This is a genomic window from Agrobacterium sp. MA01 (assembly GCF_009650195.1).
In the GTDB taxonomy this organism is placed as follows: domain Bacteria; phylum Pseudomonadota; class Alphaproteobacteria; order Rhizobiales; family Rhizobiaceae; genus Allorhizobium.
This window is the reverse complement of the sequence record NZ_CP045854.1, coordinates 3,108,180-3,162,988: the sequence shown is the minus strand read 5'-3', so window position 1 is coordinate 3,162,988 and position 54,809 is coordinate 3,108,180. Positions and strand designations below refer to the sequence as shown.

59 protein-coding genes (2 of these 59 cut by a window edge) are annotated in these 54,809 nt (G+C 61.8%); 28 read left to right on the top strand and 31 right to left on the bottom strand.

Annotation, left to right across the window (positions count from 1 at the left end; genetic code table 11):
- The 3 genes in view from GH983_RS15305 to GH983_RS15295 are tightly spaced (at most 19 nt apart) and all read right to left on the bottom strand, a layout consistent with a single transcriptional unit that may run on beyond the window.
- Positions 1-1,001, bottom strand: the 5' portion of a protein-coding gene (locus GH983_RS15305; RefSeq protein WP_069043307.1) for a TIGR03862 family flavoprotein. Its footprint begins 214 nt before the window's first position; only the first 1,001 of its 1,215 coding nucleotides appear in the window; its start codon is at positions 999-1,001; its stop codon lies beyond the left edge, outside the window.
- Between the two features lie 6 nt (positions 1,002-1,007).
- Positions 1,008-2,183 carry an aminotransferase gene (locus GH983_RS15300; RefSeq protein WP_069043308.1) on the bottom strand — a complete coding sequence of 392 codons (1,176 nt, stop codon included), beginning with the start codon at positions 2,181-2,183 and terminating at the stop codon, positions 1,008-1,010.
- 19 nt (positions 2,184-2,202) lie between these two features.
- Positions 2,203-3,189, bottom strand: coding sequence for a LysR substrate-binding domain-containing protein (locus GH983_RS15295; RefSeq protein ID WP_069043309.1), 987 nt, complete (start codon positions 3,187-3,189; stop codon positions 2,203-2,205).
- Between the two features lie 163 nt (positions 3,190-3,352).
- On the opposite strand from GH983_RS15295, the gene speB reads away from it, so the two are divergent.
- The 7 genes from speB to GH983_RS15260 all read left to right on the top strand — a co-directional run bounded on the left by speB (position 3,353) and on the right by GH983_RS15260 (position 9,186).
- The gene (gene speB / locus GH983_RS15290; protein WP_153762843.1) at positions 3,353-4,408 is read left to right on the top strand and encodes an agmatinase; all 1,056 of its coding nucleotides are present in this window, start codon (positions 3,353-3,355) and stop codon (positions 4,406-4,408) included.
- A gap of 167 nt (positions 4,409-4,575) precedes the next feature.
- Positions 4,576-5,586: a PotD/PotF family extracellular solute-binding protein gene (locus GH983_RS15285; RefSeq protein WP_246727570.1), complete on the top strand. Its 1,011-nt coding sequence runs from the start codon at positions 4,576-4,578 to the stop codon at positions 5,584-5,586.
- Between the two features lie 221 nt (positions 5,587-5,807).
- Positions 5,808-6,047 carry a type II toxin-antitoxin system Phd/YefM family antitoxin gene (locus tag GH983_RS15280; RefSeq protein ID WP_054147918.1) on the top strand — a complete coding sequence of 80 codons (240 nt, stop codon included), beginning with the start codon at positions 5,808-5,810 and terminating at the stop codon, positions 6,045-6,047.
- Between the two features lie 26 nt (positions 6,048-6,073).
- On the top strand, positions 6,074-6,478 hold the full coding sequence (locus GH983_RS15275; protein ID WP_194842728.1) for a type II toxin-antitoxin system VapC family toxin: 405 nt from the start codon (positions 6,074-6,076) through the stop codon (positions 6,476-6,478).
- Between the two features lie 25 nt (positions 6,479-6,503).
- On the top strand, positions 6,504-7,538 hold the full coding sequence (locus GH983_RS15270; protein WP_153762841.1) for an ABC transporter ATP-binding protein: 1,035 nt from the start codon (positions 6,504-6,506) through the stop codon (positions 7,536-7,538).
- A complete protein-coding gene (locus GH983_RS15265) occupies positions 7,535-8,389 on the top strand; it encodes an ABC transporter permease (protein ID WP_054147921.1) in 855 nt (284 codons plus the stop codon). Before GH983_RS15270 ends, GH983_RS15265 begins: the two co-directional genes overlap by 4 nt.
- Entirely contained in the window at positions 8,386-9,186 is an 801-nt protein-coding gene (locus tag GH983_RS15260) for an ABC transporter permease (RefSeq protein ID WP_153762840.1), read from the top strand. The genes GH983_RS15265 and GH983_RS15260 overlap by 4 nt, the downstream gene beginning before the upstream one ends.
- Before the next feature lie 10 nt (positions 9,187-9,196).
- Here GH983_RS15260 and GH983_RS15255 read toward each other — a convergent pair whose 3' ends face one another.
- The 7 genes from GH983_RS15255 to GH983_RS15225 form a co-directional block, all read right to left on the bottom strand.
- Positions 9,197-10,792, bottom strand: coding sequence for a GMC family oxidoreductase (locus GH983_RS15255; protein WP_153762839.1), 1,596 nt, complete (start codon positions 10,790-10,792; stop codon positions 9,197-9,199).
- A 26-nt stretch (positions 10,793-10,818) separates the two neighbouring features.
- Entirely contained in the window at positions 10,819-12,954 is a 2,136-nt protein-coding gene (gene scpA / locus GH983_RS15250; protein WP_153762838.1) for a methylmalonyl-CoA mutase, read from the bottom strand.
- A gap of 187 nt (positions 12,955-13,141) precedes the next feature.
- Positions 13,142-15,151 (bottom strand): acetyl/propionyl/methylcrotonyl-CoA carboxylase subunit alpha, encoded by a 2,010-nt coding sequence (locus GH983_RS15245; RefSeq protein WP_153762837.1) that lies wholly within the window; start codon positions 15,149-15,151, stop codon positions 13,142-13,144.
- Between the two features lie 68 nt (positions 15,152-15,219).
- The gene (locus GH983_RS15240; protein WP_054147926.1) at positions 15,220-15,633 is read right to left on the bottom strand and encodes a hypothetical protein; all 414 of its coding nucleotides are present in this window, start codon (positions 15,631-15,633) and stop codon (positions 15,220-15,222) included.
- Between the two features lie 4 nt (positions 15,634-15,637).
- The gene (locus tag GH983_RS15235) at positions 15,638-16,015 is read right to left on the bottom strand and encodes a hypothetical protein (RefSeq protein ID WP_069043317.1); all 378 of its coding nucleotides are present in this window, start codon (positions 16,013-16,015) and stop codon (positions 15,638-15,640) included.
- Positions 16,016-16,025: 10 nt separating this feature from the next.
- A complete protein-coding gene (yghU, locus tag GH983_RS15230) occupies positions 16,026-16,940 on the bottom strand; it encodes a glutathione-dependent disulfide-bond oxidoreductase (RefSeq protein ID WP_069043318.1) in 915 nt (304 codons plus the stop codon).
- Between the two features lie 90 nt (positions 16,941-17,030).
- Entirely contained in the window at positions 17,031-18,563 is a 1,533-nt protein-coding gene (locus GH983_RS15225) for an acyl-CoA carboxylase subunit beta (protein WP_069043319.1), read from the bottom strand.
- Between the two features lie 134 nt (positions 18,564-18,697).
- Between GH983_RS15225 and GH983_RS15220 the strand changes: the two genes are divergently transcribed.
- From GH983_RS15220 to GH983_RS15210, 3 genes are all read left to right on the top strand, one after another.
- Complete coding sequence (locus tag GH983_RS15220) at positions 18,698-20,107, top strand: short-chain fatty acyl-CoA regulator family protein (protein ID WP_069043320.1); 1,410 nt, start codon at positions 18,698-18,700, stop codon at positions 20,105-20,107.
- A gap of 236 nt (positions 20,108-20,343) precedes the next feature.
- Complete coding sequence (locus GH983_RS15215) at positions 20,344-21,492, top strand: twin-arginine translocation pathway signal protein (protein WP_246727408.1); 1,149 nt, start codon at positions 20,344-20,346, stop codon at positions 21,490-21,492.
- A complete protein-coding gene (locus GH983_RS15210; RefSeq protein ID WP_069043321.1) occupies positions 21,485-21,940 on the top strand; it encodes a MarR family winged helix-turn-helix transcriptional regulator in 456 nt (151 codons plus the stop codon). Before GH983_RS15215 ends, GH983_RS15210 begins: the two co-directional genes overlap by 8 nt.
- A 234-nt stretch (positions 21,941-22,174) precedes the next feature.
- Here GH983_RS15210 and GH983_RS15205 read toward each other — a convergent pair whose 3' ends face one another.
- From GH983_RS15205 to GH983_RS15185, 5 genes are all read right to left on the bottom strand, one after another.
- On the bottom strand, positions 22,175-23,248 hold the full coding sequence (locus tag GH983_RS15205) for an enoyl-CoA hydratase/isomerase family protein (protein WP_153762836.1): 1,074 nt from the start codon (positions 23,246-23,248) through the stop codon (positions 22,175-22,177).
- Between the two features lie 72 nt (positions 23,249-23,320).
- Positions 23,321-24,277 (bottom strand): D-2-hydroxyacid dehydrogenase, encoded by a 957-nt coding sequence (locus GH983_RS15200; protein ID WP_069043323.1) that lies wholly within the window; start codon positions 24,275-24,277, stop codon positions 23,321-23,323.
- Between the two features lie 59 nt (positions 24,278-24,336).
- The gene (locus GH983_RS15195; RefSeq protein ID WP_153762835.1) at positions 24,337-24,963 is read right to left on the bottom strand and encodes a glutathione S-transferase family protein; all 627 of its coding nucleotides are present in this window, start codon (positions 24,961-24,963) and stop codon (positions 24,337-24,339) included.
- Positions 24,963-25,634: a Rieske (2Fe-2S) protein gene (locus GH983_RS15190; RefSeq protein WP_153762834.1), complete on the bottom strand. Its 672-nt coding sequence runs from the start codon at positions 25,632-25,634 to the stop codon at positions 24,963-24,965. Before GH983_RS15190 ends, GH983_RS15195 begins: the two co-directional genes overlap by 1 nt.
- The gene (locus GH983_RS15185) at positions 25,631-25,939 is read right to left on the bottom strand and encodes a hypothetical protein (RefSeq protein ID WP_246727407.1); all 309 of its coding nucleotides are present in this window, start codon (positions 25,937-25,939) and stop codon (positions 25,631-25,633) included. The genes GH983_RS15190 and GH983_RS15185 overlap by 4 nt, the downstream gene beginning before the upstream one ends.
- An 89-nt stretch (positions 25,940-26,028) precedes the next feature.
- On the opposite strand from GH983_RS15185, the gene GH983_RS15180 reads away from it, so the two are divergent.
- Positions 26,029-26,886: an aromatic ring-hydroxylating dioxygenase subunit alpha gene (locus tag GH983_RS15180; protein ID WP_054147936.1), complete on the top strand. Its 858-nt coding sequence runs from the start codon at positions 26,029-26,031 to the stop codon at positions 26,884-26,886.
- A gap of 63 nt (positions 26,887-26,949) precedes the next feature.
- On the opposite strand, the gene GH983_RS15175 is transcribed toward GH983_RS15180, so the two are convergent.
- Positions 26,950-27,147, bottom strand: a complete 198-nt coding sequence (locus tag GH983_RS15175; protein ID WP_054147937.1) for a CsbD family protein — start codon at positions 27,145-27,147, stop codon at positions 26,950-26,952.
- A 218-nt stretch (positions 27,148-27,365) separates the two neighbouring features.
- Here GH983_RS15175 and GH983_RS15170 point away from each other — a divergent pair, with 218 nt between their 5' ends.
- Both GH983_RS15170 and GH983_RS15165 read left to right on the top strand, forming a co-directional pair.
- Complete coding sequence (locus GH983_RS15170; protein WP_054147938.1) at positions 27,366-27,719, top strand: YqjD family protein; 354 nt, start codon at positions 27,366-27,368, stop codon at positions 27,717-27,719.
- Positions 27,720-27,721: 2 nt separating this feature from the next.
- Positions 27,722-28,165 carry a hypothetical protein gene (locus GH983_RS15165; RefSeq protein ID WP_054147939.1) on the top strand — a complete coding sequence of 148 codons (444 nt, stop codon included), beginning with the start codon at positions 27,722-27,724 and terminating at the stop codon, positions 28,163-28,165.
- Positions 28,166-28,216: 51 nt separating this feature from the next.
- On the opposite strand, the gene GH983_RS24125 is transcribed toward GH983_RS15165, so the two are convergent.
- Positions 28,217-28,414: a NepR family anti-sigma factor gene (locus tag GH983_RS24125; RefSeq protein ID WP_069043327.1), complete on the bottom strand. Its 198-nt coding sequence runs from the start codon at positions 28,412-28,414 to the stop codon at positions 28,217-28,219.
- 152 nt (positions 28,415-28,566) lie between these two features.
- Here GH983_RS24125 and GH983_RS15160 point away from each other — a divergent pair, with 152 nt between their 5' ends.
- From GH983_RS15160 to GH983_RS15140, 5 genes are all read left to right on the top strand, one after another.
- Positions 28,567-29,322 (top strand): response regulator, encoded by a 756-nt coding sequence (locus GH983_RS15160; protein WP_153762833.1) that lies wholly within the window; start codon positions 28,567-28,569, stop codon positions 29,320-29,322.
- Between the two features lie 99 nt (positions 29,323-29,421).
- Positions 29,422-30,399 carry a sensor histidine kinase gene (locus tag GH983_RS15155; protein ID WP_082347547.1) on the top strand — a complete coding sequence of 326 codons (978 nt, stop codon included), beginning with the start codon at positions 29,422-29,424 and terminating at the stop codon, positions 30,397-30,399.
- A gap of 45 nt (positions 30,400-30,444) precedes the next feature.
- Positions 30,445-31,506, top strand: a complete 1,062-nt coding sequence (locus GH983_RS15150; protein WP_153762832.1) for a putative zinc-binding metallopeptidase — start codon at positions 30,445-30,447, stop codon at positions 31,504-31,506.
- An 88-nt stretch (positions 31,507-31,594) separates the two neighbouring features.
- A complete protein-coding gene (locus tag GH983_RS15145; protein WP_236759282.1) occupies positions 31,595-31,924 on the top strand; it encodes a hypothetical protein in 330 nt (109 codons plus the stop codon).
- A gap of 2 nt (positions 31,925-31,926) precedes the next feature.
- Entirely contained in the window at positions 31,927-32,118 is a 192-nt protein-coding gene (locus tag GH983_RS15140) for a hypothetical protein (protein ID WP_153762831.1), read from the top strand.
- A gap of 76 nt (positions 32,119-32,194) precedes the next feature.
- On the opposite strand, the gene GH983_RS15135 is transcribed toward GH983_RS15140, so the two are convergent.
- Positions 32,195-32,359: a DUF1328 domain-containing protein gene (locus GH983_RS15135; protein ID WP_069043330.1), complete on the bottom strand. Its 165-nt coding sequence runs from the start codon at positions 32,357-32,359 to the stop codon at positions 32,195-32,197.
- 170 nt (positions 32,360-32,529) lie between these two features.
- On the opposite strand from GH983_RS15135, the gene GH983_RS15130 reads away from it, so the two are divergent.
- Both GH983_RS15130 and GH983_RS15125 read left to right on the top strand, forming a co-directional pair.
- The gene (locus tag GH983_RS15130; RefSeq protein WP_040299467.1) at positions 32,530-32,739 is read left to right on the top strand and encodes a NepR family anti-sigma factor; all 210 of its coding nucleotides are present in this window, start codon (positions 32,530-32,532) and stop codon (positions 32,737-32,739) included.
- The gene (locus GH983_RS15125) at positions 32,736-33,302 is read left to right on the top strand and encodes an RNA polymerase sigma factor (protein ID WP_153762830.1); all 567 of its coding nucleotides are present in this window, start codon (positions 32,736-32,738) and stop codon (positions 33,300-33,302) included. Before GH983_RS15130 ends, GH983_RS15125 begins: the two co-directional genes overlap by 4 nt.
- Here the strand turns inward: GH983_RS15125 and GH983_RS15120 are convergent.
- Positions 33,270-33,668 (bottom strand): hypothetical protein, encoded by a 399-nt coding sequence (locus GH983_RS15120; protein WP_153762829.1) that lies wholly within the window; start codon positions 33,666-33,668, stop codon positions 33,270-33,272. The two genes, GH983_RS15125 and GH983_RS15120, sit on opposite strands and share 33 nt — an antisense overlap.
- A 122-nt stretch (positions 33,669-33,790) precedes the next feature.
- Here GH983_RS15120 and GH983_RS15115 point away from each other — a divergent pair, with 122 nt between their 5' ends.
- A complete protein-coding gene (locus tag GH983_RS15115; RefSeq protein WP_082347554.1) occupies positions 33,791-34,546 on the top strand; it encodes a Crp/Fnr family transcriptional regulator in 756 nt (251 codons plus the stop codon).
- 70 nt (positions 34,547-34,616) lie between these two features.
- Here GH983_RS15115 and GH983_RS15110 read toward each other — a convergent pair whose 3' ends face one another.
- Positions 34,617-34,781 carry a DUF1328 domain-containing protein gene (locus GH983_RS15110; protein ID WP_069043333.1) on the bottom strand — a complete coding sequence of 55 codons (165 nt, stop codon included), beginning with the start codon at positions 34,779-34,781 and terminating at the stop codon, positions 34,617-34,619.
- Between the two features lie 262 nt (positions 34,782-35,043).
- On the opposite strand from GH983_RS15110, the gene GH983_RS15105 reads away from it, so the two are divergent.
- From GH983_RS15105 to GH983_RS15095, 3 genes are all read left to right on the top strand, one after another.
- Positions 35,044-36,615, top strand: coding sequence for a Re/Si-specific NAD(P)(+) transhydrogenase subunit alpha (locus tag GH983_RS15105; protein WP_153762828.1), 1,572 nt, complete (start codon positions 35,044-35,046; stop codon positions 36,613-36,615).
- Positions 36,616-36,636: 21 nt separating this feature from the next.
- Complete coding sequence (locus GH983_RS15100; RefSeq protein WP_153762827.1) at positions 36,637-38,136, top strand: NAD(P)(+) transhydrogenase (Re/Si-specific) subunit beta; 1,500 nt, start codon at positions 36,637-36,639, stop codon at positions 38,134-38,136.
- 130 nt (positions 38,137-38,266) lie between these two features.
- Entirely contained in the window at positions 38,267-38,977 is a 711-nt protein-coding gene (locus GH983_RS15095) for an outer membrane protein (protein ID WP_194842727.1), read from the top strand.
- 66 nt (positions 38,978-39,043) lie between these two features.
- Here GH983_RS15095 and GH983_RS15090 read toward each other — a convergent pair whose 3' ends face one another.
- Together GH983_RS15090 and GH983_RS15085 are read right to left on the bottom strand one after the other, a co-directional pair.
- Positions 39,044-39,886, bottom strand: coding sequence for a fumarylacetoacetate hydrolase family protein (locus GH983_RS15090; RefSeq protein ID WP_069043335.1), 843 nt, complete (start codon positions 39,884-39,886; stop codon positions 39,044-39,046).
- Between the two features lie 74 nt (positions 39,887-39,960).
- Complete coding sequence (locus GH983_RS15085) at positions 39,961-40,695, bottom strand: SDR family oxidoreductase (protein ID WP_153762825.1); 735 nt, start codon at positions 40,693-40,695, stop codon at positions 39,961-39,963.
- A gap of 134 nt (positions 40,696-40,829) precedes the next feature.
- On the opposite strand from GH983_RS15085, the gene GH983_RS15080 reads away from it, so the two are divergent.
- A complete protein-coding gene (locus tag GH983_RS15080; RefSeq protein WP_069043337.1) occupies positions 40,830-41,630 on the top strand; it encodes an IclR family transcriptional regulator in 801 nt (266 codons plus the stop codon).
- Positions 41,631-41,659: 29 nt separating this feature from the next.
- Positions 41,660-42,499: an amidohydrolase gene (locus GH983_RS15075; protein ID WP_069043338.1), complete on the top strand. Its 840-nt coding sequence runs from the start codon at positions 41,660-41,662 to the stop codon at positions 42,497-42,499.
- On the opposite strand, the gene GH983_RS15070 is transcribed toward GH983_RS15075, so the two are convergent.
- The 8 genes from GH983_RS15070 to GH983_RS15035 all read right to left on the bottom strand — a co-directional run bounded on the left by GH983_RS15070 (position 42,496) and on the right by GH983_RS15035 (position 51,699).
- Positions 42,496-43,176, bottom strand: coding sequence for a TetR/AcrR family transcriptional regulator (locus GH983_RS15070; RefSeq protein WP_153762824.1), 681 nt, complete (start codon positions 43,174-43,176; stop codon positions 42,496-42,498). The two genes, GH983_RS15075 and GH983_RS15070, sit on opposite strands and share 4 nt — an antisense overlap.
- Complete coding sequence (locus GH983_RS15065; RefSeq protein ID WP_153762823.1) at positions 43,173-44,849, bottom strand: amidohydrolase; 1,677 nt, start codon at positions 44,847-44,849, stop codon at positions 43,173-43,175. The genes GH983_RS15070 and GH983_RS15065 overlap by 4 nt, the downstream gene beginning before the upstream one ends.
- A 14-nt stretch (positions 44,850-44,863) precedes the next feature.
- Positions 44,864-46,534, bottom strand: coding sequence for an amidohydrolase (locus GH983_RS15060; protein ID WP_153762822.1), 1,671 nt, complete (start codon positions 46,532-46,534; stop codon positions 44,864-44,866).
- 17 nt (positions 46,535-46,551) lie between these two features.
- Positions 46,552-47,733, bottom strand: coding sequence for a serine hydrolase (locus GH983_RS15055; RefSeq protein WP_054148015.1), 1,182 nt, complete (start codon positions 47,731-47,733; stop codon positions 46,552-46,554).
- A 70-nt stretch (positions 47,734-47,803) separates the two neighbouring features.
- Entirely contained in the window at positions 47,804-48,838 is a 1,035-nt protein-coding gene (locus GH983_RS15050) for an extracellular solute-binding protein (RefSeq protein WP_069044054.1), read from the bottom strand.
- A gap of 32 nt (positions 48,839-48,870) precedes the next feature.
- Positions 48,871-49,680, bottom strand: coding sequence for an ABC transporter permease (locus GH983_RS15045; RefSeq protein ID WP_153762821.1), 810 nt, complete (start codon positions 49,678-49,680; stop codon positions 48,871-48,873).
- On the bottom strand, positions 49,673-50,596 hold the full coding sequence (locus GH983_RS15040) for an ABC transporter permease (protein WP_054147960.1): 924 nt from the start codon (positions 50,594-50,596) through the stop codon (positions 49,673-49,675). Before GH983_RS15040 ends, GH983_RS15045 begins: the two co-directional genes overlap by 8 nt.
- A 2-nt stretch (positions 50,597-50,598) precedes the next feature.
- Positions 50,599-51,699, bottom strand: a complete 1,101-nt coding sequence (locus GH983_RS15035) for an ABC transporter ATP-binding protein (RefSeq protein WP_153762820.1) — start codon at positions 51,697-51,699, stop codon at positions 50,599-50,601.
- A gap of 431 nt (positions 51,700-52,130) precedes the next feature.
- Here GH983_RS15035 and GH983_RS15030 point away from each other — a divergent pair, with 431 nt between their 5' ends.
- Both GH983_RS15030 and GH983_RS15025 read left to right on the top strand, forming a co-directional pair.
- On the top strand, positions 52,131-53,570 hold the full coding sequence (locus GH983_RS15030; protein WP_153762819.1) for an amidase: 1,440 nt from the start codon (positions 52,131-52,133) through the stop codon (positions 53,568-53,570).
- A 119-nt stretch (positions 53,571-53,689) separates the two neighbouring features.
- A complete protein-coding gene (locus tag GH983_RS15025) occupies positions 53,690-54,742 on the top strand; it encodes a dipeptidase (protein ID WP_069043345.1) in 1,053 nt (350 codons plus the stop codon).
- 18 nt (positions 54,743-54,760) lie between these two features.
- On the opposite strand, the gene GH983_RS15020 is transcribed toward GH983_RS15025, so the two are convergent.
- Positions 54,761-54,809: the final stretch of an alpha-D-ribose 1-methylphosphonate 5-triphosphate diphosphatase gene (locus GH983_RS15020; protein ID WP_069044055.1), read on the bottom strand. It continues 1,145 nt past the right edge of the window; 49 of the gene's 1,194 nt are visible here — the last part of the coding sequence; its start codon lies off the right edge, out of view — the gene reads right to left on this strand; it ends in the stop codon at positions 54,761-54,763.

Here is a 54,809-nt window from a genome sequence, read left to right as displayed (position 1 = left end):
CGCGGGCGCTTGACGGCGAGCGGCAGGGCCTTGATGCATTTTGCCAGCTCGGTGAGGTCGAGCCGGTTGGCCTCAGGGGTGACCTCTCTGATCAGCGCGATCTTCACGCCGTCGAGATTGGCGGCCTTCTTCAGGCGGGTCGAGAAACTTGCCTTGCGGTCCTGAAGCGCGAAGTCCGTCGCTAGCTTCTCGGTCGTGCGCCCCGGCGTGAGATCGAGGATAAGCTCGCCATGGCCATCCCGGTCGAGCGCGTCCCTCAGCGCTGCCGCATGGGCATAGATCAGGCTGCCTTCGATGCCGCCCTTGCTGATGACGAATTCACCCTGTGTGGTACCGGCTGCCGAGGTGGCCTTCACCGATTTCACCGGTTGGCCAGAGAAGCGCGTGTTGAAGCTTTCCGAGAAATCGCAATCAAAACCGCAATTGGCCGGGCGGAGCTGTGTGATATCGACACCTTCTGCTTCCAGCAGTGGTACCCAGGCCGCATCTGAACCGAGCTTCGGCCAGCTCGCGCCACCAAGGGCGAGGAGTGTGGCGTCGGCGATCACGTGCTTCTGACCCTCTGGTCTCTCGAAAAGCAGGGCATCTCCGTCGAAACCCGTCCAGCGGTGACGGGTGAGGATGGTCACGCCCGTCGCTTCCAGTCGCTTCACCCAGGCGCGCAACAGGGGCGAGGCCTTCATCACTTTCGGGAAGACGCGGCCGGAAGAGCCGACGAAGGTTTCCGTGCCGAGATCGTCTGCCCAGACCCGGATGGCTTCCGGCGTCATCAGGTCGAGCACGGAGCGTAGCCGGTCATTCGCCGCACCATAGCGGGTGACGAAGCGCGCATAGTCTTCGGCATGGGTGATGTTCAGTCCTGATTTTCCGGCAAGCAGGAACTTGCGGCCGACCGTCGGCATGGCGTCGTAGACGGTGACGACATGGCCGTTGCCGGCGAGATGTTCCGCTGCCATCAGGCCCGCCGGGCCACCGCCGATGATCGCCACACTCTTCTTCATCCGTGATCAGTCCAGCTTGAAGGTCGAAAGGCGGGAGACCAGACCTTCGATCGTTGCGCTGTCGGCATTTGCGAAGGCGAAGCGCAGGTAGTCCTGGCAATCGTCGCCGAAATAGGCTCCGGGAATGCAGAGCACGCCGGCCTTCTTCGCCAGCCTTTCCGCCACATAAGCAGAGTCCTGGCCCGCAAAGGGATGGCGGATGAAGGCGAAATAGGCGCCGAGCGAGTCCATCTTCCAGACGGGAAGTTTGGCCATCACGCCCTTCAGCGTTTCGGCGCGCTTGAGGATTTCGAGGCGGTTGTCGTCGCGCCAGGCCTTGAGCGCCGGGATCGCCTTTGCGACGGCCGCCTGCGGTGCGCGCGGCGCGCAGATCTGCAGGTTGTCCATGACCTTGGCGATTTCCGAGACGGCACGCGCGCCGGCGGTGATCGCGCCAAGCCGATGGCCGGGAATGCAGAAGGATTTGGAGAAGGAGTAAAGGAGAATGAGGTTTTCTTCCCAGCCTTTGATCGAAAGCAGATCATGCGGGCGGCCTTCGCCGGGGAGGAAGTCGCGATAGGTCTCGTCGAGAATGAGGAAAGCACCGGCCTTGCGGCAGGCGTCGAAGGCCTGGCGCAGCAGGTCCGCCGGATAGATGGCGCCCGTCGGGTTGTTGGGCGACACCAGTGCCACGGCTTTGACGCCCTTCGCCAGGGCTGCCTCGATGCCTTCGATGGTGGGCACGAAGCCGGTGGCCGGATCGAGCGGAATGAGCTCGCGGCGAATGCCCATCATCGCCAGCGTGGTTTCCTGGTTGAAATAGAAGGGATCCGTCAGCGCCACCGCATCGCCGCTTCCCGCAATCGCTGAGACTGTTGCCATGAAGGCCTGGTTGCAGCCTGCCGTGATGTGGATGTTCTCGGCCGTAACCGGCGCGCCATAAACGGCCGAAACCTCTGCCGCATAGGCCTCGCGCAGCGGCGCTTCGCCTTCGATCGGGCCGTAGCCGGCATTCGCCCGGGCGGAAGCAGCTTCCGCAAGCCAGGCGAAAAGATCGGGATGCGGCGGATAGCCGGGCACGGCCTGGCTCAAGTCGATCATCGGGCCGCTAGCGCCATCATAGGCGCGTGCCCAGGCGAACACCGAGGGGACCGGCGGAGCCGAGAGATCTGCAACGAGCGGATTGAAGGGGGCGGCGGGCATGTCTCTGTCCTCGGTGATATCAGCTCTCTTCCGAAAGCACGGTAGTGGTGTTGGGGTTGCGTTTGCGGGTCGAGGGCAGGCCTCGTCCCGAAGGGCGGCTTGCGGGGCGCGGCTGGGCGGCGCGCTCGGTCTCGATCATGTCGAAGATCCAGTCGATGAAAACCTTGGCGATGGGGGCCGCGCGAACATCATTGCGAGCGGCGACATAGAAGGCGTCAGGTGCGGGCACTGCGAGATCGAAGGGGATGACGAGTTCGCCGGCGGCAATCAGGCTGGACGCCGTGATGCTGTCTCCCAGCGCCACGCCTTGGCCGAAACGGGCAGCCTCGGTCGATAGCCTCGCATCGCCCATGAAGTGTTCCCGCGCTTTTGGCATATCGAGTTGGTCGGCGGCGGCAAGCCAGCTTCGCCATTCGCGGCCGTCGTCACCATGCAGCAGCACATGGTCGCGCAGATCGCGGGTCGAGCGCAGCGGCCTTGTGTTGAGCAGCGTCGGGCTGACGACGGGGAAGAGCTCGAAGGTGCTCCAGAGCCTTGTCCAGCAATCCTTCCAGCCGCCCGCACCATAAAGGATCGCGATGTCGATGTCGGGGGAATAGATCAGGCTGGAATCATTGCTGGAGGTCAACGTAAGGCTGATCTCGGGATAGCGATCGACGAAGGAGCCGAGGCGGGGCACCAGCCAGAGCGAGAGTAGCGCTGGCACGCAGGAGATGCGCAGACTGCCGCTGGTCGAGGGGCGGTTCATCAGGGCGGTCGCTGCTGCGATGCCGTCGAAGGCCTGGGTGACGGCCGGTAGCAGCAGAGCGCCTTGCGGCGTCAGTTTCAGCCGCTTGCCGCCGCGCTCGAAAAGCGCCGTCTTGAGCGTTTCTTCCAGGCTGCGGATCTGATGCGATATCGCGCCATGCGTCACGCTCAATTCCCGCGCGGCAGCCGAGATCGAGCCGCGGCGAGCGGCGGCCTCGAAGGCGCGAAGGGGGTTGAGCGGGGGCAGGCGGCTTGCCATGACGGGTTCAGCATCCGTGAATTTTTCTCACATCGATTGCTATAACATCGTGAATTGATTTTCCAAGTCTGTTGCGGGCTAATGCTCACAATAAAGGCATGCCAAGATCGTGCCGCAAAAATGGACGATGAACTGCTCATCGTTCACTAACAGGGAACGCCAGATGACTTTCGATGAAAAGCGCCTTGCGGCGCTGCGCGAGAAATACGGAAACGACAAAGCCGGCGAGATCTTCGATCCGAAGTTTGCCAAGGTAGGCGAGAAGATCTTCTCGAACGGTACGCGTGCTGCCCCTTATGCCGGCGTGCCGACTTTCGTGTCCGCACCCTATCGCCAGGTTGACCAGCGCAATCCGGATGTCAGCGATCTCGATGTCGCGATCGTCGGCGTGCCCATGGATCTTGGCGTCACCAACCGTCCGGGATCGCGCTTCGGGCCCCGGGCTCTGCGGGCGATCGACCGTATAGGCCCCTACAACCATGTTCTCGAATGCGCCCCGGTCTTCGATCTCAAGGTCGCCGATATCGGTGACGTGCCGTTTTCCAGCCGCTATCGCCTGGAGATGAGCCATGACGATATCGAGGCCTATCATACCAAGCTGGTCAGCCAAGGCGTGCTGCCGCTTTCCGTCGGCGGTGACCATTCGATTACCCATCCAATCATGAAGGCGATTGCCAAGAAGCACGGTCCCGTCGGCATGATCCATATCGACGCCCATTGCGATACCGGCGGTGCGTTCGACCAGACGAAGTTCCACCATGGTGGCCCGTTCCGCAACGCGGTGCTTGATGGTGTGCTCGATCCTGTCCGGACGATCCAGATCGGTATCCGCGGACCTGCCGAATATCTCTGGGAGTTCTCCTACGAATCCGGCATGACCGTCATTCACGCCGAGGAAATCAACGGTCTCGGCATCGCGGCGATCATCGAAAAAGCCAAGGCCGTGATCGGTGATGGGCCGACCTACCTCTCTTTCGATATCGACAGTCTCGATCCGAGCGTGGCACCCGGCACCGGTACGCCGGAAGTGGGCGGCCTGACATCGCGCGAAGCGCTGGAGCTGATCCGCGGCTTCAAGGGTGTGAACCTTGTTGGCGGCGATGTGGTGGAAGTCGCGCCGCAATATGACGCAAACCACAATACCGCGCATGTCGGCGCACAAATCCTCTTCGAAATCCTCAGCCTGATGGTCTACAGTCCGGCCATCAAGGGGCACTGAGGGTCGATATCCCGGACGGCTCCTGCCGTCCGGCAACGGATGCAGACGAACGGGCGAACACGCCTCAACCACAACAAGGGAACAGGACCATGAAAGACATTCTCTCCACTTCCGTCAGCCGCCGCGGCGTGCTCGCCGGCTCGGCCGCCGTTGCCGGCGCTCTCGCCATGCCGTCGATCCTGCGCGCCCAGGACAAGTCGATCAAGATCGGCGTCTATGGCGGCTACTTCAAGGATTCGTTCGACAAGAACATCTTCCCTGAATTCACCAAGGCGACCGGCATTGCCGTCGAATCCATCGCCGAGCCGACGGGTGAAGCCTGGCTCGTGCAGCTGGAACAGGCCGCCAAGGCCGGCCAGGCACCGGCTGACCTTTCGATGATGTCGCAGGTTGCCATGCTTAAGGGCCAGGCGACCGAGCTCTGGGCGCCGATCGACATGGCGAAGATCAGCAATGCCTCGGGCCTGATCGACCGCTTCGTCAACAAGTATCCGGATGGACGCGTCGCCGGCGTCGGTGCTGTTGCCTGGTACATCACGCTCGTCACCAACACCGATGTCTACAAGGACGCTCCGACCTCCTGGGAAGCGCTGTGGGATCCGGCAAATGCCGACAAGCTCGGTCTGCTCGCGCTCGTCTCCAACTCCTTCCTGCTGGAAGTGACTGCCAAGACATATATGGGGGGCACCAATGCGCTCGATACCGAAGAGGGTATCCTGAAGGCGCTGGAGAAGCTTGCAGAAGTGAAGCCGAATGTGCGCCTCTGGTATCGTGACGAGGCCCAGTTCGAGCAGTCGCTGAAGTCGGGCGAAATCCCGATGGGCCAGTACTACCATGACGTCACGGGCCTTGCCGCTGCCGATGGCCAGCCGGTCCGCTCGACCTTCCCGAAGGAAGGCGGCATTCAGGACTCAGGCTGCTGGGCTCTGTCACGCGCTTCTGCCAAGACCGAGGAAGCACATGTCTTCATCGATTACATGTGCCAGCCGTCCATCCAGGCGACCCTGTCGCGCAAGGTCGGCACGGCCCCGACGGTCAAGCGCGAACTGCTCGACCTGACCGATGCCGAATTCGCCTCGGTCTCCTCGGATATCGAGCCGATCACGCCGCGCTACGACCTCTACCAGACCAAGTCGGACTGGCTGAACCAGAAGTGGACAGAACTGATCGTCGGTTGATCAGAGGGCTGCGTAGCCTCTCATTCGCCCTGAGCTTGTCGAAGGGCTGGGCTCCTTCTCCCCACCTTCGGGGAGAAGGAGACGGCGGCTCGCTCAGCGCCAACATTTCCTCTCCCCCGCTTGCGGGGAGAGGGTAAGGTGAGGTGCGTTTGCGTTAGGATTTTGATGCATCTCCACGCCCGTGATAGGAATACGGTATGCATCTTAGCGGAGACAACCTCATGGCAACGGTCAGCGTGCGCGATGTGAATACCGATCTTTCCGAACTGGTGGATGAGGTGATCAAGGGCGGCAGCGTGACGATCACGCGCGACGGCAAGCCGGTGGCGACGCTGGTGGCGGTGGAGAGTGCTGCTGAACAGGAACCAAAGCACAACTTCCTGGAGCACCTGATGGCCTTTCCAGAGCCGGGTATGGTTTTTGAACGCAATCCCTCCCGTGGACGAGACGTCGATCTTTGACCGGGTATCTCATCGACACCAACGCGTTGTCGCTGCTTTCCAACAGCAAGGCATCGCCGCAATTCATTGACTGGCTTCAGGCGCAACAGCGAAAGAACGCTTTGTATGCCTCGACGATCACGCTTCAGGAGATCGAAAAGGGTATCGTGAAGCTTGAGCGTGTGAAGGGTGGCAGCCTTGATAAAGCACGGCGTCTCCGCGATTGGATCGACATCGTGATGGCAGATTTCCAGGATCGGTTTCTGCCTGTTGATGTTGAGGTCGCGCTCGTGGCTGGAAAGCTTGAAGGCGCAATGCTAGCGCGAGGGCTGAATATCGAACTCGCCGACATTCTCATCGCCGCAACGGCGCAAACCCACGGCCTCACAGTCGTAACCGCCAATATCCGAGACTTCGAGCCCCTGGGCGTCGACTGTCTCGCACCGTTTTGAACAACATTCGTCTGATTGGAAGTCCATGTCCGGCCTCGCTCTCAATTCCATCACCAAGCAGTTCGGTCCCTTCACGGCGGTCGATCAGGTCCAGCTCTCGGTCCCGCACGGCACCTTCGTTTGCCTGCTCGGTCCCTCCGGCTGCGGCAAGACCACGCTGCTCCGGATGATCGCCGGTCTCGACAGCCCGACCGATGGTGCGATTGTTCTCGATGGCCAGGACATTACCCAGGTGCCGACGCATAAGCGGGATCTCGGCATGGTCTTTCAGTCGCTGGCGCTTTTCCCGCATCTGACTGTCGGCGAGAACATCGCCTATCCCTTGCGCATCCGTGGCATCGGTCGTGAGGAGCAGGTGAAGCGCGTCGACGAGTTGCTCGCGATGATCCACCTCACCGGTTATGCCGACCGCCCGGTGCACAAACTCTCCGGCGGCCAGCGGCAGCGCGTGGCGATTGCCCGGGCGCTCGCCATTTCCCCGAAGCTGTTCCTGCTCGACGAGCCGCTGTCGGCGCTCGATGCCAAGCTGCGCGAGGCGATGCAGGTGGAGCTGCGCAAGCTGCAGCAGCAGCTCGGCATCACGACCATCGTCGTCACCCATGACCAGCGCGAGGCGATGACCATGGCCGATACGGTCGTCGTGATGAGCGGCGGCAAGATCCGCCAGGCGGCGAGCCCGATCGAGATCTATCGCAAGCCGGCCGACCGTTTTGTTGCCGATTTCATCGGTTCGACCAACCTCCTGCCGCTGACAGCGCAGGGTGGCTCGGCGCTTGTGCTCGGCCATAGCGTCGCCGGCATTTCGGCACCAGCAGGTTCAGCGCAGGCGAGTCTTTCGGTTCGCCCTGAGGACGTGAAGCTCTCGGCGCCCGGCGAAGGCCGCATTACCGGCAAGGTCACCTTCATCCGCGATCTCGGCGGCACGATCGAGACCTTCCTCGATGTCGCAGGGACCGAAGTCGTCGCCGTCTCGACCCCGCGCGAACGGCCGGTCGTGACCGTCGGTCAGGATGTCGGCATCGTCATCGATCCCGAAACCGCCGTGGTGCTGTCGGCATGAGACGCGAGCCCCCGAAAACCGCGCTCGATTATGCGCCGCTGGCATTTCCGGCTGGTATGCTGATCCTGTTCTTCGTCGTGCCCTTCGCGACGATGATCGCCGTATCCTTCTTCAAGCGGGATCCGACCGGCTTCTATTCGCCCGATTTTGTCTTCGACAACTACGCCCGCTTTCTGTCGTTCTTCTTCGGGGGCGTGCTGAGCTTCTCGCTGATGCTGGCGATTGCCGTTGCCGTCGTCTGCGTGACGCTGGCGCTACCCTTCACCTATCTGCTCGCCCGCATGTCGCGCAAAGCACAGGTGCTGTGGCTCGTGGCGCTCCTCTCCATCCTGTCGCTTTCGGAGGTGATCATCGGTTTTGCCTGGTCAACACTGCTTTCGCGCACGGCCGGCATCACCAATCTGCTTGTGATGATCGGCTTGATGGAAAGCCCCGTGGCATTGATGCCGAATTTCGGCGCGGTGCTGACGGGCATGACCTATCAGGCGCTGCCCTATACGGTCCTCGTGCTCTATCCCGCTCTCGTCAGGCTGGACCCCACACTGACGGAAGCGGCGCGCACGCTTGGTGCCTCGCCGCTCCGCGCCTTTTTCACGGTGGTCGTGCCGGCATTGCGCAACACGCTGATTGCAACGCTGATCATGGTCTTCATCTTCGCGCTCGGCTCCTATCTCCTGCCGCAGATCCTCGGCCGTCCTTCGCATTGGACGCTGTCGGTGCTGATTACCGATCAGGCGATCTACCAGTCCAACATGCCGTTTGCGGCGGCGATGGCGGTGTTCCTCGTGCTGGTCACGCTTGGGATGGTCGCGCTGACGCTGCTCATCGGTCGAAAGGGAGAGGCGGCATGAACAAGGCACTGACCCGTCTCTACTTCACGCTCATCGGCATCTTCCTTGCTGCGCCCATCGTCGTGGTTGCTGGCGTTTCGGTGAATGCCAAGCAGAGCCTCAACTTCCCGCCGCAGGGATTTTCGCTCTCGTGGTATGGCGCGATCTTTACCGATCCCGGCTGGCGTGCGGCCCTCTTCGCCTCGGTCATCCTGGCGCTTTGCGCGGCTGCTCTCGCCGTCGCCATCGCGCTGCCGCTCGCCTGGTTCCTATGGCGGCGCCTCTCCCTTTGGGCGCAGGTGTTCCAGTTGCTCGGCATTGCCCCCTTCACGCTGCCGCCCGTCATCACGGCGCTGGGGCTTCTCACCTTCTGGGCCGCGACCGGCTTCTACGGCCAGCCTTGGACGGCCGTCATCAGCCACGCGATCTTCTTCGTGACGCTGCCCCTGGTGACGCTGTCGCTCGGGTTCTCGGCTATCGATCGCTCACTGGTCGAGGCTGCCGCCACCATGGGCGCCGACGACCGGACCATCTTCCGCACCGTCGTGCTGCCGCTGATCGCGCCCTATCTCGTCTCCGGCTATGCCTTCGCTTTCGTCCTCTCGCTCAACGAATACATCGTCGCCTATATGACGGTCGGTTTCGTGATGGAGACGCTGCCGATCAAGATCTTCAACGCGCTGCGCTACGGCTACACGCCGGTCATGGCTTCGGTAACGATCCTGTTCGTGGCGGTCGCGGCCATCATCTTCGGCCTCGTCGCCCGCTTCGGCGACCTGCCGAAACTGCTCGGGGCGAATGCGGACGATCGCAGCTGATGGACTGGTGTCAGCGGTGATCCTCCAGGATCATCGCAGCCGCCTTCTCGGCAATCATCAGGGTCGGAGAACTGGTATTGCCCGAGGTGATCGTCGGCATGACCGAGGCATCGGCAATGCGCAGGCCCTTCAGTGCGCGTAGCCTCAGGCGCGGGTCCACCACGCTGTCAGGGTCCGCACCCATGCGGCAGGTGCCTACAGGGTGGAAGATCGTCGTGCCGATATCGCCCGCAGCCTTTTCCAGATCTGCATCACTTTCGAGCGCCGGTCCTGGGCGGTACTCCTCGGGACGATAGCGGGCGAAGGCTGGTTGAGCGGCGATCTGGCGGGTAAGCCGGATCGAGCGGACTGCGACATCCCGGTCACCTGCCGTGGACAGATAGTTCGGCGCGATCTTCGGTTGGGCGGCGAAGTCGGGACCAGCAATATGAACCGAGCCGCGGCTTTCGGGTCTGAGATTGCAGACACTCGCCGTCATCGCCGGGAAGGGGTGGACGGGATCGCCGAACTTGTCGAGTGACACCGGCTGGACATGGTATTCTAGGTCGGCGGTCTCCTTGTCCGGGCCCGAACGGGTGAAGATGCCGAGCTGGCTCGGGGCCATGGACATCGGCCCTGAACGGCGCAGCGCATATTCCAGGCCGATCATCGCCTTGCCGTAGAGGCTGGAGGCGCGTTCGTTGAGGGTCGGCACGCCGGTTACCTTGAAGACGAGGCGGAGCTGCAGATGGTCTTGCAAATTTTCGCCGACAGCCGGGACCTCGCGAACAGTCTCGATGCCGGCATTCTGCAAGACCTCACCGCGGCCGATGCCGGAGAGTTCCAAGATCTGCGGAGAGCCGATGGCGCCGGCGGACAGTACCACCTCGCGGCGGGCCGCAAAGCGCTTCAACTCGCCGTCGTGATGCACCTCGGCGCCGGTCACGCGTTCGCCCTCGATCGTCAGCCGCTTCACATGAGCGCGGGTGAGGATCGTCAGGTTCTTGCGGTGCCGGATCGGTTTCAGAAAAGCCTTTGCCGAGTTCCAGCGAATGCCGGAGCGCTGGTTCACCTCGAAGAAGCCGGAGCCTTCGTTGTCGCCACGGTTGAAATCGTCGGTTTCTGGAATGCCCGCCTGCTTGGCTGCCTCGCGAAACGCTTCCAGTACGTCCCAGCGGAGACGGGCCTTCTCCACGCGCCATTCGCCGCCGGCGCCATGTTTGTCGTCGGCACCCTTGTGAAAGTCCTCGGTCTTTTTAAACAGGGGCAGGACGTCATCCCAGCCCCAGCCTTCACAGCCCATCTGGCGCCACTGGTCGTAGTCGCGGGCCTGGCCGCGCATATAGATCATACCGTTGATCGAGGAGCAGCCGCCCAGCACCTTACCACGAGGATAGCCGATCGCGCGACCGTTCAGCCCTGGCTCGGCTTGCGTCTTGAAACACCAATCAGTGCGCGGATTGTTGATGCAGTAGAGATAACCGACCGGGATGTGGATCCAGTGATAGTTGTCGCTGCCGCCGGCTTCGAGCAACAATACGCGCCTGGACGGATCGGCGGAGAGCCGGTTGGCCAGCAGGCAGCCGGCAGTACCGGCCCCGATGATGATGTAATCGTAGCTTTCCATGCTCCTCCCCGAGCGCTGCCTGCGTGTCAACTGTTTCGCAGGCGACCCTCCAGCAGGTCAAGCACGGAGCGGGCGGCATCCATGACATTCGTGCCCGGACCGAAGACGGCGGAGACACCATGCTCCAGCAGGAAGTCGTAGTCCTGGCGCGGAATGACTCCGCCGACGACCACGATCACGTCGTTCGCCCCCTTGGCCTTCAGCGCTTCGACCAGCTGCGGCGCGAGCGTCTTGTGGCCGGCGGCTAGCGAGGACAGTCCAACCACGTGCACCCTGTTGGCGACGGCCAAGTCTGCTGCCTCGTCCGGCGTCTGGAAGAGTGGTCCTGCCACGACATCGAAGCCGATATCGCCAAAGGCGGATGCAATCACCTTGGCTCCTCGGTCATGGCCATCCTGGCCGAGCTTGGCGATCAGGATACGCGGCTTGGACGCGGCCTTGCCGTAATCCTTGAGGCGGGTCGACAGCGTCTCCATTTCCGGATCGCCTTCATAGGCCTTGCCGTAGATGTCATGCACGACTTCGGGCACGGCAACGTGATCGCCGAAGACGGCGCGCATGGCATCCGAGATCTCGCCGACGGTGGCGCGGGCGCGGGCGGCGTCGACGGCGGCTTCGAGGATGTTGCCCTGGCCCGAGCGTGCCACGTCCGTCAGGCGTGCCAGCGTTTCGCTGACCCGCTTCGGATCGCGCTGCCGGCGTGTCTGCTCGATACGCTTGATCTGCGACAGGCGGACAGCCGAGTTGTCGATCTGCAGAATGTCGATCGGTTCCTCATTTTCGAGGCGGTATTTGTTGACGCCGACGATGACCTCCTCGGCACGGTCCACGGCGGCCTGGCGACGGGTCGCGGCTTCCTCGATCAGGCGCTTCGGCAAGCCGTCATCCACGGCCTTGGTCATGCCGCCCAGCCGCTCGATCTCCTCAATCAGCGCCCAGGCCTTTTCCGCCATCTCGTTGGTCAGGCTCTCGACATAATAGGAGCCGGCGAGGGGATCGACGACCTTGGTCACGCCCGTCTCGTGCTGCAGGATCAGCTGGGTATTGCGGGCGATGCGGGCGGAGAATTCCGTCGGCAGCGCAATCGCCTCGTCAAAGGAGTTTGTGTGCAGCGACTGGGTGCCGCCAAGCACGGCGGACATCGCTTCAAACGCGGTGCGGACGATGTTGTTATAGGGATCCTGCTCGGCCAGCGACACGCCCGACGTCTGGCAATGGGTGCGCAGCATCAGGCTCGACGCCTTCTTCGGCTCGAATTCCTGCATGATGCGGGTCCAGAGCAGGCGGGCGGCGCGGAGTTTCGCGGCCTCCATGAAGAAGTTCATGCCGATGGCAAAGAAGAAAGAGAGGCGGCCGGCGAATTCATCGACATTCAGGCCCTTGGCGATGGCGGCGCGGACATATTCGCGACCATCGGCCAGCGTGAAGGCGAGCTCCTGCACCAGCGTCGCGCCCGCCTCCTGCATGTGGTAGCCGGAAATCGAGATCGAGTTGAACTTCGGCATCTCCTTCGCCGTGTATTCGATGATGTCGGCGATGATCCGCATCGAGGGTTCGGGCGGATAGATATAGGTGTTGCGGACCATGAACTCCTTGAGGATGTCGTTCTGGATGGTCCCGGACAGCTTGTCGCGCGTAACACCCTGTTCTTCGCCGGTGACGATGAAATTGGCGAGGATCGGGATGACGGCGCCATTCATGGTCATCGAGACGGAGATGGCTTCGAGTGGAATGCCGTCGAACAGGATCTTCATGTCCTCGACACTGTCGATCGCCACACCCGCCTTGCCGACATCGCCTTCGACACGGGGATGATCCGAGTCATAGCCGCGATGGGTGGCAAGATCGAAGGCGACGGAGACGCCCTGCTGACCGGCGAGAAGCGCCTTGCGGTAGAAGGCATTGCTCTCCTCCGCTGTCGAAAAACCGGCATATTGCCGGATCGTCCATGGACGGCCGGCATACATGGTCGCGCGCGGACCACGAGTGAAGGGGGCAAAGCCCGGCAGGCTGTCGAGATGGTCGATGCCGGCGATATCGTCTGCCGTGTAGAGCGGCTTGACATCGATACCCTCGGGCGTGTGCCAGGTGAGCGCGTCCGCCGGACGCTTCAATTCCTTCTCGGCAAGCGTCTGCCAGTCGGCGATGGTTTTCTTGGTCATCCGGTCTTCTCCCTGCTCCGCTTGGACTGCGGGCCGACGACTAGTATTCCTGTTTGCCCCTCACCCTGCCCTCTCCCCGCAAGCGGGGAGAGGGAGGTGCCAAGGGGTGCCATCTCGGCCTTCTCCCCGTTCACGGGGAGAAGGTGCCGGCAGGCGGATGAGGGGGCTTTCCCTTCGAAGGAAAACGTTACCCCTCGAACTCCATGATCAGCTCATCGACCGCCAGACTTTGGCCCGGCTTGACGACGATCTTTTTGACCGTACCCCGGCGTTCGGCCTTGAGGATGTTCTCCATCTTCATCGCCTCGACGGTGGCGAGCGCCTGACCGGCCTCGACGGTCTCGCCTTCCTTGACAGCGACACCGGTGATGACACCCGGCATGGGGCAGAGCAGCATCTTGGACGTATCCGGCGGCAGCTTTTCCGGCATCAGCTTGGCGAGGGCTGCCACACGTGGCGAGCGGACGCGGGCGGTGACATCCATGCCGCGCCAGCGCAGCCGAATGGCGGGGCCTTTGAGGTCGACCTTCACCGCGAGCGTTTCGCCGCCGATGTCGACATGGGCGAGTGTCTTACCTGGCTGCCAGTCGGTGGCTAGAACAAGCTCGTTGCCGGCTTCGAATGCGACGCGCGTGTTGCCGGTGCCTTCGGTGACGGCAAGGGCATGGTCGCCACCCGCCAGATTGACGACCCAGTCCTTGCCGAGCTTGCGGGTATGGTTGCCGATGGTGCCGGAGATCTGGATCGCACGCGCCTGGAGGCGATGATTGATGACGGCGGCGATGGCGGCGAGCTTTTCCGCCGAGGCCGCATCTGGCGTTACGCCGGTGAAGCCGTCCTTGAACTCCTCGGCGATATAGGCCGTGGTGATCTTGCCGGAGCGGAAACGGTCCTGGTTCATCACGGCCGAGAGGAAGGGCAGGTTGTGGCCGATGCCTTCGACTTCGAAACTGTCGAGCGCCTCCGACATCGCGTCAATTGCAGTGAGACGATCCGGAGCCCAGGTGCAGAGCTTGGCAATCATCGGGTCGTAATACATCGAGATCTCGCCGCCCTCGAAGACGCCGGTGTCGTTGCGAACAACCGTGCCTTCAGCGCTCGTGCCCTCTGCCGGCGGGCGGTAGCGGGAGAGGCGACCGATCGAGGGCAGGAAGTTGCGATAGGGGTCTTCGGCGTAAAGGCGGCTTTCGATCGCCCAGCCGTTCAGCTTTACATCGTCCTGGCCGAAGCTGAGTTTCTCGCCGGCTGCGACACGGATCATCTGCTCGACGAGATCAAGGCCGGTTACCAGTTCAGTGACGGGATGCTCGACCTGCAGGCGGGTGTTCATCTCGAGGAAGTAGAACTTGTTCTGCTTGCCATCGACGATGAACTCGACGGTGCCGGCTGAGTGATAGCCGACGGCTTTTGCCAGTGCCACGGCCTGTTCGCCCATGGCCTTGCGGGTGGCGGCATCGAGGAACGGCGAGGGGGCCTCTTCGATAACCTTCTGGTTTCGCCGCTGGATCGAGCATTCGCGCTCGCCAAGATAAAGCGTGTTGCCATGCTTGTCGCCGAGCACCTGGATCTCGATATGGCGCGGTTCGGTGACGAATTTCTCGATGAAGATGCGGTCGTCGCCGAAGGAGTTCTTTGCCTCGTTCTTCGATGACTGGAAACCTTCGCGGGCCTCTTCGGCATTCCAGGCGATGCGCATACCCTTGCCGCCGCCGCCGGCCGAGGCCTTGATCATCACGGGATAGCCGATCTGATCGGAGATTTTTACCGCCTCGTCGGCATCCGCAATCAGGCCCATATGGCCGGGCACCGTCGATACGCCGGCTTCTGCTGCCAGCTTCTTCGAGGTGATCTTGTCGCCCATGGCCTGGATCGCGCCAACCGGCGGGCCGATGAAGGTGACACCGGCCTTTTCCAGCGCCTCGGCGAAGGCGGCGTTTTCCGAGAGGAAGCCGTAGCCGGGATGCACCGCATCGGCGCCGGTCTGCCTGATGGCATCGAGGATCTTGTCGATGACGATATAGGACTGGTTGGATGGTGCCGGGCCGATATGCACCGCCTCATCGGCCATCTCGACATGCAGCGCATTGCGGTCGGCATCGGAATAGACGGCGACCGTCTTGATGCCGAGCTTCTTCGCGGTCTTGATGACCCGGCAGGCAATTTCGCCACGGTTGGCGATGAGGATTTTCTGGATCATTTATGTTCTCTCCCTGCCGTTTATCATCCGGACACAGCCGCCAGACGCTCAAGCGCTATATCTGCCGACTATTCCTGCACCTTCTTCTTCAAGCCCTTGGCCACGCTCTGCTCGTTCTTCACCTCGCCGAAGGCTTCCGGAAAATTCTTTCGGGCTAGCGCTTCGTTGATCTTCAGCTTGGCGAAATAGGATTGTGGATCAAAGCCGCGTTCGGCGGCGATGACTTCGCGGCCGAAGAGGCGGCAGAGGCGTTCGCCGTCGAGATTACCGCGCTCGAAGGGTTCGGTGCCGAAAAACTGCCAGAGCGCCTGCATGAAGCCGAGGTCGGCGAGTGCCACCGTCTGGTCCATGGTGCGGTGGCGCGGCCAGTTGGTGACGGGCGTGACCTTCGGGTTTGGCCGGCGGATCGTGTATTGCCATTGCGTTCCGGGCAATCCCAAGGGAAAGCCCTGATGTTTCGGCATGAGCGGATCTTTTGCCATTGTCTTAAACCTCGAACACGTCTTCGAAGGATTCCGGGAAGCTCTTGCGCGCCACCCTCTCGTTTATGACAAGCATTTCGTCATAGGAATGAGGGTCGAAGTCCTTGTTCACGGCCACGACCTCGCGACCAAACAACAGGCTGAGGCGGGCTGCATCGAGATTGCCGCGGACGAATGGTTCTGCCCCGAACTGGTGCCAGAGCGCATGCAGAAAGGCAGCGTCGATCCGGTGCTCCTTCGTCCCTGGCCGCGCCTTGCGCGGCAGGGTCTTGATCGGGGTGACACCCTTGTCATTGGCGCGGCGAATGGTGAACTGCACACCGGTCCCCGGCATGCCGGATGGAAAACCCCGATGTTTGATCATGTCGGGCGCTTTGCTCATGGTTTTCTCCTCACGCCTGACCGGCCAGTTTGTCCTGCGTCTTCGTGTCGAAGTCGGAGGCATCGTGGCGTTCATGCAGCTGTTCGGAGAGCGGGCCGGAGGTCTTGTTGACGATCGCGCCGCGCTTCACACCCGGGCGGGCTGCGAGCTGTTTCGTCCAGCGTTGGACATGTTCGTATTCGTCGACCGACAGAAAAGTGCCGGCATCGTCATAGGCGCCGTGCAGAGCGAGACGTCCATACCAGGGCCAGATGGCCATATCGGCGATCGTGTAATCCTTGCCGGCCATGAACTCGTTGTTGGCGAGGTGGCGGTTCAGCACATCCATCTGGCGCTTCACCTCCATGGCGTAGCGGTCGATGGCATATTGGATCTTCATCGGCGCATAGGTGTAGAAATGGCCAAAGCCGCCGCCGAGGAAGGGGGCGGAGCCCATCTGCCAGAACAGCCAGTTCAGCGTCTCGGCCCGGGCGCGGGTCTCGGTCGGCAGGAAGGCGCCGAATTTCTCCGCGAGGTAGGTCATGATCGAGGCTGACTCGAACAGTCGGATCGGCTCTCCGCCATCGACAGGCTGATGGTCCATCAAGGCCGGGATCTTGGAATTCGGGTTAACCTCGACAAAGCCCGAGGAAAACTGGTCGCCATTGCCGATATTGATCAGCCAGGCATCGTATTCAGCACCTTCATGGCCTGATGCCAGCAGCTCCTCGAGCAGGATCGTCACCTTCTGGCCGTTCGGCGTGCCGAGCGAATAGAGCTGCAGCGGATGCTTGCCGACCGGGCGTTCCTTGTCATGCGTCGCGCCTGAAATCGGGCGGTTGATGCTGGCAAAGGCGCCGCCATTGCCGGGCTCCCAGGTCCAGACCTTCGGCGGCTGATAGCCGGCAGGCAGGTTCTTCTCGGGCGGGAATTTTGTCTCGGTCATGAAATCGGGTCCTTTCTCGGTGATGCGCCTCGGGCGCGCCGAGAGTTATATAGGCCTTCCGTGTCGTCCTTGCCCACTCTCAATCGGTCGTTACAACGGGATCGTGTCGTGCTTCTTCCAATGGGTGCCGACCTGCTTGTTGCGGAGGCTGGCAAAGGCCTTGGCAATGCGGCGGCGGGAGGAATGCGGCATGATCACTTCGTCGATGAAGCCGCGTTCGGCCGCCTTGAAGGGATTGGCGAAGTTGACTTCGTATTCCCTAGTTCGCGCCGCGATCTTCTCGGCATCGCCGAGTTCCGAGCGGTAGAGGATTTCGGTGGCCCCCTTGGCGCCCATCACGGCGATTTCGGCAGTCGGCCAGGCATAGTTGATATCGGCGCCGATATGTTTGGAAGCCATGACGTCATAGGCACCGCCATAGGCCTTGCGGGTGATGAGGGTCACCATCGGCACGGTTGCCTGGCTATAGGCGAACAAGAGTTTTGCGCCATGCTTGATGACGCCGCCATATTCCTGGGCGGTGCCGGGCAGGAAGCCGGGCACGTCGACCAGCGTCAGGATCGGGATCGAGAAGGCATCGCAGAAGCGGACGAAGCGCGCAGCCTTGCGCGATGAATCGATGTCCAGGCAGCCGGCGAGCACCATGGGCTGGTTGGCGACGACGCCGACCGTCTGGCCCTCCATGCGGATGAAGCCGGTGATGATGTTCTTCGCAAAGGCCTCCTGGATCTCGAAGAAATCGCCCTCGTCGGCCAGCGCGTAGATCAGCTCCTTCATGTCGTAGGGCTTGTTGGAGCTATCGGGGATCAGCGTGTCCAACCGCATCTCGATGCGGGCGGGATCATCATGGAAGGGGCGGACCGGCGGCTTTTCGCGGTTGTTGAGCGGCAGGAAGTCGAAAAGCAGGCGAACCTGTTCCAGCGCCTCCACGTCGTTTTCATAGGCGCCATCGGCGACGGAGGATTTTTTCGTGTGGGTGGAGGCGCCGCCCAGTTCTTCCGCCGTGACGATCTCGTTGGTGACGGTCTTCACCACGTCGGGGCCGGTGACGAACATGTAGGAGCTGTCCCGCACCATGAAGATGAAATCGGTCATGGCGGGCGAATAGACGGCACCGCCGGCACAGGGGCCCATGATCACGGAGATCTGCGGGATGACGCCTGATGCATCGACATTGCGCTTGAAGACATCGGCATAACCGGCCAGCGAGGCCACACCTTCCTGGATGCGGGCGCCGCCGGAATCATTCAGGCCGATGACTGGCGCGCCTGTTTTCATCGCCATGTCCATGATCTTGCAGATCTTCTGGGCATGGGTTTCCGACAGCGAGCCGCCGAGCACAGTGAAATCTTGGGAGAAGACATAGACCTGGCGGCCGTTGATCGTGCCCCAGCCGGTGACGACGCCATCGCCCGGCACCTTTTGGGTCTCCATGCCGAAATCCACGCAACGGTGCGTGACATACATGTCGTATTCTTCGAACGAGCCTTCGTCGAGCAGGACCTCGATGCGCTCGCGGGCGGTCAGCTTGCCCTTGCCGTGCTGGGCGGCAATGCGCTTTTCGCCGCCGCCGAGGCGGGCCTCCGCGCGGCGCGCTTCGAGCTGGTCCAGGATCGTCGACATGCTTCCTCCCGAATGGTCTTCTGGCTCTTAAGCCTTGCTGTGACACCTATTCCACTGTGCCGCAGAAGAAAACAGTTGAACAGGTGCATCTGTGGATTTATGAATTTGCAAAGTGAAAATTGCGAATTTGCGAAATGGCCATCGGAAAACTCTTCATCGGCCGCAAGGTCCGCGACATCCGCCAGTCCAACGGCGCCACCCAGGCGCAGTTTGCCGATATGGTCGGCATTTCCACCAGCTATCTCAACCAGATTGAAAACAATCAGCGCCCGGTCTCGGCCTCGGTGCTGCTGTCGCTGGCGGAAAAGTTCGGCATTGATATCACCGAGCTTTCCTCCGGCCAGAACGACCGGCTGATGTCGGCGCTGACGGAGGCGCTCTCCGATCCGTTGTTCGAGACCTATTCGCCGAGCCTGCAGGAGCTTAAGCTCGTCACCCAGAATGCACCGGGTTTTGCCCATGCGCTGATTGCAGCCCACCAGGCTTACAGGCGCGGCAACGAGCAGCTGGCCAGCCTCGACGATCGGCTGGGGGCAGCACCCAGCCAGGAGGTGACGCCTTACGACGAGGTGCGCGACTTCTTCCACTTCGTCGACAACTATATCCACGATCTCGACCTTGCCGCCGAGCAACTGGCGACGGAACTGAAGCTCGGGGAGGGGGAGAATTACGCGGCCCTTTCAGGCCATCTCGAGGCGAAACATGGCGTGCGCGTCTTGCGCGGCGAGGCGGGCGATGAGGCCATCCGCCGCTTCGATCCGGTGGGGCGGATCCTGACCGTCAGCCGCTATGCCTCGGCCCCCACCCGCGATTTCCAGATTGCCATCCAGATCGCCCAGCTCGCCGCCGCCACCAAGATCGACCAGGTGCTGAAACAGGCGAATTTCCGCAGCGAAGAGGCGGTCGAGATCTGTCGCATGGGGCTCTACAACTATTTCGCCGGTGCGCTGATCCTGCCCTATCGCAGCTTCCTCACCGCGGCGCGGGATCTCCGCCACGACATCGAACTGCTCGCCGCCCGTTTCGAGGCCTCGCTCGAACAGGTCTGCCACCGCCTCTCGACCTTGCAGCGACCGGGCCTCAAGGGCGTGCCGATCTTCTTTGCCCGCATCGACCGGGCCGGCAATATCACCAAGCGGCATAGTGCGGCCCGCCTGCAATTTGCCCGCTTTGGTGCTGCCTGTCCGCTGTGGAATGCGCATCAGGCCTTCGAGACGCCGGGCCGGATCATCCGTCAGACGGCGGAAACGCCCGATGGCGTGCGCTATCTCTGCATCGCGACGCAAGTTTCAAAAGGCTCCGCCGGCTTCCGCGCCGCCAATCCGCGCTATGCCTTGGCGCTCGGCTGCGAGATCTCCTATGCCGGCGCCTTCGTCTATGCCGACGACCTCGACCTCTCCAACCGCGGCGCCTTCGACCCCATCGGCATTTCCTGCCGCATCTGTGAGCGCGTCAAATGCACCAGCCGCGCCGTTCCGCCGCTGAAGCGGAAGCTGGTGGTGGATCATCGGGTGCGGAACCCGATGCCGTATGAGATTGAGTGAGGGGTATCTTTCTCGTTGGGGCAGGGCGCATCGTTGGCTGCATTCGGCCCAAAACCGACGACCAGCATCAGCGGATTGCCTCGGTTCGGCTTCACCGACCCAGCTGTCAGCGCTTGCCACAGCCGTACAACCGGGAGTAGCTGCCCCCCCCGAGACGCACTGCCCAAATCAACCGTCATTTGACTTTGGTTCGATGTCGCACTACATAGTTCGATATCGAACCAAAGGGGATGGCGATGAACCTGACACGGCGCAAGATGATTTTCCTTGTTGGCGGCGGGGCTGTTCTGGCAGCCGGCGGTGCCTTCGGATACGCGGCGACACGCATGCCGCAAACGGCTTACCTTCCCTGGGAGCTCGCGGGCAGCTATGAGGACCCGCGGATGCGGGCCCTGTCATGGGCGCTCCTGGCCCCGAACCCGCACAATCGCCAGCCGTGGCTGGCGGATGTGTCCGAGGACGGCGTTATCACGCTGCATGCGGACACTGACCGCCTCTTGCCACACACCGATCCCTTCAACCGACAGATCGTGATCGGGCTGGGGTGTTTTCTGGAAGTCCTGCGCATGGCCGCAGCAGAAGATGGCTACCGCGCCGCCATGACGCTCTTCCCGCTCGGCAGCAGCGCCACGGCCCTCGACCGACGCCCCATTGCGCGCATCACCCTCACAGCTGATCCGACGGTTGCGCGCGATCCCCTATTCGCACTGGTGCCGGCCCGGCGCTCCAACAAGGAACCGTTCGACATGAGCCGCCCGCTCGCACCCGACATGCTTGCGCAGATGGCTGCGGCAGCCAGCAACGGCACGCGGTTCGGAGGCACTATTGACCCGGCGGAAACGGCCAAATTGCGCGCGTTGACGCGCGAAGCGCTGCGAATCGAGGTCGAGACGCCGCACACCTATCAGGAGAGCGTCGATCTGTTCCGCATCGGACGCCGGGAAGTGGATGCCAACCCTGATGGCATCGACTTTTCGGGACCTATGTTCGAAACGATGCACCTGACAGGCATGTTCAGCCGTGAAATCGCGGCCGACCCGACGAGTTTCGCCTTCAAGTCCGGCATGGACGCGATCTACGCCAATGCCGATACCGCGATGGGACATGTCTGGTTGGTCACCGCCGACAACAGCCGCGAAACGCAGATCGCCACGGGGGCGGACTGGCTGCGCGTCAACCTTGCAGCGACGGCTCTGGGCCTTGGGTTCCAGCCCCTCAGCCAGGCCTTGCAGGAGTTTCCGGAGATGGCAGGGCCCTACGGCCAAGTGCATGAACGCCTTGCACCAGATGGGGGCACGGTTCAAATGCTGTCGCGCATCGGCTATGGTCCGGCTGTCGGAAACAGCCCGCGTTGGCCTTTGGAGAGCAGGATCATGAATGTCTGAAAGCGCAATGCCCGACTACTTCCGGCTCTTCAACGAAATCGGCATCATCGGGCAGCTTTCACGCAGCCTGCTGGAAGCCCGGTTGCCGCCGGGCTTCGTTGCAGCGCAATTTTATGTGTTGAACCATTTGGTCCGCGTGGGCGACGGCCGCACGCCTCTTGCCATAGCCAGCGCCTTTCAGGTGCCCAAGACATCGATGACGCACTCGCTGGCCGTTCTGGAACAGGCGGGCCTGATCGAGATCCGCAAGAACCCTGGGGATGGCCGATCAAAACTGGTCCACATTACGGATGCAGGGCGAAAGTTCCGGCAGGATGCGATCGACGCACTCGCGCCAGATCTCAAGCGGATTGCAGCCGCCGTTCCCCCTGACCATGTCGCGCGCTTGCTGCCTGATCTCGAAGTGTTGCGGAAATTCCTCGATACAGACCGTGACGCTTCACCATAGGCTGCGGCACTTTCAATAGGCTGGTCGAACGCCATGAATGCACGGTTCCTGACGATCTTGTCGAAGCAGCCATACCGATCTCCGGAAAGCACAACGAGGACACATTGTCTGAACACGCAAAGGAAGCTCATGTCCGCTTCTGGCGCAAAGCGGCAGATCCTCCACGGCTGATGGTGGGACGCGATGGTCATTGTGGTTGCATCCAGTCGGTCGGTACGTTGATGCGCTCAAGTACTACCCAAACAACCGCTCATCCCTCGCCGCAAAGAACGCCTCGACACTCTCCGGCGCCACATTTTCAAGCATCGCCGGGGACCATTTCGGGTTCCTGTCCTTGTCGATGATCGCAGCCCGGATGCCTTCGTAGAAGTCGGGGACCTTGACCACTTGGCAGGTGCCGGCGAATTCTCGTTCGAGGCAGGTTTCGAGGTCCTTGGAGTGGCGGGCCTCGCGCAGCATCCTGAGCGTCACCTTCAGGCTGGTCGGCGATTTCGCGCGCATGGCGATAAGCGTTCTGTCGGCGAGGTCTCCGCCTTCTTCCTCTAGGGCTGCGACGATCTCCTCGACCGTGTCGTGGGCGAAGCAGCGGTCGATCATGTCGCGGCCTTCGGAGAAGATGCCTTTCGGGCCGTCCACCGTGTAGTCGCGGATCGTCGAGGCGATCGATTGGCCAAGGGCGGGTGCAGGTAGGGCTGCGATCCGTTCCAGGAGTTCTGCTACCCGGTCCTGCGGGACATACCAGTCGGCGAAGCCTGCGGTGGTGGCATCCGCGCCGTTCACCGCCTCGCCGGTTAGGCCCATCCAGGTGCCGAGTTCGCCGGGTGCGCGGGAGAGCAGCCAGGTGGCGCCGATGTCGGGGAAAAAGCCGATACCGGTTTCGGGCATGGCGAGTTTCGTCGTTTCGGTGACGATGCGGTGGCTGCCATGGCTGGAGACCCCGACGCCGCCGCCCATAGTGATGCCGTCCATGACGACGATGTAAGGTTTCTTGAAGCCGGCAATGCGGGCGTTCAGGCGGTATTCGGCCTTGAGGAAGTGGGAGGCCTTGCCATCGCCGGCCTTGCCGCTTTCATAGAACATCCTGATGTCGCCGCCGGCGCAAAGCCCGCGCTCGCCCTCGCCGGTGACGAGCACGGCTGCGACTTGCGGGTCGGCCTCGAAGGCATCGAGCGCCTTGCCGAAATCCAGGATCATGTCGTGGGAGAGACTGTTCAGCACACGTGGTCGGTTGAGTGCCACAAGGCCGAGCGCGCCCTTTTTCGCCGTCAGGATTTCCCCGCCCTGATAGTCCGCCTCCAGATAACGCATGCCGTCCTCCCTTGTCTTTTGAAAGAGTTAGACATGCGTCGCGGCCAAAGGGCAAGGGCTGCCTTGGTTGGATCAGGTCACGAGATTGCGCGGGGTCCCTGCGAGAAAGAGCTCGATGTTCTCGATCAACTGGTCGGCCAGCGCCTGGATCGCCTCGCGACTTGCCCAGGCAACGTGCGGCGTGAGGATGACGTTTTCTCTGTTAGCAATGCGCATCATTGGGCTGTTTTGTGCGGGCGGTTCGCCATCGGTCACGTCGAAGCCGGCGCCGGATATCTGGCCGGCATCGAGCGCCTTTTCCAGCGCCAGTTCATCGACCAGACCGCCACGGCCGGTGTTGATGAGCAATGGGCGGCGCTCCATCAGCGCGAATTCCCGCTCACCGATCACGCCGCGCGTTTCCGGTGTCAGCGGGCAGTGGAGGGTGATGACGTCAGAGCGCTTCAGGACCTCGTCGAAGGCCGTCTGGCCCGGCTTCAGTTCTGTTGCGCCGCGACGACCGGCGGCCAGCACCGTCATGCCGAAGGCCTCGGCGATCTTTCCCACCGACTGGCCAAGCGTGCCATGGCCGATGATCCCGAGCGTCGAGCCACCGAGGTCGGCGATGGGATAATCGAAATAACAGAATTGGGCGGCCTGCTGCCAGCGTCCCTCGATCACCGACTGGCGATAGGGCAGGATCGACCGACGCAGCGCGAGCATCAGGGCGAAGGTGTGTTCGGGCACCGTGTGCTTGGCGTAGTTCCTGATGTTGCAGACGGCTATGCCACGCGCCTTGGCCTCGGTGAGATCGACAATGTCGGTGCCGGTGGCGGAGACGGCGATCAGCTTCAGCTTCGCGGCGCCGGCCAGCGCCTCGGCACGGACAGGGGCCTTGTTGGTGATCACGACATCCGCGTCGCGGATGCGCTCAGCCACTTCATGCGGGGCCGTGCGGGCATGGACCACCATCTCATGCGGCATGGAGGGTGCGCGGACCACGGTTTCCGGCGAAAGCGTGTCGCGGTCGAGAAAGACGATGCGGATCATGGCGAACCTCCCTGCTGGTCCTCCGACCTAGCCGAGGCGTTTTCGGCCAGCAAGGCAGGTCAGTGGTAATCCGGTACGCCCGGCATGGTGATGAAGCCTGGAAGCGCGCGGAAGCGGCGTAGCCAACGACGAAGGGCCGGGTATTCGTCGTGGTCGGTGTCGCAGTCGCGCGACAAAGCGAAGCTCGGTAGGAGTGCTAGATCTGCGAGTGTCGGGGTATCGCCGACGAACCAGTCTGATCCTTCGATCTGCCGCAGCGTCATGTGGTCTTCCATGATGCGGAAGGCTTTGCGCGCTGCCTTGAGGTCTGCCTCGCTTGCGCCCTCAGAGGTGAAGAGAGCGGCCTCGCGGGCGTCGACGGCGGGCTTCAGTTCGCGGCCGGAAAAGCCCAGCCATTGCTGGACGCGGCCGAAATTTTTGGGATCGACCGGCAGCCAGGCACTGTCAGGCGCATGGGCGCGGACGAGGTAAGCGAGGATCGCAGCGGTGCCGAAGAGCCTGACATCGCCGTCTTCGAGGATCGGCAACGTGCCGGTCGGGTTGAGCGTCAGCATATGCGGCTTTTCCTGCTCGCGGCCGGGTGCCTTGTCGATGGCAACCGTTTCGAAGGAGAGGCCGAGCATGGAGAGGAGAAGGCGAACGCGAAAGCCGTTTTCGTCGAGATGGTAATCGTAGAGCCTGATCATCAAGCTGCCTCCACCATCTGGGCTTCAACGCGGTTGCGCAGCTCCGTTGCCCAGAGGATCAGGTCGCGGCGAAGGGCTGCGGCGGTGTGTCCGGTCACCGTGATGTGCAAGGCGGCCCGGCCGGCGTTGCGGGGTTGGGCTGCGATCAGGACGGTCACGTCGTTCCCTTGCAATGTCACTGTGCCGGTCTCGCTCTCGACCGGCCGGTACCCCTCGGGTGGGGCTGCCGTCACCGCCAGCAAAGCCGCGTTCGTCGACAGGTCGAGGAAGAGGCTGCGAACGGGTTCAGCCGTCTCGGGTAGTGTCGAGAGCTCGGCCGCATCTGCTCCGTCCGGCGCCATCCAGACAATGCCGGCGCGTTCGGTTGCGGCAAAGGTCGGGACCTTGATGGTCTGGGGTACCTCGAGATCGGGATGGGCCGGGATGTAGCGACATTGGCCTGACGTGTCATAGCGCCAGCCGTGATAGAGGCAGGCGATGTGGTCGCCGCGCACGAAGCCGAAGCTCATGCGCATGCCGCGATGCGGACAGCGGTCCTCCCAGACGTGGATTTCGCCCTCGTCGTCACGCCAGACAACACGTTCCTCGCCGTTAACGAGCGTTCCGGCGGAGGTGCCGGTTTCGATGTCGGCGGAGAGGGCAACGGGGATCCAGGGAGAGGCTGATGTCATGATGCGGCCTTTGCGGGCAGGTCTTCGTCGGTTTGAAATCTTGATACGTCGAGCACGATGCTGTCATAGGGACCAAGGCTAACAGCCATTTCGAAGGCGTCGATCAGGGCTTCCGGGCCTGATAGTGTCAGGCGACAGCGATCGTGGTCGCAGGCCGCAATCGTCAGCCCGAGCGACAGGCGTGCCGCGCGATGTTCGGCAAACGCAATGAAGCCCTGCGGCTCCAGCCTCCCGGAAAAGGTGAAGCCGACGGTCATATGGTCGGCTTTCGCCGTCATCGGATGGGGATCAGTGTTGCCTTGCAATTGTGCGCGCTCTAATTTTTGGGCAATCTAGCGGCGGGCGAGATCGGGTTTCAAGCGGTTTCTCCCGTGCTCCAGAGGAAAGACAGATTATGCAGAACGGTATCGACAAGGCGTCGCTTGATCAGTGGTATGTGCTCGATACCGAGGCGGTGATCCCGGTTGGTCGATCGCAGAACCGGCTGCTCGGGACGGATCTCACCGTCGTCAAGCAGGCGGATGGGGCGATCGAGGTCTTTGCCCAGGGGCGGGCGGAGCCGCTGCCGCTACGCCATCGCTTCGGCTTTCTCTGGGCGACACTGGGCCAGCCCGAGCGCGAGATCTTTCCGCTGCCGGAGGCCGACGAGCCTGATAGACGCTATGTGCCCTGCGGTGTGGTCACCGTGAAGGCATCAGGTCTTCGCATCGTCGAGAACTTTCTCGACATGGCGCATTTCCCCTTCGTCCATACCGACGTTCTCGGCGCCGAGCCGCATACGGAAGTGCAGAGCTATGATGTCGAGATCCGGCGCGAGGAAGACGAGGTCTGGGCGACCAACTGCACCTTCTTCCAGCCGCAGGCCGCTCTGTCTGCGTCTGACGGCATTACCACACAATACATGTACCGGGTGATGACGCCGTTCACCACGATCCTCTACAAGACATGTCCCAACGCCACCAATCGCTGGGATGTCATCGGGCTCTTCGTCCAGCCGCTCGATCCGGGCCGCTGCCGCGCGCATCCGATCATGTATCTGATCGACGATGTCTCGACGACGACGGAGCTTATCCATTTCCAGCAGATGATCTTCCTGCAGGACCGGATCATCCTGGAAAACCAGCGGCCGGTGCTTCTTCCGCTGGAGCCGCGCAAGGAGATCCCGACTAGGGCAGATGCCTCGTCCATCGCCTATCGTCGGTGGCTCAAGGAAAAGGGTGTGACCTACGGCGCAAGCACGGTGGCTGCCTGAGGCACAACAAAAAACCCGGAAGCAGGTGCTTCCGGGTTCCGGGCATTCTAAAACCTGTCAGTCTCAGCTGCGGCTCATCCAGTCGTCGATCTCGCGATCGGCTTCTTCCTGGGTCTTGCCATAGGCAGCCTGGATCTTGCCGGAGAGTTCCGTGCGCTTGCCGGCGATGACGTCGAGATCGTCACCGGTCAGCTTGCCCCACTGGCTCTGGGCCTTGCCCTTGAACTGTTCCCAATTGCCTTCGATCTGATTCCAATTCATCGGATTTCTCCCGTGTTGGTGAAATGTCGAGGCGTGATGTCCTCGGCGCTGAAAACGTCGGCGGCCGGACGGAAGTTCCACTGTCCAGTAAGGGGCGCGTCAAGATTCGGGTCGGCCTTGCCATGGCTAAGAAAAGCCCGGGTACATGATGGAACACTCGCCCTGTCTCGGCGTTCTTGTTGTGAACTGCATTTCATGAACAAGCGAAGGAGAATTCCATGGCCCAGGTACCGAGCGCCTCCAAAAGCAAGATCGAAGCGACGGCAAACGATTTCGCGGACCGCATCGAAGACACGGCGAATACGGCGGGTACCGCAACCAGCGGTGACGTCCAGGCCGACCTCGAGGCCCTGCGCCGCGATATCGCTGCGCTGACCCAGACCGTTGCCTCCTTCGGTGGCGGCAAGATCCGTCAGGCCGGTGAAACCTCGCAGGAGTACATCGACAGCGCGCGTGAGCGCTTCATGAATGCCGAAGAAGACATCGAGGCCTATGTTCGCGCCAAGCCGCTTCAGTCGCTCGCCATGGCAGCCGGCGTCGGCTACGTCCTTGCGCTTCTCAGCCGGCGCTGATCATGCTGCCACTCCTTAGACAACTAGGCATCGTCGCCTTTGGCAAGGTGCGGCCGACCGCCAACAAGGTCGGGCGCTCAGTGATGGCGGGTGCGATCGCCGGTGTGTTGGGGCTGACGACCTATGTCGCGCTGCTTCTGGCGCTCGGATTCTACCTGAGCGGCGTGATCGGTCCAGTCTATGCGGCTCTGGTCATTGCTGGCGTGACGGCGCTTTGCGCCATCATCGTCATTGTCGTGGTTCAGGCTATCAACCGTCGCGCCGAGCGGCGCATGGAAGCCCGTCAAAGGGCTGCAAGGGCACGGCTGCCTGATCCGATGACGCTGCAGCTATTGGCCGGTGTGCCGGCGCTGATGAAGGGACGGTCCCTGCTGACTGCCGCGGCGATTGCAGCGGTCGCCTACGGGGTCGCCAAATCGCAAGGTATCGGCAGCGATCGTGATTGACGAGCGCTTTTGATTGCAGGCTGGGCTTTTCGAAGCCCGGCCGTCGACATGTCAGGGTTTCCTGGACCTGGCTTCTGCTTCCGCGTCGTGAAGCCTTTCAAGCAGGTCGAGAAGATGTGAGGGAGTGCCTTCTTCGACGATGCTGTCGTAGTATCCACGAAGCTTTGAAGCTATGAGCGCGTTCGTGTTTTGCCGCTTTGCCTCGGACAGTTTCTTCGATTTGTTTCCATCCGGAGGGCCTTCAGCCATGTCTGTCCAGTTCCGTCAGTTTGCCAAGCGAGACGACAATTAACGTGATAAGCCCGAAGAGGCAAAAAAGTTCCAAAGACGATGGAACATTTTTTTCCGAGCCGCGTTTTCTGCCGAGTCCGCACCTTTATCCATTTCGATTGGAGAACTGCATGTCCCTTACTGCTCGCGCCGTCACCGGTTCGCAGACTTCCGGAGATGCCTATGTCGCAGCGGTCCTGGAAGCGCTGATCGCCGACATCTCCATTTTTCCCGACACTGGTGATGACCGTGTCGCTCTCTACAAGCTGTTCGTGACGATCTACGATTCAACCAAGGTCGAGCTTCCGCAGATCACCTCGCCCTTTGCCTGGGAAAAGCGGGCCGCCGCCAACCTTGCATCGGTGCCGACGCGCGCGCGCCACGCCTTCCTTCTGATCACGGTCGAAGGCTTCACCACCTCTGAAGCGGCCAGTGTGCTGAGCGTCGGCGAAGCCGAATTCAACGTGCTCTTCAACGAGGCCTCGATGGAAATCTCCCGCCAGGTGGCCACCGATATCATGATCATCGAAGACGAGCCTCTGATCGCGCTCGACATCGAGCAGATGGTCGAAGACCTCGGTCACCGCGTGACCGGCATCGCCCGTACCCATGCCGAAGCCGTCGATCTCTACAAGCGTACCAGCCCGAAAATGGTCCTCGCCGACATCCAGCTTGCGGATGGAAGCTCGGGCATCGATGCCGTGAACGACATCCTCAAGGTCGATAGCATCCCGGTCATCTTCATCACGGCATTCCCGGAACGTCTGTTGACCGGCGAGCGTCCGGAGCCTGCCTTCCTGGTCACCAAGCCGTTCAACCCCGACATGGTCAAGGCTTTGATCAGTCAGGCGCTTTTCTTCAACGAGCGCGTGACCGAGCAGGCTTGATATAGCTCTTTTGGGGCATAGGTTAGAGCGAGGAATGGACCGGCAGACGGAGCCGGTCCCAGATGCCGATAATGGCGGAGCAGGCAATTGGTACATCGGTTGACATGGTTTGAACCTCAGCGCGGCGACGAACAGCTGCGGGAGTTCTTCATAACCGCGCTCATCGATATGGGCGCCAGCCTCACCCTTCAGGATAAAGATGGTACCTATGTCTGCATCACCTCGCTGCCGGCTCGCTGGCGGCTGGCGGCGGGCGCAACTCCGTCCGACGACACGATCTTCGGGCCGGAGATCGGGCAAAAGCTCGCTGAGCTGAAGTCCGGGCTCGATAAGGCCGGGGATCATGCGGAGCTCGAGATCGAAGCTGGAGACGATACTTTCTTCGAATTCCGCTGCCGCATGGTCGAGATGGCGGATCACGATTTGCATCTGATCACCGTCGTCATCGATCGCACCGAAGACCGGCGTCGTGAAAGGCTTTTGCGCGCACTGCTGCGGGAAGTCAGCCACCGGTCGAAGAACCTTCTCGCCATCATCCAGAGCATCGCATCCCAGACGGCCCGTTATTCCGGGACGCTGGACATGTTCCTCGGAAAATTCCGGGGCCGGCTGCATGCCCTGTCCCAGTCGCAAGACCTGATCACCGACTCCAGCTGGCGGGGGGCCTATTTCCGCGATCTCCTCAAGCAGCAGGTCGATCGCTACGTTCAGGAAAACGCCGATCTGGTCCATGTGTCCGGCGACGACGTTCTTCTGACACCCAATGCTTCGCTGCATATCGGGCTTGCCCTGCATGAGCTGGTGGTCAATGCCGTCAGCCATGGCGATTTCCTGCAGCGGCGTCAGCCGATCGAGGTCTCGTGCCGGAAGCTCGAAACGCCCGCGGGTCCGGTGGTGGTGATCGTCTGGTCCGAACCATTCACCGCGCGCGAAAACGAAGAAGTCAAGGCGGCCCGCTTCGGCAGCACCGTGCTGGAACGCGTTGTTCCATCTTCGGTGAACGGCGAGGCGCATCACGAACTGACGGACGGACAGGTGCGGTACGAACTGCGCTTTCCGCTCGAGATCTTCGACTGATCCTTTGGCGCCCCCGCGGGTGTCCCTTCATGGAAAGATACGGTCATGCGCCTGTTCAGTTGCAGCAACTGCTCGAACGTCGTGCATTTCGAAAATGACGGCTGCGTCACATGCGGCGCGCGTCTGGCCTTCCGTCCGACAAGTCTCGACATGGTGGCACTGGATGCTTCTGGCACGCATGTACTGAACCAGGGTATGACGGCAACTGGTAGCACTCGGCCTTGCGCCAATGCAGCCCTCGGTGGGTGCAACTGGCTCGTTGAAGATGAGGACGACAGCGGCTTTTGTGTCGCCTGCCGGCACAATGTCACGATTCCGGATCTGTCGGTGCCGGAAAACCTGCAAAACTGGCAGAGGATCGAGCTTGCGAAACGCGGGCTGTTCTACTCGCTACTGCGGTTCAGGCTGCCGCTGGTGACGCGTAAAGCCAATCCCGAGCAAGGTCTGGGGTTTGAATTCCTCGCAGACGATCCGGCAGACGGCAGTGACGGACCAGTGCTGACCGGTCATGCCGAGGGCCTGATCACGCTCAACATCGCCGAGGGTTCCGACGCAGAACGTGAGGCACGGCGTGTGGCGCTCGGAGAGCCCTTCCGCACTCTGCTTGGCCATTTCCGCCATGAGGTGGCCCATTATTACTGGAATGTCCTTGTGCGGGACAGGAATGCCTTCGAGGCCTTCCGGAGTGTGTTCGGCGACGAGCGGGCCGATTACGGTGAGGCTCTGAAACGCCACTATGCCGAGGGGCCCCCGCTAGGCTGGGAGAACAGCTTCATCTCGGCCTATGCCGCGAGCCATCCTTGGGAGGATTTCGCCGAGTCCTTTGCCCATTACTTCCACATCGTCGATGCACTCGACACGGCGGATGCCTTCGGCCTCAGAACCAATCCCGATGTCGAGGCCGATCTGCCGGCGATCGAGTTGACGCGAACCTTCGACAGCTATGGCATGGGCAGTGCAGGCGCCCTGATCCGCGCCTGGGTGCCGCTGACGCTGGCGATCAATAGTATCAATCGCAGCATGGGGCAGCAGGATCTCTATCCCTTCGTGCTGTCCGAGCCGGTGATTGGCAAACTCCACTACATTCATGGCCTGATTCGCTCATAAACCCCGGCAGAACAGGCGTCTCACGCCGTTGTTCCCGGAACTGTCGTGCAGTCTTCGCGTTAACCTTCAGGTAACACGGAGAACGATCATGAACAGTATGGCTGCCCTAATGGTCATTGTGGCCTGCCATCCGCAAGACACCACCTGTCTGCAGGACCCGGTCGCTGTTATCTCCTATGATACGGACGAGGCTTGCTATGGCGCGCTGCCGAAAGAACTTAAGCGCGCCCGGGCCATGGCTGAGATCATCTATGGGGATTGTTTCCCCGTGAGTGCCGATCTGGTTGCTGGTCGAAACATCCGTCAGACGATCGACCCGAACAAGCTCGCGGTGCTCGGCGCACCTGTTTCAACCGCGGGCCCTGCCGAAGCGCAGGCCTTGGTGCCGCCCGTCCCAGCCGAACGTTATGGAGAATGAAGATGAAGCCCGATGCCTCGGCGGAACCTAAGTCCGTCAATATCGACTCGCAGAACCGCCATATCGCACAGCAGGCTGGCCTCGACCAGGACCTCGAATCTCAGGTGCCGCCCCGCTACGGCCCCTTCACCGTCACGACGCTCGGCGTCATTCTCGTCCTGCTATTCGCCGCTGTCGTCTGGATCATGCTCTGAGCTTTGATCCGAATTTGTCCCATGAAAAAAGGCCGCTTCTTCGGAAGCGGCCTTTTTTGCTAGGTTAGTTTCCCGTTCACGCCTGACGGAAGAGCCGCATGGCGAGCGAAATGAGGAAGAGAATGATGAAGATACCGAAGAGGATCTTGGCGATACCAGCCGATGCGCCAGCGATGCCACCGAAGCCGAGGACGCCAGCGATCAAGGCGACGACCAGAAATACGAGTGCGTAATAAAGCATATTGGGTTCTCCTGTTTCGATGCCGGTTGAACGTTGGCTACCGGGCTTTGTTCCATCGGGGTCACGGTTTCGAGAGCGGCGCAGCGTTGAAATAAAATAATTGCATCTTCGGGAACCTTCTGCGCCCTTTGGCGTTGTCAGGCGACACTGTTTCAAACCCGTTGGACCAAATGACAGAACATTCGAAGAAAGCGCCGGCTACGAACGGGCTGCCTGGAATGGCCGCCTTTCATCCCGGCGTGTCCGCGCAATTGCGCGAATACTATCAATCGGTACAGGAAGAAGGGATTCCGGATCGGTTCCTCCAGCTCCTGGAGCAACTGGATGTGGCCGAACGCCAGGCCAGTGAGTCCACTCGCATCAAGGACAATGCTCGATGACCGTTGACGAGAAGTCGATCGACCGCTCCTTCAAGCGCGACCTCTTGGCAGCGCTTCCAAACCTGCGTGCCTTCGCCGTATCGCTGACCGGCCGACATCACGTCGCCGACGATCTGGTGCAGGACACGATCATGAAGGCATGGGCGAAGCAGGATCATTTCGAGCCCGGCACCAACATGAAGGCCTGGCTGTTCACCATTCTTCGCAACGAATTCTATTCGCAGATGCGCAAGCGTGGCCGCGAGGTCTCCGACACCGACGGCATCTTCACGTCGCAGCTCTCCACCCATCCCCAGCAGTATGGTTCACTCGACCTGCAGGACTTCAAGCGTGCACTCGATCAGTTGCCAAGCGATCAGCGTGAGGCGATCATTCTCGTGGGCGCCTCCGGCTTCGCCTATGAAGAAGCCGCCGAGATCTGCGGTTGTGCCGTGGGCACCATCAAGAGCCGCATCAATCGGGCGCGCAACAAGCTTCAGGAGATCCTGGGTGTGAGCGGCGAGGGCGATTACGGCCCCGATGCGCACAGCTCAGCGGTCATCAAGAAGGCCTTCGCCGTCTGAGGGCCCGTGACCATACGCCGCTTTCAAAACCGCCGCAGCCAGTTCATGGGCCTGCGGCGGCTTTGTGACCAGCGGATGAGCGGTCACGATGCTTGGGATGTCGGTGAAATGGCCGTAGGACGACAGAAAGACCGGCTTCGCGCCGGCTTTCATGATCAGGTCTGCACGTTCCACATTCAAGGCCTCGTGCAAGACTGCGTCGATGATCACCACATCGAATGCGGTCGTTTGTACGGCCTCCGCCAGGCGGGCCAGCGGGGCGATGGTCACATCGCAAGGCAGATCGTCGAGAAGAATGCGCTCCACCTCCATGGCAATCAGATACTGGTTCTCGGCAACGAGAACGCGGAGCGGCGCAGTCATCATGGAACTTCCTTTTGTCAGGAGCGCGTTATGGGACGTGCCCCGACGAGCGTCATTTAAAAAAGACATGTGCAGCCTTCATTGTTCCAGCCTGGAACAGCATGACGGACAAACGAGGTTATCCCGTGGCAATTGAACCGCGTCACTCTCCCATTCGCATCAGCTGTTTCGAATGTCCCTTGCGGCAGATGAAACGGTTCCGCCCCTTCACTGAAGCGGAACTGGAGTTTGTCTCCACCTTCAAGCGTGGCGAGCTCGCTGCCGATCCCGGGACCACGGTCCTCGTCGAAGGCGCGCGCAGCGCACATCTCTACACCGTGCTTTCCGGTTGGGGCTTTCGCTACAAGATCCTCGAAGACGGCCGACGGCAGATCCTGAACTATATCGTACCCGGTGACATGATCGGCTTGCAGGGCGCAGTGATGGCCGAGATGCAGCATTCGGTGGAAGCATTGACACCCATGACGCTCTGCGTCTTCGAAAGAAGTCGCCTGTTTTCCCTGTTCGAGTTGCATCCGGGGCTGGGCTTTGATCTCACCTGGCTTGCCGCGCGCGAAGAGTCCATTCTCGACGAACATCTGCTCAGCATCGGACGCCGGTCTGCGCTGGAAAGGGCTTCCTACCTCCTCGCTTTCCTGTTCGACCGTGGGATGAATTCCGGCATTCTCGGCGACAATCACCGCCACATTCCCGTGACGCAGATGCATTTTGCCGACACGCTCGGGCTCTCGATTGTCCATACTAACAAGACGCTGAAGAAGCTCGCCGACCGGGGGCTCATTCGCTGGCGCGAGCGGGGCTGCGACATCGTCGACCCGCTCGGCCTGCAGGAAATTTCCGGCTGGACCCCGGACGAGCAAAGGGTCAGGCCCCTGATCTGATCGGGGCGAACAAAAAGGCCCGCATCGCCTGGGTAGCGTGCGGGCCTTTTCACGTCTGGGTAAACTCTCGTCAGGCGACGATGAGGACGCCCGTGAAAAGCGCAATGATCATGACGATCAAGACGATGAAAATCAGGATCTTGGCGACGCCGGCCGAGGCGCCGGCCACGCCCCGAAAACCGAGCAGGCTTGCGACGGCGGCGATCAGAAGAAGGATGAGGATCCATTGCAGCATGTGGGTCTCCTTGGTGCGTTGTTCCCGTGGGAAACAGGGCCAGCGGTCAATTGTTCCATTGAGTGTCGGCGGGAGCCGCGCGTGTGCGCTGCAACAAAAATCGGTTTAAGCGGATAAGCCTAGGGACAAAACCGTCATTTGTTCTCGGAGCTGGACTAGACAGGGGGCCTTAGTTCTGGTCGTGTCCGCGATCGGAGAGTCCTTCGACTTTGGGCGAAGGACAGTAGGTAGAACCCGTTCGAACGGAGTTTGGGAGATGGGATTGAAGATCGGATCGCCAAGGGAGATTTATGCCGGTGAGGCCCGCGTCGCGATGACGCCGGACAGCGCCACACAGTTGCAGAAGCTCGGCTATGAATGCGTGATCGAAAGCGGTGCAGGCAAGGCTGCGGGCTTGTCCGACGACGCCTATCGCGCCGCCGGCGTGACAGTGGTCGAAACGGCCGCCGCGCTTTACGAAACGGCCGACATCATCGCCAAGGTGCGTCCGCCGGAAACGGCTGAAGTCGATCGTCTCGGACCTGGCAAGACCCTGATCTCCTTCTTCTATCCGGCCCAGAACACGGCTCTGCTCGAGCAGGCCAAAGACAAGGGCGCGACCGTCGTTGCCATGGACATGGTGCCGCGCATCAGCCGCGCCCAGAAGATGGACGCCCTATCGTCGATGGCCAATATCGCCGGCTATCGCGCCGTGATCGAGGCCGGCAACAATTTCGGCCGCTTCTTCACCGGTCAGGTGACGGCGGCTGGCAAGGTGCCGCCGGCCAAGGTTCTGGTGATCGGTGCAGGCGTCGCCGGTCTGGCCGCGATCGGCACCGCGACTTCGCTCGGCGCCATTACTTATGCCTTCGACGTCCGTCCTGAGGTCGCCGAGCAGATCGAAAGCATGGGCGCGCAGTTCGTCTATCTCGAATTCGAAGCAACGCAGGATGGCGCTGCAACGGGTGGTTATGCAGCCCCGTCGTCGCCGGAATTTCGCGAAAAGCAGCTTGCCAAGTTCCGCGAACTGGCGCCCGAGATCGACATCGTTATCACTACCGCCCTGATCCCGGGCCGGGATGCTCCGAAGCTCTGGCTGGCTGACATGGTCGCCGCAATGAAGCCCGGCTCCGTCGTCGTTGACCTCGCGGCAGAACGCGGCGGCAATTGCGACCTGACCGTGCCGGATCAGAAGATCGTCTCCGAGAACGGTGTCACCATCGTCGGCTATACCGACTTCCCGAGCCGCATGGCCGCTCAGTCGTCGACGCTCTACTCGACCAATATCCGCCACATGATGACCGATCTGACGCCGGCCAAGGACGGCGTTGTCGCGCACAACATGGAAGACGATGTCATCCGGGGCGCCACCGTCACCAAGGACGGCGAGATCACCTATCCGCCACCGCCGCCAAAGATCCAGGCGATCGCGGCTGCCAAGCCCAAGGAAAAGGTGAAGGAGCTCACGCCCGAGGAGAAGCGGGCGCAGGAAATCTTGGCCTTCAAGACCCAGACCCGCAACCAGGTGGCGATGCTGGCCGGTGGCGGTGCGCTGATCCTGCTTGCCGGTCTTTATGCGCCAGCCAGCTTCATGAGCCACTTCATCGTCTTCGTGCTCGCCTGCTTCGTCGGTTTCCAGGTGATCTGGAATGTCAGCCACTCGCTGCACACGCCGCTGATGGCGATCACCAATGCCATCTCCTCGATCATCATTCTGGGTGCCCTGATGCAGATCGGGTCCGGTAACTTCCTGGTTATCATCCTCGGTGCGCTGTCGGTCCTGATGGCCGGCATCAACATCTTCGGCGGCTTCATGGTGACACGGCGCATGCTTGCCATGTTCCAGAAGTCTTGAGTTAGGGGAGGGGACACACACATGGAATACGGATTCACCACAGCGGCCTATGTCGTCGCAGCCGTTCTCTTCATCCTGTCGCTCGGCGGTCTGTCCGGCCAGGAAAGCGCCAAGCGCGCCGTCTGGTACGGCATCGTCGGCATGGGGCTTGCCGTCGTCGCAACGCTTTATGGTCCTGGTGCGGGCAACTGGTTCGTCTCAGTCGTCATGATTGCCATTGGCGGTGGTATCGGCTGGGTCGTTGCCCAGCGCGTTCAGATGACGGAAATGCCGCAGCTCGTGGCCGCCATGCATTCGCTGGTCGGTCTCGCCGCCGTCTTCATCGGCTTCAATGCCGAAATCGAGATGTGGCGCATCGCCAGCACACTAGCCGACGCCGGGCTCACCGGCTGCGATCCGCTGAGCGCTGCGGCCTGTGCGGCCCAGGCCGGTCAGGCGACGCTGTATGGCGATTTCGGCGGCTTCGCCCTGAAGATTGCCGAGAAGACCAGTGCCGAGATCGCCGTTCTGAAGATCGAGGTCTTCCTCGGCGTCTTCATCGGTGCCATCACCTTCACGGGCTCTGTGGTCGCTTATGGAAAGTTGGCGGGAAAGGTCAACACGACGGCCAAGCAGCTGCCGGGCGGTCATATGCTCAACGCCGCTGCCGCCCTTGGCTCTCTGATCCTGCTGGTACTTTACTTCCAGGGCGCCGGCAGCTGGACGCTGATCCTGATGACGCTTCTGGCGCTGTTCATCGGCTACCACTTGATTATGGGCATCGGCGGTGCCGACATGCCGGTCGTCGTGTCGATGCTGAACAGCTATTCCGGCTGGGCGGCAGCGGCCATCGGCTTCTCGCTGTCGAACGATCTCCTGATCGTCGTCGGCGCGCTGGTCGGTTCGTCCGGTGCCATCCTCTCCTACATCATGTGCAAGGCGATGAACCGCAGCTTCGTCTCGGTCATCCTCGGCGGCTTCGGCGGAACCACGGGACCGCAGATGGAAGTCGTGGGCGAGCAGATCGCGATTGACGGCGATGGTGTCGCCAATGCGCTCAATGATGCGGACTCGGTCATCATCATCCCGGGTTACGGCATGGCAGTCGCCCAGGCACAGCAGTCGGTGTCGGAACTGACCCGCAAGCTGCGTGCTTCCGGCAAGACGGTGCGCTTTGCGATCCATCCGGTTGCCGGCCGTCTGCCGGGCCACATGAACGTGCTGCTCGCCGAAGCCAAGGTTCCCTATGACATCGTGCTGGAAATGGACGAGATCAACGAAGACTTCCCCGAAACGGATGTCGCCATCGTCATCGGCTCGAACGACATCGTCAACCCGGCTGCCCAGGAAGACCCGAACTCGCCGATCGCTGGCATGCCGGTTCTGGAAGTCTGGAAGGCAAAGCAGGTGTTTGTCTCCAAACGCGGCCAGGGCACCGGCTATTCCGGCATCGAGAACCCGCTATTCTACAAGGAGAACACGCGCATGTTCTACGGTGACGCGAAGAAGTCGATCGACAGCATCCTGCCGTTGATCAAGTAAGCTTCGGATCAGATCGAAACTGTAAAGCCGGGTGGTGACGCCCGGCTTTTTTCTTCCATGGGTTGCTAGGAAAACCGGACGTTAACCATAGGCCACTTAGATGGTGGCCAGTGTGATCGCAGGAGTTTTCGTGAGCATCAGGTTGTTTCTTGCCGGTATTTCTGCCGGGTTTATCACAACGGCAGCGACGGCAGCCGACCTTAATTCATCTAATGCACCACTACCGCTGCCGCCACAGGGCGATGTCGCTGATATCATTCACGACTGGGCCGGCGGCTATATCGGTGTTGTCGGCGGTGGCGCCGTCGGCGAAGTGGAAACGCAGACCGGCTCGGGCACGCTGTTTTCCGAAACGCCCTTGCGCGGCGGCCTCGCCGGCGTGACTGCGGGCTATAACATCCAAAACGGCAACATGGTCTATGGTGTCGAGGCGGATGTTTCCTGGGCGAAGATTAAGGGCGACAAGGCCTGTGCAGGCTTCCCCTCCCAGAACTGCTACTACGAGCTGGGCTGGCAAGGTACGGCGCGCGCGCGCGTCGGTGTGGCCATGGACCGCACGCTTCTATATGTGACCGGTGGTCTCGCCGTGGCCGGTGGCAAGGGCGGCGTCGATCCGGTGGTCGGCGCGATCAACGGGCAAGACCAGCAGACCTATTTCGGTTACGTCGCCGGCGTGGGAGCTGAATATGCCATGACCGATGCGCTGAGCTTCAAGGCTGAGTATCTTTATACCGATTACCGTCAGCGCACCTCGCCGCTCGGGACTGTCAGCCCGACGGATAGCTACAAGTCCGACCCGTCGAGTCACCTGATCCGGGTTGGCGTCAATTACAGGTTCTGATTGCGCATCGCCTGAAAACAAAAAGACCCCCGCCACGTTGGCGGGGGTCTTTGTTTTAGAGGTTGATCAAGCATCCGCCTTGAACGTCTGCTTCTGCGTGCCGAGACCCTCGATGCCGAGTTCGACGACGTCGCCGGCCTTCAGGAACTGCGGCGGCTTCATGCCGAGGCCGACGCCCGGAGGCGTGCCGGTGGAGATGATGTCGCCAGGGTGGAGGCTCATGAACTGGCTGAGGTAGGAAACGACGTGGGCGACGCCGTAGACCATGGTCTTCGACGAGCCGTCCTGCATCATCTTGCCGTTGACGGAGAGCCACATCTTGAGGTCGTGCGGGTTGGCGATCTCGTCCTTCGTGACAAGCCAGGGGCCGATCGGGCCGAAGGTGTCGCAGGATTTGCCCTTGGTCCATTGGCCTGCACGCTCCGTCTGGAAGGCGCGTTCGGAGACGTCGTGGGAGACGCAGTAGCCGGCGACATAATCCATCGCGTCCGCTTCCGAGACGTATTTTGCGGTCTTGCCGATGACGACGCCAAGCTCGACTTCCCAGTCGGTCTTCTCCGAACCGCGGGGGATGAGCACGTCGTCGTTCGGACCGCAGATGGCCGAGGTCGCCTTCATGAAGATCACCGGCTCCGGCGGCACGGCAGCGCCCGTCTCAGCGGCGTGGTCGGAATAGTTGAGGCCAATGCAGATGAACTTGCCAGTGCCAGCGACGCAGGCGCCGATGCGATCGACGGCAATCTCCGGCAGGGAGGCTGAATCGATGGCTGCGATCTTTGCCAGACCTTCCGGCGAGATGGCGGCGCCGCCGATGTCTGCGACGTGGCCCGAGAGGTCGCGGACCTTGCCGTCCTTGTCGAGTATTGCAGGCTTTTCCTGACCCAACGGGCCGACGCGCATCAGTTTCATTGTCTTCTTCCTTCCTGAAGGTGGCGGCTCAGCCGCTGAGTGTCTTGCTGTTTGCAATGCCGTATGGGCATTGCTCAGATCGTCCAGCCGCCATCAATGGCAAAGGCCTGGCCCGAGGTATAGGTGGCGCCGGCGATGTAGACGGCGAGGTCGGCGATTTCTTCCGGCGTGCCCAGCCTGCCCATGGGTTGACGGGCGATGAAGGCCGCGCGCGCGGCGTCATAGTCCCCTTGTGCGCGCATGCGGTCCTGCAACGAGGGGCTTTCGACGGTGCCGGGGCAGATCGCGTTGCAACGGATGCCCTGCGTCACATAGTCGGCGGCGACTGACTTGGTGAGGCCGATGACGGCTGCCTTGGTGACGGTATAGGCGAAACGGTTCGGCACGCCTTTGATTGAACTCGCGACTGAGGCCATGTTGATGATCGAGCCGTCGCCGCGCTCGAGCATGGCCGGCAAAACGGCGCGGATGGTGCGGATCATCGCGCGGACATTGAGATCGAAGGCAAAGTCGAGATCCTTGTCGGCCATGTCCAGGACCGTTCCGCCATGCACGACACCTGCGCAGTTGAACAGCACGTCGAAGGGCCCGGTCTCGGCCACCACGGCCGTCACCGCCTGCTCATTCAGGACGTCGAGCTGGCGCGTCGTGATCCCAGCTTCGCCTTCGAGCGTCGCCAGGGCGTCCGTGTTGATGTCCGTCGCGACGACGGTCGCACCGGCGCGGGCAAAGGCGATGGCGCTCGCGCGGCCGATGCCCTGGCCGGCGGCCGTCAGCAAAACATGCTTGTTCTTCAGGGGCAGGTTCATCCTCGTGGCTCCTCCAGCCGATCCCTCGTCACGCGACCCTTGCATATTCCGGCCGGCGATGCGAGCATCATTCATATGCAAAACATTTATTCATAAAGGTCAAGAGTGGTTCGGGACTGCGAGGAGAGACATGCGTGAATGATGTGGATCAGGACCGTTACCGGGCGCCTGCGCTCGACAAGGGGCTCGACATTCTTGAACTGCTTGCGGGTGTCGATGGCGGCTTGGGCCAGGCAGATATCGCCAAGAAGCTCGACCGTAGCCCAAATGAATTCTACCGGATGCTCGATCGGCTGGTGAAACGCGGTTACGTCGCGCGGCTCGATGGCGATCGCTACGTTCTGACGCTCAAACTGTTTGGCCTTGCGCAGTTACATGCGCCAACGCGGCGGCTCGCTTCGCTCGCCATGCCGCTGATGCGGGAACTGGCGGAAGTGACCCGGCAGGAGAACCATATCGTCGTCTACGACCGCGGCCATCCGGTCGTCATCGCCCAGCTCGAGGCGCCGGGCTATTGGGGCATCTCGATGCGGGTCGGCTCGCGCATGGGCCTTTTCGATACCGGGTCCGGCCATGTGCTTCTTGCCTATCGAAGCCCGGAGGTCCGCGCGATGATGGTGGCGGAGCATGTGGCCAGCGGCGGACCGGAGGGGCGCATGACCGAGGCCTTTGCTCGCCACCTCGACGAAATCCGTGCGCGCGGCTACGAGATGATGCCGAGCGCCCAGACTGCCGGCGTCACCAACCTGTCGGCCCCGATCCTCGGCGCGGACGGCGAGGCACTGGGCGCGCTGACCGTGCCGTATATCGGTATCATCAATGCGCCCGAGGCGCCCGATATCCCCCATACGCTTGAAGCACTGCGGGAAACGGCACGTCGGATTTCCGCACTGGCGGGCGCCGGTCTTGGTGCGGATGCCCCAGATATAACCTGAATCTCTCAAGGCCTTGGGAGGGGCCACACATGATCATCGATACCCATCTGCACCTCATCTACCGCGACAAGCTCAGCTATCTCTGGCTGAAGGATGTCGCCGCGCTCGATGCCGATTTCACCTGGGAGACCTATGCGCGGGAGGCGAAGAGGCTCGGGATTTCCTCGGTGCTGCATATGGAGGTGGATGTCGCGCCCGAGGACATCCCCGGTGAAACGGCCATGGTCCAGGAGTTGTCGCAGGCACCGGATAGCTTCATCCAGGGTGTGATCGCCTCCTGCCGCCCGGAAGATCCAGGATTTGCCGCTTATCTGGAAGCCCAGGTTGCAAATCCCTTCGTCAAAGGCTTCCGTCGCGTGCTGCATGTCGTGCCGGACGATGTGTCGGAGGGCGCACTGTTTCGGGAGAATGTGAAGCGGCTCTCAGGCACGGGTCTCACCTTCGATCTCTGCATGCTGCCGCATCAGATCGACAAGGCGAAGGCCTTGGTCGACCTTGCGCCCGATGTCACTTTCATCCTCGACCATTGCGGTGTGCCCGATATCAAGGGGCATGGCTACGAGACCTGGAAAGCGGGGATCACCGACATTGCCAAGCGCGAGAATGTCCGCGTGAAGATCTCCGGCATCCCGGCCTATGGCGATCTGGAGAATTGGACGCTGGAGGATCTCAAGCCCTATTTCGATCACACGATCGCATGCTTCGGTTTCGATCGCGCGATATGGGGCTCGGACTGGCCGGTCTGCACGCTCGGAGGCGGGCTCTCGACCTGGGTCGCGACGACGCAAGCGCTGCTGCATGGTTGCACAGGGCAAGAGAAGGACAAGCTCTTCTCCGGCAATGCTCGAGGCATCTGGGGGCTTGCCTAACGGGCCTTGCCTCGCTCGGCCATGAGGCGGCGGAGATATCCGCGCATGGCAATGATGAGCGCCTCGATGTCGTCGTTCGAAGCCGTGAGATCCTGCAGGGCGTAGCTCTGGAGGATGATCCCGTCGATGCTGATCAGCATCTGACGGGCGACGGCGCGGCCGATGCGGCGCAGTTCCTCGTCGCTGTCATCCTCGAAAACGAGATGGCCGTAGAAATCGATATAGGCATTGTATTGCCGCGTCGCGAGCCATTCGGAGCCTTTGGTCCGCAGGGCATAAAGTGTCAGCTCCGTCTGGGCGATCTGCTTGTTGCGGGTGCGCTGGATGTAGCGCCAGCTTGCCCGGATCAGTGCCTCCACCCGGTCCTCTGGCGCCTCCGGCAGGGCAACGTCCTGGCGATACGCTACTTCCATATCGGCAATCAGATCTTCCAGTACGGCGAGCAGCAGACTTTCCTTGCTGTCGAAATAGTAGTGCAGGGTGGCGAGCTTGACGCCCGCAGAGGCGGCGATGCGGCGTGTGGTCAACGCCTCCATGCCGCCCTCTTCGAGCGCTTCGCGGGCACCCTTGATGATGCGGACGCGGGTTTCGAGGCCTTTGCGGGTCGCGCCCGGCGGGCGCCCGCGTGTCGATCCGCCGGTCGATCTGTTGGTGGACGCTTCCGCGACCTCGCTCATCGGCTCCCTCCGCCTTCGAAGGTGACGCGGCCGTCGCAGATCGTGAGAACAGGGGAAAGCGAGGCGATGTTGTCCGGTGACGTCGCCTCGATATCGCCGGAGAGGACGACGACATCCGCAAGGTAGCCGGGCTTCAACACGCCCTTGCGGTCTTCCATGTATTCGACCCAGGCGCTGGTGCGAGTATAGGCGGCAAGCGTCTCGTGCAGGCCAAGACGATGGTCCGGCATGTCGTCTGCCCAGGGCTTTCGGGTCAGGGCATCGCCGATGCAGCTGAGCGGCGGCAGTGGCGAGACTGGCCAGTCGGTCGCAAAGACGATTGTCGCGCCGGCATCAACCAGTGTTTTCCAGGCAAAGGCGTAAGGCCAGCGCTCGCGGCCGATATAGGTCAGATAGGGTTCAAGCGGCAGCCCCGCGGAGCCCGGCGGATGGGTTGGCTGCATCGAGGCGATGGTGCCCGTTTCGGCAAAGCGCTTGATGTCGTCGGGATGAACCACCTCGATATGTTCGATGCGGTTGCGCATGTCCTTTCGGCCATTGGCGTTGATCGAGGCCTCGTAGCCGTCGAGCACCAAACGCACCGCGCCGTCACCGATCGCGTGGACTGCGACCGACAGACCGAGGCGGTTTGCTTCGATCGCGACCGCGTTGAATGCTTCGCCTGAGAACAGCGGCTCGCCCTTCCAGCCGTGCTTGTGGGCGTAGTCGTCGACGAAGACGGCCGTCTCGCCCTCGGTCACACCGTCCATGAACAGCTTGACGAAATTGCAGCGCAGCTTGTCTGTGTCGAAGCGGGTCCTCCAGGTGGCGGCCTTCTCTTCTAGGTCGGAGAGCGGCATGAAGTTCTTCATGTGGAAGGGCATGCGTATGCGCACCGGAAGACTATCGGTCCTCTCGATCTCTTCCAGTATTTCCAGCTGATAGAGATTGCCGTCCATATTCTGGAACGAAGTAATGCCGAGCGAGGCGCAATAGGCGAGGCCCTTCTTCAGGACCGCGATGTCTGCAGCGCGCTCTTCCGGAGTGACATGCTCTGGATCACCGCCGGTGCCGACGCCGAGACCTTCGCGACCGCCGGTCACGCTCATCGACGCGACAGGGCGGATGGCGTTGCTTTCGCGCAGCTCGCCATTGGCGAGACCGTCCTCGCCCATGACGATCTCGTTGCCGACGCCGACATCTCGGCCATGGAGGATACCGGCCTTCTCCAATGCCATCGTGTTGGCCCAGGCCGTATGCCGGTCGGGCGCGACCATCATGAAGGGGCGGTCTGCGATGATACGGTCGAGATGGTGCCGGGTGACGCGCTCGGTTTCCGAGAGGATGGTGTAGTCTGCCGTCTGGGCGACGAGCAGCGGCAGATCCGGGTTGGCGGCGGCGTAGTCCTTAACGGCTTTCGAAAGGGCATCGAAGCCCTTCACGCCGAAGAGCGACAGTTCGCCGAGCGCGACCGAGCCGCCGAAGATATGCATATGGGCTTCGTTGAAACCCGGAAGCACCGTGGCACCACCTGCATCCACCAGGCGTGTCTTTGATCCCGCGAGCGCCAGGATCTCGGCATTGCCGCCTAAGGCCATGATGCGGTTTCCGGTGAGCGCGATCGCTTCTGCGTGCGGATGCGCGTCATCCATGGTCAGGATGCGGGCATTGTGAATGACGAGATCGGCGCTCATGGGACGGTCTTTCTTCAAGCCTGGAAGGTGATGTGGCCGTCGCAGATGGTGACGGCGGGGCGGACGGTGTCCATGATCGCTTCGGGTGACACGGCTTCGATGTCTTTGGTGAGGACCACAACATCGGCGAGATAGCCTGCTTTCAGCATTCCCTTGCGATCTTCCATGAATTCCACCCAGGCGCCGATCGAAGTGTAGGCTTCGAGTGCTTCCATCAGCGAGAAGCGCTGATCTTTCAGACCCTCCTTCCAGGGTTTGCGGGTCAAAGCATCCTGGATGCACTGGAATGGTGAAACCGGAGAAACCGGCCAGTCCGAGGCAAAGACGACAGGGGCGCCGGCTTCTTTCATCGTCCGCCATGCATAGGCCTGGTCCCAGCGATCCTCGCCGATCTTGGCCGTTGTCGGTTCTGCCGGGAAGCATGTGCCACCCGGGTAATGCACCGGCTGCATGGAGGCGACGATGCCAAGGGTGGCAAAGCGCGGGATGTCGTCCGGATGGATGATCTCGATATGCTCGATGCGGTGTCGGTTGCCGCGTGGGCCGTTCGCCTTCACAGCTGCCTCGTAGCCGTCGAGCGTCTGGCGGATCGCGGCACTGCCGATCGCGTGCACTGCAACCTGGAGGCCGAGCGCATCGGCCTTGGTGGCGATCGCATCGAAGGCTGCCGGCGTGAAGAGCGGCTCATAGGTATAGCCCGGCCGGTCGCCGTAACCGTCGAGCATATAGGCCGTCTGGCTGTCCAGTACGCCGTCCATGAATACCTTGACGAAATCGCCGCGCAGCATGTCGGTGGCGAATTCCTTCTTCCATGCGGCTGCCTTGTCGAGGTCCTCAAGCGCCATGAAGTTCTTCATGTGGTAGGGGATGCGAATGCGGCACGAGAGTTCGCCTGAAAGCTCCAGATCGCGCATCAGGCGCAGCTGGTAATGATTGCCGTCGAAATTCTGGATCGAGGTAACGCCCCATGAGGCGCAGTAGTCGAGGCCGGCCTTCAGGATGGCGCGGTCGAGGGCGAACTGTTCCGGCGTGACATTTTCCGGGTCCATACCGGTGACCATGCCGAGTTCTTCGCGCCCCCCCGTTGAAGCGAGCGCGGAGACTGGGCCGAAGGCATTGCCCTCGCGCAGCTCGCCATTGGCCAGCCCGTCGGGCCCCATGACGATCTCGTTGCCGATGCCGACATCCTTGCCCTGCAGAATGCCCGCCTTCTCCAGTGCTGCCGTGTTGGCCCAGGCGGTGTGATGGTCGGGCGCGAACATCATGAAGGGGCGGTCGGGCAGGATCGCATCCAGGTGGTGGCGGGTGCAGGGTTCGGTCAGCGAGATGATCGAATAATCGGCGGAAAAGCCCATCAGCAGAGGCTCATCCGGGTTTTTCTCTGCATAGTCGAGGATGGCTGCCTTGAGCGCCTCGAAGCCCTGGACCCCATGCAGGTTCAGCTGGCGCAGCGACACGGAGCCGGGGAAGATGTGCATATGGGCTTCGTTGAAGCCCGGCATGATGGTCGCGCCTTTGGCGTCGATGGTCTGCGTCTCGGGTCCTGCCAGCGCCTCGATCTCTGATCGCGTGCCGACTGCGAGGATCCGGTTGCCGGCGAGCGCGACCGCTTCGGCGCGGGGGGCTGCCGGATCCATGGTGAGAACCAGGCCGTTGGTAATGATGATGTCTGCGGTGGTTGCCATCTCAGGCTCCTCTGAAGTCATGCGGTCCACGTGCTGAGCGCGCGGAAGAAGGCGAAGTTGTCGTGTTTCAGCTCGTCATCCAGCGGGTTGGGCTGCGAGGAGAGTTTGACGATAGTGGTCTCAGTTGATGGGTCGACGTAAAGCCACTGGCCATGAATGCCGATGGCGCAGAAGGCACCGTCCGGTTCTCCGGACTGGTACCACTGGCTGCGATAACGACCCTTGGGGAAGAAGTTGGATTTGCCGTCGACCCAGGCCTGGTGATCGCCTGCCGTCAGCATGTCGGTGAGCCAGGCTTCGGGGATGAGGCGCTTTCCGTCGACCATGCCGCCGTTGCGCAGCATTTCGCCGACGCGGGAGAGATCGCGGGCGGTGACCGAGATGCCGCCGGCGGCCCGTGCCGTGCCTTCGACATCGACAGTGACGCTGGCATGGTTCTTCGCGCCGAGCGGCTTCCAGAGGCGCGTCGACAGGACATCGGCGTAGCGTTCGCCGGTTGCGCGCTCAATCAGGATGCCGAGCAGGTCGGAGTTCGGCGACGCATAGAAATGCGCGCCGCCATGCGGATGGGCATCCTTCTTCAGCGTGAGTAGGAAGGCCAGCAAGGTTTCATCCGGCTGTGATGGATCGGCCGGGTTCCAGAGCGTGGCGCGGCGGTAGCGGGCATAGGCGCCGTCGGTGTTCAGATAGGCCTCGTCGAAGGCGAGGCTGACGCGCATGTCGAGCACTTCACGGATGCTGCAGTCGCCATAGGCGGAGCCAGCTGCTTCGGGCAGGAGGCTGGTGACGGGCGCATCGGGGTCCATGAGCCCGTCGGCTTCCAGCGAGGCGATGACAAGTGCGGTCAGCGACTTGCTGATCGAAAACACAATATGGCGCTGGTCGATGCCGGCATGCGGGGCATAGTGTTCGGCGACGATCGTGCCCGCCTTCATCAGCACGAAGGCGTCGGTATGGGCATAGTCGAGATAAGCGCGGACGTCCGGCTGCCCGGCCAGTCCCTGCGGCAGCGCCAGCGACAGAAGACCGGACGCAACGGGTTCGCCTTCACTCACCTCGGCCCTTGCCGCGATCATGGCGCTCGGCACCACTTCCTCGGCATGGCCAAAGCTGAAGCGGCTAAACGGGGTCGCGCGCCAGTTGGCAAGCGTCACGTTCCGTCTTTCAAAACCATAGGCCTTGGCAAACTGCGTCGTCATCAGGGCATGCTCCTCCTGCGGGAGGGCAATCAAGCCCTCCCGTATCCGTCTTTTCATTTGTGGTTCAGCGTTACTTCTGCACTTCGGTCCAGATCCGGGTGTAAAGCTGCTGCACGTCGGGTTCGCAGCTCAGCAGGAACTCGCCGGCACTCTCCAGTTCAGCGGGGATCACCAGTTCCGGTGCGCCCTGCATGTCCTTATCCATGAATGCTTCCGAACCCGTGATGCCGTTGGCATACTTGGCAAAGTTCGACAGCATAGCGGCGTTTTCCGGAGCCATGATGAAGTTCATGAAGGCCTTGGCGTTGTCGACGTTCTTGGCATCCTTCAGGATGACGACGCTGTCCATGAAGACCGGGTAACCTTCCTTCGGATAGCCGAACTTGACGTCCGGGTTCTGCAGGCGGGAGCGCATGATGGCGCCGTTCCAGTAGTAGACGCCGGCATAGTCGCCGGTCGGCAGCTTGTCGGTGACGCTGTAGTCCATGGCGAGCCACTTGGTCTTGGCTTCCACCAGCTTGTCGCGCACTTTCTTCAGAACTTCCTTGTCAGTGGTGCACCAGTCGCCGTCAAAATACTTGATTGTCGCGAAGAGGACGTCGTTCATTTCGGGCGTGACGTTGAGCTTGCCGACCAGCTCTTCCGGCGGGTCGAGGAAGATCGCCGAGGTGTTGATGTCGCCATTGTAGAACTTGGTGTTGACGCCGATGCCGGTCACACCCCACTGCCACGGAACCGAGTAACGACGGCCCGGATCCCACTCGACATCGGCCCAGCGCGGATCGACGTTCTTGAAGTTCTCCATTTGGTCCGGACGAGCCTCGAGCAGCAGGCCCTCGTTGATCCAGATCGGCATGTAATTGGCCGAGGGCACGACGATGTCGAAGCCATGGCCGCCGGCGCGGACCTTGGCGAGCGCCGTGTCATTCGAGTCATAGTCGGTGATCGTCACCTTGACGTCGAACTGCTCCTCGAACTTCTTGATCAGCTCCGGGCTGGTATAGTCGCCCCAGTTGTAGATGTTGAGCTCGCCGGCGGCCGAGGCCGCGCCTGCGAAACTCAGCACCGAGATGGCGGCAATCGCCGTGGTCGTCATCCATTTCATTGTCATTCTCCGTTCCTCTCTGTTGGTTGCTTTTATGCTTGCGGCTTGCGCCGGTTGATGAAGAAGAAGATCACGATCAGCACCGTTGAGGCGGCGAGGAAAATCGTCGCAATCGCGTTGATTTCCGGCGTCGTCTCACGGCGGATCTGGCCGAGCATGTAGGTGGGTAGCGTGTCCTGCCCGCCGGATTTGACGAATTCGGTGATGACGACGTCATCCAGCGAAATCACGAAGGCGAGCATGAAGCCGGCGATGATGGCAGGCCTCAGCAGCGGAAATGTCACGAAGCGGAAGGCCTGCCAGGGCGTGGCATAGAGATCGGCGGCGGCCCGCTCCAGCGTCAGATCCATGCTTTCCAGCCGTGCCCGGATGGGCAGATAGGCGAAGGGTATGCAGAAGGCCGTATGCGCCAGGATCAGGTAGCCGAGGCCGGAATAGCCGGTCCACACCTTGATGCGCGAAAAGACGATCAGAAGCGCCACGGCCGTAACAATTTCCGGGATCATCAGTGGCTGGTTGATAACAGCGTATTTCGCCGTCAGGCCGCGATAGGGCTCGGTGCGGGTGGTGGCGAGGGCTGCCATGGTTGCGGCGATCGTCGCCAGTCCCGCGGCCCAGAGCGCGATGATGACCGAGCGCATTGCAGCGGCCTGCACCGTGCTGTTCTCCAGCGCCGAGGCGAACCAGCGCAGAGAAAATCCGCCCCATGATGAGAGCGAGTCGCTGGCGTTGAAGGAATAGGCGACCAGCGTCGCGATCGGCAAATAGAGCGCGAAGAAGGTAAAGAGCGCAATCGTGCCAAAGCCGGGTTGCGAGCGGATATCGAAGCGACGTTCAGCCATGACGCACCCCCGACTTTGCCGCGTTGCGGACATAGAAGAGCAGGGCGATCATCACGAGCGCCATGAGCGTGATCGACATGGCAGCGCCCAGCGGCCAGTTGCGGCCGGCACCGAACTGCAGCTCGATCAGGTTGCCCAGCATCAGGTTCTTGCCACCGCCGAGCACGCGCGGAATGACATAGGCCCCGAGCGAGGGAATGAAGACCAGGATGGAGCCGGCAATCAGGCCGGGCTTCACCAGCGGAATGACAATGCGCCAGAGCACCTGCAGACGGTTGGCGTAGAGGTCGTATCCGGCCTCGACCAGCCGGAAATCCAGCTTCTCGATCGAGGCATAAAGCGGCAGCACCATCAGCGGCAGATAGACATAGGTCATGCCGAGCAGGGTGGCGGTGTCGGTGTAGATGATCTGCAGCGGCGTATCGATGATGCCGAGCCAGATCAGCAGGTTGTTGAGAATGCCCTCGTTGCGGATGACCTGCTGCATGGCGAAGGTGCGGATCAGGAGGTTGGTCCAGAAGGGAATGGTGATCAGGAAGACCCAGATCTCGCGGGTCCGGGCTGGCCGCGTCGCGATGAAATAGGCGGTCGGGAAGCCCAGGATCAGGGTGAAGAGCGTCGTGTAGAGCGAGAGCTTGATGGAGCGCCAGAAGATCGCGAGGTGCGCGTCGGCGATGCCCAGCGTGTCGTCGAAGATATCGCGCTGCATGAAGACCGAGGTCCAGCCTTCGAGCGAAAAGACGCCGAATTTCACATCGCCGTAGTCGCCCTTTTCGAGGAAGGAATAGAGCACCATCACCAGCAGCGGGCCGAGGGCTGCGACGAAGATGATGACAAGCGCCGGGAGGCTCAGGAACCAGCGGTTTCGGATGTCGCGCGATTTGGCATTTTCAGGGGCCGTCTTGATCGCGCTCATGGTCAATCCCTCAGGATTTGCGCGACATCATGGCTGACCATGATGCCGACATGTTGGCCCTCGACCAGCCCGCAACTGCCGCTGCGGCTGTTTTGCTGGCGAACCGTGAAGAGCGAGCCACCTTCGAGGCGCACATTGATGTTGGTGTCCGTTCCCAGATAGACGACGCTTTCGATCGAACCCTGCAGGGTCGCCTCATCTGTCGCGTCGACGATGGCGGCGTGTTCGGGTCGGATGACGATCGTCACCTTGCCTGTCGGCGTTGTGTTTTCCGGGAAGGTCGCAGGGATCTCGCGACCGGAGCGCAGCCTGACGCTTGCCCGGTCGCCCTGGACCGAGGCGACTTCAACCTCAAGGAAGTTTGTCTCGCCGATGAAGTCGGCGACGAAGCGTTCGGCGGGGCGATCATAGATGTCCCAGGGCGAGCCGACCTGGCGCAGGCTCCCCATCGACATGACCGCGATGCGGTCCGACATGGTGAGCGCTTCTTCCTGGTCGTGGGTGACGAAGATGAAGGTGATGCCGGTTTCGGCCTGCACGCGCTTCAGCTCGATCTGCATTTCCTTGCGCAGCTTGTAGTCCAGCGCCGACAGGGGCTCGTCAAGCAACAGGACCTTCGGCTTCGGAGCGAGCGCCCGGGCAAGTGCCACGCGCTGCTGCTGGCCGCCGGAGATCTGGCTGACCTGCCGGTCGCGCATCTGGGTCATGTGGACCAGTTCCAGCATCTCGTCGACGCGCGCCTTGATCTCGGCTGCCGGCTTGCCGAGCATCTTCAGGCCGAAGCCGATGTTTTCGGCGACGGTCATATGCGGGAAGAGGGCGTAGGACTGGAAGACCGTATTGACCGGTCGACGGAAGGGCGGCAGTGGCGCGATGTCTTCGCCATGGAGCAGGATTTCGCCCGTTGTCGGGAAATCGAAGCCGGCGATCAGCCGCAGAAGCGTGGTCTTGCCGCAGCCGGATGGGCCCAGCAGCGTGAAGAACTCGTTTTCCCTGATTTTGAGGAAGATCCCGTCGAGGGCGGTGACCTTGTCGGGTCCGGTTCCGTAGATGCGGCTGACGCCGCGGATTTCGATAGCTGCCTTGTCAGATGCGGAACTCAAGCCGTGCCCCCTGGCGTTCGGGTTATGCGCGTAGTGCTTTGTTCGACCCTGTGCCCGGCGATCGCAGGTGGCAGGGTGGCGCAGAGGGTATCACGCAAGTCACGTGCCAGCTTCTGGGCATGCTGATCTCTCCCCTTATGGCTTGGTCCAGACCGCTGCCGCTTACGTGCAATACGCCGGATTTCGCCTGATTTCGTCGATGTTCCCGTGTTTCGGAAAAGCAGTTCGACGAGGCCTGCTTCTTCCTCTTTTGTGGCATGTTGCCTCTAATTTGGTCGTTTGACCATTTTTATTTTGGGCAGCTTGAAAGTTTTCCCGATGCGCATGGCTGGCCTGCGTCGGGCGCTCGGCCCGGCGCTTGACAGTGTCGTGTCGGGAAGCCCATCGTCTCTTTCTGCCCGACCAGAGAGCCCATTTGAACGGAGCCCCGCGTGTCCGACCTGACGTCCCTGTCCCTTGCCGACCTCCGGAAAACCCTCGATGCCGGAGGTCTCTCGGCCGAGGAGGTGATGGAAGCCTATCTCGAGCGGATCGAGAGGCTCAATCCTCAGATCAATGCGCTTGTCAGTCTTCGTTCGCGCGAGGCGCTACGTGCCGAGGCCCGGGCGAAGGATGCCGAGCACAAGCATGGCAGATCCCTCGGGGTCCTGCATGGCGTGCCCGTTGCCATCAAGGATCTTAGCGAGGCGAAGGGCATTCTCTGTACCTATGGCTCGCCGCTCTTCCACGATTATGTGCCCGATTTCGACGACATCCAGGTGGAGCGCATCCGGTCCGCCGGGGCGATAATCATTGGCAAGACCAACACGCCGGAATGGGGCTTCGGCTCGCATAGCTACAATCCGGTCTTCGGCGTGACGCGGAACCCTTGGGATGTCAGCCGCTCTGCCGGCGGCTCCAGCGGCGGGGCAGGCGCCGCGCTCGCTGCACGCCTCGTGCCGGTCGCGGATGGCAGCGACATGATGGGCTCTCTGCGCAATCCAGCCGCCTTCAACAATGTCGTCGGCTTCCGCCCGAGCTTCGGGCGCATCCCCACGCTTCCCGGGCGCGATGCCTATCTCAATCAGCTTGCGACTCTGGGGCCGATGGGCCGCTCTGTCCAGGACGTTGTGACGCTTCTCAACGTGCAATCCGGTTTTGATGCGCGCGATCCGTCTTCTTTCGAGAGCCCGCCGATTTCCCTCGATCCGACGATCCCTGGAAAGGGCGGTCGCATCGGCTGGCTCGGGAACTTCGGTGGACATCTCTCCTTCGAAGCCGGCGTGCTCGAGCTGAACGAAAAAGCGCTCGGTGTCTTCGAACGGTTGGGGTTTGCGGTCGAGCCGATGAAGGTCCACTTCGATATGAACAGGCTCTGGTGGGCCTGGACGACGTTGCGCAGCTACTTCACTGCCGGCAGCATGCGGGACTTCTACGAGGATCCCGGTCGACGCGGGTCGCTGAAGCCGGAGATCCTCTACGAGGTTCGCTCCGGGGTGCGCATCCAGGCGGCAGACGTCTACGAGGCTTCGGCGGTCCGGACGGCCTGGTATCAGGCTGTCATGAAAGCCTTCGAGACCTACGACTACCTGATCGCACCCGCTGCACAGGTCTTTCCCTTCGATGCCGACATTCCCTGGCCGCGCGAAATCGCTGGCAAGCACATGGACACCTATCATCGCTGGATGGAGGTCGTTATTGGCCCCAGCATGGCCGGGCTTCCGGTTGCTGCATTGCCCGCCGGTTTCTCCGCGACTGGCCTGCCCAATGGCTTCCAGCTGATCGGGCGACCGAGGGCGGATCAGGCGGTGCTGTCCGTTGCCTCAGCTTATGAGGCGGCGACCGACTGGCTCGCGCGTGTGCCGCCGCTTGTTTCCGGGACCGCGGGATAAATCGCCGTGCCGCTTGAAGCGCGACATGATTTGGTCCAACGATTCCGAAACAGTCGCAGTGTTTGACCTCTTTCCCCGCCCGGGTTTTCTGCCTGGACGCTACTTCTGGATCCTTCTTCATGAACCTAGTTTTTGACGGCCACAACGATGTTCTCCTGCGTCTCTGGCGCAGTCGCAGCGAGGGCCGCAATCCGGTCGCAGAATTCCGCAACGGCACGAGCGCCGGGCATATCGATGCACCGCGCGCGCGGAAGGGCGGGCTCGCCGGCGGCCTCTGCGCCATCTACATCCCGTCGCCGCATGACTTCAATCTGCGCGAACCGGATGCAAACGGGCATTATTCCACGCCACTCGATCCGCCGCTCGATCGGGCCTCGTCCCTCGACATCGCGCTGCAGATGGCGGCAATTGCCCATCGGCTCGATCAGGACGGCAGCTGGCGGTTGTGCCGGACGACGGCCGAAATCCGCCAGGCCATGGCGGACAACGTCTTTGCCGCTGTCCTGCACATGGAGGGCTGTGAGGCGATCGATGCGGATCTCGAGACGCTCGAAGTCTTCTATGCCGCGGGGCTTCGTTCGCTTGGACCGGTCTGGAGCCGCCACAACATCTTCGGGCACGGCGTGCCCTTTGCCTATCCGAGTTCGCCCGATACCGGACCCGGCCTGACCCGCGCTGGTGAAGATCTGATCCGGGCCTGCAACCGGCTCGGCATCCTGATCGATCTCGCCCATATCACCGAGAAGGGTTTCTGGGATGTCGAGCGTTTGAGTGATCAGCCGTTGATCGCCAGCCATTCCAATGTCCATGCGTTGACGCCCGTTGCCCGCAACCTGACGGACCGGCAGATGGATGCGATCAAGGCAAGCCACGGGCTCGTCGGTCTCAACTATGCCGTCACCATGCTCCGGCCTGATGGCCGCGACGATGCGGAGACCTCGCTTGCGACCATGGTCAGCCATATCGACTATCTCGTCGACCGCATGGGGATCGACTGCGTGGCGCTGGGGTCCGATTTCGACGGCGCGACGATCCCGAATGTGATCGGCGACGCTACCGGCAACCAGCGGCTCGTGACGGCGCTTAAGGAGCGCGGCTACGGTCCTTCAGACCTAGACAAGATCTGCCGAGAGAACTGGCTTCGGGTGCTGGCATCTGCCTGGCACGAGTAAGCCAGGTCGTTTCCCTGGTCAGGCGACCCGGTTGCCGGAGCGCCAGGCCGACTTGACGAAGGGCTGC

What these genes read in the sequence shown, in the direction of transcription:
- GH983_RS15300 (WP_069043308.1), bottom strand. Translation starts at nt 2,183, where the DNA reads ATGCCCGCCGCCCCCTTCAATCCGCTCGTTGCAGATCTCTCGGCTCCG.
- GH983_RS15295 (WP_069043309.1), bottom strand. Translation starts at nt 3,189, where the DNA reads ATGGCAAGCCGCCTGCCCCCGCTCAACCCCCTTCGCGCCTTCGAGGCC.
- speB (WP_153762843.1), top strand. Translation starts at nt 3,353, where the DNA reads ATGACTTTCGATGAAAAGCGCCTTGCGGCGCTGCGCGAGAAATACGGA.
- GH983_RS15285 (WP_246727570.1), top strand. Translation starts at nt 4,576, where the DNA reads ATGCCGTCGATCCTGCGCGCCCAGGACAAGTCGATCAAGATCGGCGTC.
- GH983_RS15280 (WP_054147918.1), top strand. Translation starts at nt 5,808, where the DNA reads ATGGCAACGGTCAGCGTGCGCGATGTGAATACCGATCTTTCCGAACTG.
- GH983_RS15270 (WP_153762841.1), top strand. Translation starts at nt 6,504, where the DNA reads ATGTCCGGCCTCGCTCTCAATTCCATCACCAAGCAGTTCGGTCCCTTC.
- GH983_RS15265 (WP_054147921.1), top strand. Translation starts at nt 7,535, where the DNA reads ATGAGACGCGAGCCCCCGAAAACCGCGCTCGATTATGCGCCGCTGGCA.
- GH983_RS15260 (WP_153762840.1), top strand. Translation starts at nt 8,386, where the DNA reads ATGAACAAGGCACTGACCCGTCTCTACTTCACGCTCATCGGCATCTTC.
- GH983_RS15255 (WP_153762839.1), bottom strand. Translation starts at nt 10,792, where the DNA reads ATGGAAAGCTACGATTACATCATCATCGGGGCCGGTACTGCCGGCTGC.
- scpA (WP_153762838.1), bottom strand. Translation starts at nt 12,954, where the DNA reads ATGACCAAGAAAACCATCGCCGACTGGCAGACGCTTGCCGAGAAGGAA.
- GH983_RS15245 (WP_153762837.1), bottom strand. Translation starts at nt 15,151, where the DNA reads ATGATCCAGAAAATCCTCATCGCCAACCGTGGCGAAATTGCCTGCCGG.
- GH983_RS15240 (WP_054147926.1), bottom strand. Translation starts at nt 15,633, where the DNA reads ATGGCAAAAGATCCGCTCATGCCGAAACATCAGGGCTTTCCCTTGGGA.
- GH983_RS15235 (WP_069043317.1), bottom strand. Translation starts at nt 16,015, where the DNA reads ATGAGCAAAGCGCCCGACATGATCAAACATCGGGGTTTTCCATCCGGC.
- yghU (WP_069043318.1), bottom strand. Translation starts at nt 16,940, where the DNA reads ATGACCGAGACAAAATTCCCGCCCGAGAAGAACCTGCCTGCCGGCTAT.
- GH983_RS15225 (WP_069043319.1), bottom strand. Translation starts at nt 18,563, where the DNA reads ATGTCGACGATCCTGGACCAGCTCGAAGCGCGCCGCGCGGAGGCCCGC.
- GH983_RS15220 (WP_069043320.1), top strand. Translation starts at nt 18,698, where the DNA reads ATGGCCATCGGAAAACTCTTCATCGGCCGCAAGGTCCGCGACATCCGC.
- GH983_RS15215 (WP_246727408.1), top strand. Translation starts at nt 20,344, where the DNA reads ATGAACCTGACACGGCGCAAGATGATTTTCCTTGTTGGCGGCGGGGCT.
- GH983_RS15210 (WP_069043321.1), top strand. Translation starts at nt 21,485, where the DNA reads ATGTCTGAAAGCGCAATGCCCGACTACTTCCGGCTCTTCAACGAAATC.
- GH983_RS15205 (WP_153762836.1), bottom strand. Translation starts at nt 23,248, where the DNA reads ATGCGTTATCTGGAGGCGGACTATCAGGGCGGGGAAATCCTGACGGCG.
- GH983_RS15200 (WP_069043323.1), bottom strand. Translation starts at nt 24,277, where the DNA reads ATGATCCGCATCGTCTTTCTCGACCGCGACACGCTTTCGCCGGAAACC.
- GH983_RS15195 (WP_153762835.1), bottom strand. Translation starts at nt 24,963, where the DNA reads ATGATCAGGCTCTACGATTACCATCTCGACGAAAACGGCTTTCGCGTT.
- GH983_RS15190 (WP_153762834.1), bottom strand. Translation starts at nt 25,634, where the DNA reads ATGACATCAGCCTCTCCCTGGATCCCCGTTGCCCTCTCCGCCGACATC.
- GH983_RS15180 (WP_054147936.1), top strand. Translation starts at nt 26,029, where the DNA reads ATGCAGAACGGTATCGACAAGGCGTCGCTTGATCAGTGGTATGTGCTC.
- GH983_RS15175 (WP_054147937.1), bottom strand. Translation starts at nt 27,147, where the DNA reads ATGAATTGGAATCAGATCGAAGGCAATTGGGAACAGTTCAAGGGCAAG.
- GH983_RS15170 (WP_054147938.1), top strand. Translation starts at nt 27,366, where the DNA reads ATGGCCCAGGTACCGAGCGCCTCCAAAAGCAAGATCGAAGCGACGGCA.
- GH983_RS15165 (WP_054147939.1), top strand. Translation starts at nt 27,722, where the DNA reads ATGCTGCCACTCCTTAGACAACTAGGCATCGTCGCCTTTGGCAAGGTG.
- GH983_RS24125 (WP_069043327.1), bottom strand. Translation starts at nt 28,414, where the DNA reads ATGGCTGAAGGCCCTCCGGATGGAAACAAATCGAAGAAACTGTCCGAG.
- GH983_RS15160 (WP_153762833.1), top strand. Translation starts at nt 28,567, where the DNA reads ATGTCCCTTACTGCTCGCGCCGTCACCGGTTCGCAGACTTCCGGAGAT.
- GH983_RS15150 (WP_153762832.1), top strand. Translation starts at nt 30,445, where the DNA reads ATGCGCCTGTTCAGTTGCAGCAACTGCTCGAACGTCGTGCATTTCGAA.
- GH983_RS15145 (WP_236759282.1), top strand. Translation starts at nt 31,595, where the DNA reads ATGAACAGTATGGCTGCCCTAATGGTCATTGTGGCCTGCCATCCGCAA.
- GH983_RS15140 (WP_153762831.1), top strand. Translation starts at nt 31,927, where the DNA reads ATGAAGCCCGATGCCTCGGCGGAACCTAAGTCCGTCAATATCGACTCG.
- GH983_RS15135 (WP_069043330.1), bottom strand. Translation starts at nt 32,359, where the DNA reads ATGCTTTATTACGCACTCGTATTTCTGGTCGTCGCCTTGATCGCTGGC.
- GH983_RS15130 (WP_040299467.1), top strand. Translation starts at nt 32,530, where the DNA reads ATGACAGAACATTCGAAGAAAGCGCCGGCTACGAACGGGCTGCCTGGA.
- GH983_RS15125 (WP_153762830.1), top strand. Translation starts at nt 32,736, where the DNA reads ATGACCGTTGACGAGAAGTCGATCGACCGCTCCTTCAAGCGCGACCTC.
- GH983_RS15120 (WP_153762829.1), bottom strand. Translation starts at nt 33,668, where the DNA reads ATGATGACTGCGCCGCTCCGCGTTCTCGTTGCCGAGAACCAGTATCTG.
- GH983_RS15110 (WP_069043333.1), bottom strand. Translation starts at nt 34,781, where the DNA reads ATGCTGCAATGGATCCTCATCCTTCTTCTGATCGCCGCCGTCGCAAGC.
- GH983_RS15100 (WP_153762827.1), top strand. Translation starts at nt 36,637, where the DNA reads ATGGAATACGGATTCACCACAGCGGCCTATGTCGTCGCAGCCGTTCTC.
- GH983_RS15090 (WP_069043335.1), bottom strand. Translation starts at nt 39,886, where the DNA reads ATGAAACTGATGCGCGTCGGCCCGTTGGGTCAGGAAAAGCCTGCAATA.
- GH983_RS15085 (WP_153762825.1), bottom strand. Translation starts at nt 40,695, where the DNA reads ATGAACCTGCCCCTGAAGAACAAGCATGTTTTGCTGACGGCCGCCGGC.
- GH983_RS15075 (WP_069043338.1), top strand. Translation starts at nt 41,660, where the DNA reads ATGATCATCGATACCCATCTGCACCTCATCTACCGCGACAAGCTCAGC.
- GH983_RS15070 (WP_153762824.1), bottom strand. Translation starts at nt 43,176, where the DNA reads ATGAGCGAGGTCGCGGAAGCGTCCACCAACAGATCGACCGGCGGATCG.
- GH983_RS15065 (WP_153762823.1), bottom strand. Translation starts at nt 44,849, where the DNA reads ATGAGCGCCGATCTCGTCATTCACAATGCCCGCATCCTGACCATGGAT.
- GH983_RS15060 (WP_153762822.1), bottom strand. Translation starts at nt 46,534, where the DNA reads ATGGCAACCACCGCAGACATCATCATTACCAACGGCCTGGTTCTCACC.
- GH983_RS15055 (WP_054148015.1), bottom strand. Translation starts at nt 47,733, where the DNA reads ATGACGACGCAGTTTGCCAAGGCCTATGGTTTTGAAAGACGGAACGTG.
- GH983_RS15050 (WP_069044054.1), bottom strand. Translation starts at nt 48,838, where the DNA reads ATGAAATGGATGACGACCACGGCGATTGCCGCCATCTCGGTGCTGAGT.
- GH983_RS15045 (WP_153762821.1), bottom strand. Translation starts at nt 49,680, where the DNA reads ATGGCTGAACGTCGCTTCGATATCCGCTCGCAACCCGGCTTTGGCACG.
- GH983_RS15040 (WP_054147960.1), bottom strand. Translation starts at nt 50,596, where the DNA reads ATGAGCGCGATCAAGACGGCCCCTGAAAATGCCAAATCGCGCGACATC.
- GH983_RS15025 (WP_069043345.1), top strand. Translation starts at nt 53,690, where the DNA reads ATGAACCTAGTTTTTGACGGCCACAACGATGTTCTCCTGCGTCTCTGG.